At 72.7% G+C, this 48,993-nt stretch carries 46 protein-coding genes; 29 read left to right on the forward strand and 17 right to left on the reverse strand.

The window, feature by feature from the left end; translation table 11 throughout:
- Positions 1-18 precede the first annotated feature (18 nt).
- Positions 19-450: an HIT family protein gene (locus E1281_RS05020; RefSeq protein WP_207943112.1), complete on the forward strand. Its 432-nt coding sequence runs from the start codon at positions 19-21 to the stop codon at positions 448-450.
- 159 nt (positions 451-609) lie between these two features.
- Here the strand turns inward: E1281_RS05020 and E1281_RS05025 are convergent, their stop codons facing one another.
- Entirely contained in the window at positions 610-876 is a 267-nt protein-coding gene (locus E1281_RS05025) for a DUF1778 domain-containing protein (RefSeq protein ID WP_131875950.1), read from the reverse strand.
- Positions 877-1,002: 126 nt separating this feature from the next.
- Between E1281_RS05025 and E1281_RS05030 the strand changes: the two genes are divergently transcribed.
- From E1281_RS05030 to E1281_RS05055, 6 genes are read left to right on the forward strand one after another with little or no spacing between them, the layout of a single operon-like run.
- On the forward strand, positions 1,003-1,365 hold the full coding sequence (locus E1281_RS05030) for a hypothetical protein (RefSeq protein WP_131875951.1): 363 nt from the start codon (positions 1,003-1,005) through the stop codon (positions 1,363-1,365).
- Between the two features lie 27 nt (positions 1,366-1,392).
- Positions 1,393-2,541 (forward strand): ABC transporter ATP-binding protein, encoded by a 1,149-nt coding sequence (locus E1281_RS05035; protein WP_131875952.1) that lies wholly within the window; start codon positions 1,393-1,395, stop codon positions 2,539-2,541.
- Positions 2,538-3,773: an extracellular solute-binding protein gene (locus tag E1281_RS05040; RefSeq protein ID WP_243716594.1), complete on the forward strand. Its 1,236-nt coding sequence runs from the start codon at positions 2,538-2,540 to the stop codon at positions 3,771-3,773. The genes E1281_RS05035 and E1281_RS05040 overlap by 4 nt, the downstream gene beginning before the upstream one ends.
- A complete protein-coding gene (locus E1281_RS05045; RefSeq protein ID WP_131875953.1) occupies positions 3,773-4,636 on the forward strand; it encodes an ABC transporter permease in 864 nt (287 codons plus the stop codon). Before E1281_RS05040 ends, E1281_RS05045 begins: the two co-directional genes overlap by 1 nt.
- Complete coding sequence (locus E1281_RS05050) at positions 4,633-5,499, forward strand: ABC transporter permease (protein ID WP_131875954.1); 867 nt, start codon at positions 4,633-4,635, stop codon at positions 5,497-5,499. The genes E1281_RS05045 and E1281_RS05050 overlap by 4 nt, the downstream gene beginning before the upstream one ends.
- Entirely contained in the window at positions 5,492-6,922 is a 1,431-nt protein-coding gene (locus E1281_RS05055) for an FAD-dependent oxidoreductase (protein ID WP_243716595.1), read from the forward strand. Before E1281_RS05050 ends, E1281_RS05055 begins: the two co-directional genes overlap by 8 nt.
- Positions 6,923-7,013: 91 nt before the next feature.
- On the opposite strand, the gene E1281_RS05060 is transcribed toward E1281_RS05055, so the two are convergent.
- On the reverse strand, positions 7,014-7,532 hold the full coding sequence (locus E1281_RS05060) for a PH domain-containing protein (protein WP_347813266.1): 519 nt from the start codon (positions 7,530-7,532) through the stop codon (positions 7,014-7,016).
- Positions 7,533-7,621: 89 nt separating this feature from the next.
- On the opposite strand from E1281_RS05060, the gene E1281_RS05065 reads away from it, so the two are divergent.
- The gene (locus E1281_RS05065; protein WP_243716597.1) at positions 7,622-8,350 is read left to right on the forward strand and encodes a hypothetical protein; all 729 of its coding nucleotides are present in this window, start codon (positions 7,622-7,624) and stop codon (positions 8,348-8,350) included.
- On the opposite strand, the gene E1281_RS05070 is transcribed toward E1281_RS05065, so the two are convergent.
- The 8 genes from E1281_RS05070 to E1281_RS05105 all read right to left on the reverse strand — a co-directional run bounded on the left by E1281_RS05070 (position 8,325) and on the right by E1281_RS05105 (position 19,048).
- Positions 8,325-9,545 (reverse strand): hypothetical protein, encoded by a 1,221-nt coding sequence (locus E1281_RS05070; protein WP_131875955.1) that lies wholly within the window; start codon positions 9,543-9,545, stop codon positions 8,325-8,327. The genes E1281_RS05065 and E1281_RS05070 overlap by 26 nt on opposite strands.
- Positions 9,546-9,721: 176 nt before the next feature.
- Complete coding sequence (locus tag E1281_RS05075; RefSeq protein WP_243716599.1) at positions 9,722-10,621, reverse strand: glutamate ABC transporter substrate-binding protein; 900 nt, start codon at positions 10,619-10,621, stop codon at positions 9,722-9,724.
- Positions 10,609-12,126, reverse strand: a complete 1,518-nt coding sequence (locus E1281_RS05080) for a hypothetical protein (RefSeq protein WP_243716600.1) — start codon at positions 12,124-12,126, stop codon at positions 10,609-10,611. Before E1281_RS05080 ends, E1281_RS05075 begins: the two co-directional genes overlap by 13 nt.
- Positions 12,123-12,653 carry an FHA domain-containing protein gene (locus E1281_RS05085; RefSeq protein WP_131875956.1) on the reverse strand — a complete coding sequence of 177 codons (531 nt, stop codon included), beginning with the start codon at positions 12,651-12,653 and terminating at the stop codon, positions 12,123-12,125. Before E1281_RS05085 ends, E1281_RS05080 begins: the two co-directional genes overlap by 4 nt.
- 2 nt (positions 12,654-12,655) lie before the next feature.
- Positions 12,656-13,996: a VWA domain-containing protein gene (locus E1281_RS05090; protein WP_131875957.1), complete on the reverse strand. Its 1,341-nt coding sequence runs from the start codon at positions 13,994-13,996 to the stop codon at positions 12,656-12,658.
- A complete protein-coding gene (locus tag E1281_RS05095) occupies positions 13,996-15,378 on the reverse strand; it encodes a protein phosphatase 2C domain-containing protein (RefSeq protein WP_347813267.1) in 1,383 nt (460 codons plus the stop codon). The genes E1281_RS05090 and E1281_RS05095 overlap by 1 nt, the downstream gene beginning before the upstream one ends.
- Positions 15,375-17,831: a serine/threonine-protein kinase gene (locus E1281_RS05100; protein WP_131875958.1), complete on the reverse strand. Its 2,457-nt coding sequence runs from the start codon at positions 17,829-17,831 to the stop codon at positions 15,375-15,377. The genes E1281_RS05095 and E1281_RS05100 overlap by 4 nt, the downstream gene beginning before the upstream one ends.
- The gene (locus E1281_RS05105) at positions 17,828-19,048 is read right to left on the reverse strand and encodes a hypothetical protein (RefSeq protein ID WP_243716602.1); all 1,221 of its coding nucleotides are present in this window, start codon (positions 19,046-19,048) and stop codon (positions 17,828-17,830) included. The genes E1281_RS05100 and E1281_RS05105 overlap by 4 nt, the downstream gene beginning before the upstream one ends.
- 229 nt (positions 19,049-19,277) lie before the next feature.
- Here E1281_RS05105 and E1281_RS05110 point away from each other — a divergent pair, with 229 nt between their 5' ends.
- Positions 19,278-19,778, forward strand: coding sequence for a WYL domain-containing protein (locus E1281_RS05110; RefSeq protein WP_131875959.1), 501 nt, complete (start codon positions 19,278-19,280; stop codon positions 19,776-19,778).
- Positions 19,779-20,075: 297 nt separating this feature from the next.
- Complete coding sequence (locus E1281_RS05115) at positions 20,076-20,891, forward strand: helix-turn-helix domain-containing protein (RefSeq protein WP_279433591.1); 816 nt, start codon at positions 20,076-20,078, stop codon at positions 20,889-20,891.
- 34 nt (positions 20,892-20,925) lie between these two features.
- Here the strand turns inward: E1281_RS05115 and E1281_RS05120 are convergent, their stop codons facing one another.
- Both E1281_RS05120 and E1281_RS05125 read right to left on the reverse strand, forming a co-directional pair.
- Positions 20,926-21,645, reverse strand: a complete 720-nt coding sequence (locus E1281_RS05120) for an alpha/beta hydrolase (protein WP_207943111.1) — start codon at positions 21,643-21,645, stop codon at positions 20,926-20,928.
- Between the two features lie 166 nt (positions 21,646-21,811).
- Positions 21,812-23,428 carry a PucR family transcriptional regulator ligand-binding domain-containing protein gene (locus E1281_RS05125; RefSeq protein WP_131875962.1) on the reverse strand — a complete coding sequence of 539 codons (1,617 nt, stop codon included), beginning with the start codon at positions 23,426-23,428 and terminating at the stop codon, positions 21,812-21,814.
- Positions 23,429-23,576: 148 nt separating this feature from the next.
- Here E1281_RS05125 and E1281_RS05130 point away from each other — a divergent pair, with 148 nt between their 5' ends.
- From E1281_RS05130 to E1281_RS05145, 4 genes are all read left to right on the forward strand, one after another.
- Complete coding sequence (locus tag E1281_RS05130) at positions 23,577-24,884, forward strand: aspartate aminotransferase family protein (protein ID WP_131875963.1); 1,308 nt, start codon at positions 23,577-23,579, stop codon at positions 24,882-24,884.
- Positions 24,881-26,401 carry a CoA-acylating methylmalonate-semialdehyde dehydrogenase gene (locus tag E1281_RS05135; protein ID WP_131875964.1) on the forward strand — a complete coding sequence of 507 codons (1,521 nt, stop codon included), beginning with the start codon at positions 24,881-24,883 and terminating at the stop codon, positions 26,399-26,401. The genes E1281_RS05130 and E1281_RS05135 overlap by 4 nt, the downstream gene beginning before the upstream one ends.
- A 404-nt stretch (positions 26,402-26,805) precedes the next feature.
- On the forward strand, positions 26,806-27,156 hold the full coding sequence (locus E1281_RS05140; protein WP_131875965.1) for a hypothetical protein: 351 nt from the start codon (positions 26,806-26,808) through the stop codon (positions 27,154-27,156).
- A 493-nt stretch (positions 27,157-27,649) separates the two neighbouring features.
- Entirely contained in the window at positions 27,650-28,867 is a 1,218-nt protein-coding gene (locus tag E1281_RS05145; protein WP_131875966.1) for an ABC transporter substrate-binding protein, read from the forward strand.
- A 99-nt stretch (positions 28,868-28,966) separates the two neighbouring features.
- Here E1281_RS05145 and E1281_RS05150 read toward each other — a convergent pair whose 3' ends face one another.
- A complete protein-coding gene (locus E1281_RS05150; RefSeq protein ID WP_131875967.1) occupies positions 28,967-29,305 on the reverse strand; it encodes a hypothetical protein in 339 nt (112 codons plus the stop codon).
- Between the two features lie 261 nt (positions 29,306-29,566).
- Here E1281_RS05150 and E1281_RS05155 point away from each other — a divergent pair, with 261 nt between their 5' ends.
- The 9 genes from E1281_RS05155 (at position 29,567) to E1281_RS05195 (ending at position 41,095) form a co-directional block, all read left to right on the forward strand.
- Positions 29,567-30,616 (forward strand): HAMP domain-containing sensor histidine kinase, encoded by a 1,050-nt coding sequence (locus E1281_RS05155; protein ID WP_165958792.1) that lies wholly within the window; start codon positions 29,567-29,569, stop codon positions 30,614-30,616.
- A 52-nt stretch (positions 30,617-30,668) separates the two neighbouring features.
- Positions 30,669-31,904, forward strand: a complete 1,236-nt coding sequence (gene dxr / locus E1281_RS05160; protein WP_131875969.1) for a 1-deoxy-D-xylulose-5-phosphate reductoisomerase — start codon at positions 30,669-30,671, stop codon at positions 31,902-31,904.
- A 37-nt stretch (positions 31,905-31,941) separates the two neighbouring features.
- Positions 31,942-33,144: a site-2 protease family protein gene (locus E1281_RS05165; protein ID WP_131875970.1), complete on the forward strand. Its 1,203-nt coding sequence runs from the start codon at positions 31,942-31,944 to the stop codon at positions 33,142-33,144.
- Positions 33,145-33,262: 118 nt separating this feature from the next.
- Positions 33,263-34,456 carry a flavodoxin-dependent (E)-4-hydroxy-3-methylbut-2-enyl-diphosphate synthase gene (ispG, locus tag E1281_RS05170; RefSeq protein WP_279433592.1) on the forward strand — a complete coding sequence of 398 codons (1,194 nt, stop codon included), beginning with the start codon at positions 33,263-33,265 and terminating at the stop codon, positions 34,454-34,456.
- Between the two features lie 308 nt (positions 34,457-34,764).
- Positions 34,765-36,372 (forward strand): alpha/beta hydrolase, encoded by a 1,608-nt coding sequence (locus E1281_RS05175; protein WP_243716604.1) that lies wholly within the window; start codon positions 34,765-34,767, stop codon positions 36,370-36,372.
- A gap of 162 nt (positions 36,373-36,534) precedes the next feature.
- Positions 36,535-38,139, forward strand: a complete 1,605-nt coding sequence (locus E1281_RS05180) for an alpha/beta hydrolase (protein ID WP_243716606.1) — start codon at positions 36,535-36,537, stop codon at positions 38,137-38,139.
- Positions 38,140-38,304: 165 nt separating this feature from the next.
- Complete coding sequence (locus E1281_RS05185) at positions 38,305-39,147, forward strand: GNAT family N-acetyltransferase (RefSeq protein ID WP_131875995.1); 843 nt, start codon at positions 38,305-38,307, stop codon at positions 39,145-39,147.
- A 27-nt stretch (positions 39,148-39,174) separates the two neighbouring features.
- On the forward strand, positions 39,175-40,053 hold the full coding sequence (locus E1281_RS05190; RefSeq protein ID WP_131875971.1) for a hypothetical protein: 879 nt from the start codon (positions 39,175-39,177) through the stop codon (positions 40,051-40,053).
- 133 nt (positions 40,054-40,186) lie between these two features.
- Complete coding sequence (locus E1281_RS05195) at positions 40,187-41,095, forward strand: hypothetical protein (protein ID WP_131875972.1); 909 nt, start codon at positions 40,187-40,189, stop codon at positions 41,093-41,095.
- Positions 41,096-41,249: 154 nt separating this feature from the next.
- On the opposite strand, the gene E1281_RS05200 is transcribed toward E1281_RS05195, so the two are convergent.
- Together E1281_RS05200 and E1281_RS05205 are read right to left on the reverse strand one after the other, a co-directional pair.
- A complete protein-coding gene (locus E1281_RS05200; protein WP_279433593.1) occupies positions 41,250-41,651 on the reverse strand; it encodes a DUF3037 domain-containing protein in 402 nt (133 codons plus the stop codon).
- Positions 41,648-42,475 (reverse strand): HipA family kinase, encoded by an 828-nt coding sequence (locus tag E1281_RS05205; protein WP_131875974.1) that lies wholly within the window; start codon positions 42,473-42,475, stop codon positions 41,648-41,650. The genes E1281_RS05200 and E1281_RS05205 overlap by 4 nt, the downstream gene beginning before the upstream one ends.
- A gap of 45 nt (positions 42,476-42,520) precedes the next feature.
- Here E1281_RS05205 and E1281_RS05210 point away from each other — a divergent pair, with 45 nt between their 5' ends.
- Positions 42,521-43,204 (forward strand): cyclase family protein, encoded by a 684-nt coding sequence (locus E1281_RS05210; RefSeq protein ID WP_131875975.1) that lies wholly within the window; start codon positions 42,521-42,523, stop codon positions 43,202-43,204.
- 61 nt (positions 43,205-43,265) lie between these two features.
- Positions 43,266-44,009 (forward strand): hypothetical protein, encoded by a 744-nt coding sequence (locus E1281_RS05215; protein WP_131875976.1) that lies wholly within the window; start codon positions 43,266-43,268, stop codon positions 44,007-44,009.
- Positions 44,010-44,051: 42 nt separating this feature from the next.
- On the opposite strand, the gene E1281_RS05220 is transcribed toward E1281_RS05215, so the two are convergent.
- The gene (locus E1281_RS05220) at positions 44,052-44,663 is read right to left on the reverse strand and encodes a DUF4870 domain-containing protein (protein WP_131875977.1); all 612 of its coding nucleotides are present in this window, start codon (positions 44,661-44,663) and stop codon (positions 44,052-44,054) included.
- A gap of 86 nt (positions 44,664-44,749) precedes the next feature.
- On the opposite strand from E1281_RS05220, the gene E1281_RS05225 reads away from it, so the two are divergent.
- On the forward strand, positions 44,750-45,703 hold the full coding sequence (locus E1281_RS05225; protein WP_131875978.1) for a hypothetical protein: 954 nt from the start codon (positions 44,750-44,752) through the stop codon (positions 45,701-45,703).
- Between the two features lie 114 nt (positions 45,704-45,817).
- The gene (locus E1281_RS05230) at positions 45,818-46,441 is read left to right on the forward strand and encodes a PaaI family thioesterase (RefSeq protein ID WP_243716611.1); all 624 of its coding nucleotides are present in this window, start codon (positions 45,818-45,820) and stop codon (positions 46,439-46,441) included.
- Between the two features lie 19 nt (positions 46,442-46,460).
- Here the strand turns inward: E1281_RS05230 and E1281_RS05235 are convergent, their stop codons facing one another.
- The gene (locus tag E1281_RS05235) at positions 46,461-46,976 is read right to left on the reverse strand and encodes a hypothetical protein (protein WP_131875980.1); all 516 of its coding nucleotides are present in this window, start codon (positions 46,974-46,976) and stop codon (positions 46,461-46,463) included.
- 39 nt (positions 46,977-47,015) lie between these two features.
- Between E1281_RS05235 and E1281_RS05240 the strand changes: the two genes are divergently transcribed.
- Both E1281_RS05240 and E1281_RS05245 read left to right on the forward strand, forming a co-directional pair.
- Positions 47,016-47,702, forward strand: coding sequence for a response regulator transcription factor (locus E1281_RS05240; protein WP_131875981.1), 687 nt, complete (start codon positions 47,016-47,018; stop codon positions 47,700-47,702).
- Positions 47,699-48,993: HAMP domain-containing sensor histidine kinase (locus tag E1281_RS05245; protein WP_131875982.1), on the forward strand; the 1,295-nt coding region annotated here is incomplete at its 3' end. The genes E1281_RS05240 and E1281_RS05245, both read left to right, overlap by 4 nt.

Genomic DNA, 48,993 nt, shown 5'->3' on the forward strand with positions numbered 1-48,993 from the left:
AGCTTGGAGAATGGCGGGATGGGTGGATTGAAGGGGTGCGTGTTCTGTGAGATCGCTCATGGGGAGCGGGACGCGCATGTGGTGATGGATCTGCCGGACGTGGTTGCGTTTCTGGACGTGCGGCCGCTGTTCAAGGGGCACACGCTGCTGATACCGCGCAGGCACGTCGAGACGCTGACCGATCTGCCCGTCGAGTCGCTCGGCTCGTTCTTCGGGCATGCGCAGCGGCTCGCGGCCGCGATGGAGTCGGTGCTCGGTGCGGCCGGGTCGTTCGTGGCCATGAACAACCGGGTCAGCCAGAGCGTCCCGCACCTGCATGTCCATGTCGTGCCGCGCAATCGCAAGGACGGGCTCCGCGGGTTCTTCTGGCCGCGCCAGAAGTACGACTCGGACGTCGAAGCGGCCGAGTACGCCGCCCGCCTGTCCGGCTCTCTGGCTGACCCGCCCTGAGCACCCGGCCCCGCCGACCTACGGCACGCCGGGGCCGGCTCGGCGACCGCGTCCCGGTCGTGCGGGCGCGGGTCCGGCGGTGTACGCCTGAGCGGCGTATGAACCGCCCGCGTGCCGGCGTGCCGTGGTCCCGGGGTGGGGCGTCTCCTGGGGGCTTTGTCAGGTCAGGGCCAGTAGTAGGGCTACGTAGGGGTCGGCCGATTCGGTGTCGGAGGTTGACGGGGCCGCGGCCTCCAGGGCGGCGGCGTGCTCGTACAGGTCGCGTTCGGCCCGGTCCAGGGCAGTGGACAGGACGTAGTCGGTGACCGTCCAGCCGATCAGCTCGGCGGCCTTGCGGATCACGCGGATCTGTTCCGCGGATATCCGGAAGGCGATGTGGTCGTCGGCTTGGCTGGCGGGAAGGTCGTGGCGAACCGACTCAGGCATGGCCGGTCTCCTTCCTTGCGGCATCTAAAAGTACGCCGGGAGGTGTTGTCAGGACATCCCCATTGAGAACGAGAATCGGCGGGTGCGTAGGGAGGAGTCGGCGGGTGCACGGGAGCAGCCCTGCTCGTGCCGTTCGAGGCGGATGGAGCATTGGGTGGAGACGGCGCCTGGGACGGTGCGGATACGGGCGAGGAGCGGGAGGAAGCGTTCGTCGTCCTTGTGGCCGGGGCGAGGAGGTCGGACGGGGCGCGGGTGATGTCGTCGGTGGGTCCTCTCTGGCCGAGCGGGAGCGGGCGTTTGACGGGGTCGCTCGATGATCTGCTTTGCTGTCTCGTCCGGCTGGAATCGGTGAATCGGGATGTTTTTGCGGAGGTGCCCATGCCGAGGGAGCGTCGTGTTCGCATGGACGACGGGCAGGGCGGCATCGGTGGGGTGGGCTGGACGGTGCCGTTCGTGTGCAGTAGGCCAGAGGACCTGTCGAAGCCGTGACCGAGCAGTACCGAAGGAAACCCCGGGATGACCGAGACCCAGCCCGCCCCGGTGCGTGACGAGCAGGGGCGCGTCCCTGCGATAGAGCTCGCGGGCGTCGAGAAGGCGTTCCATGTTCACGGGGAGACCGTGGCGGCGGTGCGCGGTATCGCGCTGACGGTCGCGCAGGGGGAGTTCTTCTCGCTGCTGGGCCCGTCAGGGTGCGGCAAGACGACGACTCTGCGCGCGATCGCCGGGTTCGAGGAGCCGACGGCCGGTGAGATCCGCCTGCACGGAAAGGACGTCACCGGTGTGCCTCCCAACCGGCGCGACGTGAACATGGTGTTCCAGTCGTACGCGCTGTTCCCGCACATGAGCGTCTTCGACAACGTCGCGTTCGGCCTGCGGCGGCGCGGTGTCCCCAAAGCGGACGTCAAGCGGCGGGTCGCGGAGATGCTCGGCATCGTCGATCTGGCGGGACGGGAGCGGCGCCGCCCTGGTGAGTTGTCCGGCGGGCAGCAGCAGCGGGTCGCGCTCGCCAGGGCGCTGGTCAACCGGCCGAGCGCTCTGCTGCTGGACGAGCCGCTCGGTGCGCTGGACCTGAAGCTCCGCCAGGCCATGCAGGTGGAGCTGAAGCGTATCCAGCGGGAGGTCGGCATCACGTTCGTGTACGTGACGCACGACCAGGGCGAGGCGCTGGCGATGTCGGACCGCATCGCCGTCATGAACGACGGGCTGGTCGAGCAGCTGGGCACCCCGAGGGAGATCTACGAGCGCCCGGCGACACGGTTCGTGGCGGGGTTCATCGGGACGTCCAACCTGCTCGGCGGGGAGGTCACCGAGACGGGCGCGGGCATCGCGGTGATCTCCTGTGGGCCGGACGGGCGGATCGAGGTGCCGGTGCGGGACGGCTTGGAGGCCGCGGTGGGGCAGCGGCTGGAGCTGACCGTCCGTCCCGAGAAGATCGGCATCGGGACGGGCAGGCCGGAGGACGGTTCGTGCCGCGTCCGGGGGACGGTGACCGAGGTCGTCTACCTCGGGACGTCGACGAACTACAACGTCACGACGTGCACCGGGGCCGACGTCGTCGTGTTCATGCAGAACGCCGCGTCCGCCGACGACATCGCCGCGCGCGGGGACGGCGTCTGGCTGTCGTGGGATCCGCGCCACTCGTACGCCATAGGAGCCCCACAGTGAACTACATCGACCCTGCGTTCCTGCGCGGACTCACGCAGCCGCGCTCGGCGCGTTCCCGTCGTGACGTCCTGCGGCTGACGGGCGCCGCCGGGGCGGGAGTGTTCCTGGCGGCCTGCGGTGTGGAGGGGCAGGGCGGCAAGGGGAACGCCGACCGCGACGACGTCCGCGCGTTCTGGTCGGGCAAGGCCGGGAACGGGAGCCTGAACTGGGCGAACTGGCCCGGTTACATGCAGGACGACCGTGCGACCGTCAAGGCGTTCGAGAAGGAGACGGGCATCGAGGTGACCTACAAGGAGGTCATCCAGGAGATGGGCCCGTGGTTCGGCAAGATCCAGGCGCCGCTGGCCGCGGGGCAGCCCATCGGCTTCGACCTGATGGTCATGACGAACGGGATCCAGCTGGAGAAATGCCGTCAGCTCGGCTACCTGGCCCCGCTCGATCACTCGAAGCTGCCGAACTTCGCCGCGAACGCGGGGGCCCGCTTCAAGAATCCGTCCTATGACCCCGGCAACGCCTTCACGATCCCGTACGAGTCAGGCATCACGGGCATCGCGTACAACACGAAGTACGTCAAGGACGAGATCACCTCCATCGCCCAGCTGTTCGACCGGAGGTACGAGGGCCGGGTCGGCATGATGGGCGACTCCCAGGAGCTCGGGAGCTTCGGGATGCTCGCGCTCGGCATCGACCCGGAGAAGTCGGTGAAGGCCGACTGGGAGAGGGCCGCCGCCAAGCTCCGTGGGCAGCGTGACGGCGGGATCGTCCGCAAGTACTACACCCAGGACTATGTCGACGCCGTCAGCAAGGGCGACGTGTGGCTGACGATGGCGTGGTCGGGCGACGTCTACAGCCTGACGTCCCCCGACGTGAAGTTCGTGGTTCCCGAGGAGGGAGGCACGATCTGGACCGACAACCTGTGCATCCCGAAGACCGCCGAGAACCCGGTGGACGCGCTGGCCCTCATGAACTGGCTCTACGTCCCGGCCAACAACGCGCCGCTGACCGAGTTCATCAACTACATGCCGCCCGTCCCCGCGACGCGGCGGATCCTGGCGGCCAAGGCGGCGAAGGCGGCGGGCGAGGAGAAGGAGGACCTGACCAGGCTGAGCACCAGCCCGCTGATCTTCCCGGCGGAGACCGACCTGGCCCGGCTGCGGCACTACCGGCGCCTCGACCAGGCCGAGGAGGCGGAGTACCAGAAGATCTTCGAGCCGATCTCCAAGGGCGCGTGATGGCGCGAAGGCGGGGGCGGCTCGCGCCGTACCTCATGGTCCTGCCGGGCGGGCTGTGGCTGGCGGCGTTCTTCCTCGTCCCGGCGGCGCTGATGGTGTCCCTGTCGCTGCAGACGGGCAACCTCGTCGACGGGTTCCGGCAGACGCTGCACTGGCAGAACTACACCGACGGCCTGAGCACCTACGGGGACACGTTCGCCCGGTCGCTCTGGTACGGGCTGCTGGCGACCGCCGCGTGCATCGCGATCTCCTATCCGGCCGCGTACTGGATCGCGTTCCGCGGCGGACGGCACAAGACGACGTACCTGTTCCTGATCCTTCTCCCGTACTTCGTGTCGTTCATCCTGCGGACGGTGGCGTGGAAGCTCGTGCTGACCGACAACGGACCGGTTCTCGGCCCGCTGCGCGACAACGGGATCCTCCCGGACGGCTTCCGCGTCCTCGACACCGGTTTCGCGGTCGTGTCGGGGCTGACCTACAACTTCCTCCCGTTCATGGTGCTGCCGATCTACGTGGCGCTGGAACGGATCGGCCCGCACGCGGTGGAGGCGGCCCGTGACCTGTACGCGAGCCGCGTCCAGGCGTTCGCGCGGGTCGTCCTGCCGCTGTCGCTGCCCGGGGTCTTCGCCGGTGTGGTCATGACGTTCGTTCCGGCGTCGTCCGACTACGTCAACGCCGAGCTCCTCGGCGGCCCGCACAACACCATGATCGGCAACGTGATCCAGGCGGAGTACTTCAACAGCGGCGCCTACCCGACGGCGTCCGCGCTGTCGTTCACGCTGATGGCGATCCTGCTGGCCGGAATCTTCCTCTACGCCCGCACCCTCGGCGCCCGGCACGTCCTGGAGGCGGCGCGACGATGACGACCGTCCGGAAGGCCCCGGCGGAACGGCCCGCCGCCCCGGCGGGGCGCCGCCGGATCTCCGGCCTGCACCTCTACACGCTGGTGCTCATCGCGTGGCTGACCCTGCCGATCGCGCTCATGATCCTCTTCGGGTTCAACGACGTCCAGGGCAAGCAGAACTTCCGCTGGCAGGGCTTCACGCTCAAGTGGTACGCGCAGCTGTTCGACAAGAGCGACCTCACCGCCGCCGTCATCAACTCCCTGGCGATCGCGTCGCTCAGTACGCTCGTCACCACCGTCCTCGGGACGTCCGCGGGCCTCGCGCTCGGCAGGTACCGCTTCCGCGGCGAGGGCGCGGCCGGCCTCCTGCTGTTCATGGCGATCTCCTGCCCGGAGATCGTGATGGGCGCGTCGCTGCTGTCGATGTTCGTGACGTTCGGCCTGCCGCGCGGCCACCTGACGATCCTCGTCGCGCACGTGATGTTCTCCGTCGCGTTCGTGGCGGTGACGGTCCGCGCCCGCGCGGCCGGGATCGACCCGGCCGTCGAGGAGGCCGCGCAGGACCTCGGGGCGGGGCCGTGGACGCGGTTCCGGCTCGTCACCCTGCCCATGATCAGGCCGGGGGTCCTGGCCGGGGCGCTGCTGGCGTTCGTGCTGTCGGTCGACGACTTCGTCATCACCAACTTCACGAGCGGCGCCACGGTGACGTTCCCGCTGTGGGTCTACGGCTCGACCAGGACCGGCACGCCGCCGCAGGTGAACGTGATGGGGACGCTCATCTTCGCGGCCGGGGTCATGATCGCGGTCGTCTCGTCCCGGCGCACCCTGCGCGCCTCCCGCACGCGGCCGGGCCCGGCGGGGGCGGGGCATCATCGTGACTGATCGGGAGGACGACGTGGACGTGAGGAAGGCGCTCGCGGAGGCCGCGCCAGAGCCGTTCTGGCTCCAGGACCCGGCCCGCCCGGACGCCGGCGACCCCCTTGCGGGTGCGCAGGCAGGCGACCTCGCCGTCGTGGGCGGCGGGTACAGCGGCCTCTGGACGGCCCTCCGCGCGAAGGAGCGTGACCCCTCCCTGGACGTGGTCGTGCTGGAGGCCGGACGGATCGGCGACGCCGCGTCCGGGCGCAACGGCGGGTTCTGTTCCGCCAGCCTGACCCACGGCCTGGAGAACGGCCTCGCGCGCTGGCCGGACGACATGCACACGCTCGAACGCCTCGGCTGGGACAACCTGCGCGCCATCGCCGACACCCTCGCCCGGTACGGCATCGACGCCGACTGGGAGCCGACCGGCGAGCTGAGCGTCGCGACCGAGGAGTGGCAGGTCCCCGCGCTGGAGGACGCGGCGGAGAAGGCGTACGAGTACGGCTGGGAGCCCATCCTCCTCGGCCCTCGCGCCGTCCGCGCGGAGGTCGCCTCTCCGGCGTTCCTCGCCGGGCTGTGGGACCGCGACGCCGCCGCGATGCTGCACCCCGCCAAGCTCGCCTGGGGTCTCGCGGACGCCTGCCGCTCCCTCGGAGTGCGCGTCTTCGAGAACACCCGCGTCACGGGGCTGCGCTCCGACGGCGCCGCACTCCGGCTGAAGGCCGCCCATGGGACGGTCACCGCCCGCAAGGTCGCGCTCGGCACCGGGCCGTACCCGTCGCCGCTGAGGCGTACGCGCAGGTTCGTCGTCCCCGTGTACGACTACGTCCTCGTCACCGAACCGCTCTGCCCCGAGCAGCGAAGGTCCGTCGGCTGGCAGCACCGCCAGGGCGTCGGTGACAACGCCAACCAGTTCCACTACTTCAGGCTCACCGCGGACGACCGGATCCTGTGGGGCGGCTACGACGCCGTCTACCACTACGGCAACGGCCTGCGTCCCGCCCTGGAGCGACGCCCGTCCACGTACGCGACCCTCGCCCGGCACTTCTTCGCGACGTTCCCCCAACTCGAAGACGTCCGCTTCTCCAACGCGTGGGGAGGCGCGGTCGACACGTGCAGCCGCTTCTGCCCGTTCTACGGGACGGCTTACGACGGCAGGCTCGCCTACGCGGCGGGCTACACCGGACTCGGCGTCGGGGCCACCCGCTTCGGTGCCGACGTCATGCTCGACCTTCTGCTCGTCGGCCTGGCGCCCGGTGAGGAGACCGAGCGCACGCGGCCGGCGATGGTGCGGACCAAGCCCGTCCCGTTCCCGCCGGAGCCCCTCCGCTACGGCGTCATCAACCTGACCCGGAGAGAGATGGCCCGCGCCGACCGCAACGCCGGACACCGCGGCCTCTGGCTCCGCACCCTGGACCGCCTGGGCATCGGCTTCAGCTCGTAGACGGTGTCGTCGGACCGGCCCGCCGCGAGACGGCCTGCGCCGACCGCAACGCCGGACGGCGCGGACTCCGGCCGCGCACCGAACACCCCGGTCAGTCGGGGGATTCGTCGATGGTGCCGAAGATGACCGAGGAGACCTCCAGGTAGAGCTGCTCCGGGTACGGCATGAAGTTGACGTTGTTGATCGCCTGCTTCTGGCCCGCGGACTCCGTGACGAACTCGCCGTATCCGAGCAGCTGGCCGACCACGGAGCGGTTCAGCGTGATGTCGGTGACCTTGGACAGCGGCATCATCAGGACGCTCCGGTTGAGGACGCCCTTCACGACCATCATCCGGTGCTCGGTGACCAGGAAGAACTCCAGCGACCAGGCGACGACCTTCCAGAGCAGGTAGCCGATCGTGATCAGCCAGAGCCACCAGAGCCACATCAGGCCCACGACCGCGCCGGCGGCGCCGCACAGGACGAGCCCGCCGACGACGAGCGCGACCGGCGGGATGAGGACGGCGGGGTGGCGGCGGACGGCGATGACGCGTCCCTCGTGGGACATGAGGTACTTGTCGACGGTGCGCGACGAGTGGTCGTGTTGCACCATCATGTCCTGCAGGTTCACGGTGGCGTCCTCGTCATGATCCGGTTGGTTCAACGGTAGCCGACGCGGCGGCGCCGCCGCACGGTCCGAGCGGTAAGGAGACCGGGGCCTTGCCGGAGGGGGGTCGGCGGCTGATGATGATCGGCATGGACGGCGCGAGGGGGCCCGCGGAGGGGCCGTACGGCCAGGGCGGCGCGAGGGGGCCGCGCGGCGAGTTCGAGCCGGACGTGACCGGACGCCCCATCTGGCGGCTGCTGATGCGGGGCCTCGGCGTCTACCTGCCGGGCTGGGAGATGCCGGCGGGCGCGCTGCGCGTCCGGGGCGGGGCCGCGGACGGGTTCGGCCCGCCCGCCTACCTCAACGGGGACGCCGGGTTCGGCGTCCAGATCCCCGACCGGCGCAGGGGGCTGGAGCCCGACCGGGAGATCTACGTCCGCGGCCGGGAGAACCCGAGCTTCGGCATCGTCGTCGCGGGACCGGCGGCGGCGATCGGCAGCCGCGTCGTGGACGCGGGCGTGCTGATGCGGTTCGCGCGGAGGCTGACGTTCGAGGAGCTCTTCGACACCGGCGACGCCGACTCCGTCCCGTACGCGGTCCGCGGGGCGCGGGCGGTGGAGAACGCGGTGTTCCTCGACCGCGCGGCCGGCGTCGGGCTCTGCGTCGAGGCCGACCCGGAGACGGGCGCCCTGACCTGCCCGCTGTACGTGCGCCTCGGCGGCCCGGCGGAGCGGACCGTGCGAGCTTACGGAGCGCCCCGCGCCGACGGAGCCCCCCGCGCCGCCGCCGTTCCCCGGGCCGACGAGGCCGCGGGTCCTACGACGCGGCCGCCCAGCCCGTGAGGTCCCACAGCTGATGCGACGGCAGCCGCCGCAGCCGGACGGTCGCGGCGGCCGGGTCCCAGAACACCTCGTCGCTCTCCAGCTCCAGTGACTGGGCGGCGGTCAGCACGGCGCACAGCAGCTCGTCGCGCGTCCGCACGGCCATGAGCGGGCCGATCTGCGCGACGGCGCCGGAGCATTCCGACAGCGTCCGCAGCATGGCCTTGAGGGCGGCCTCGTCCTCGGGCGGGCGCGCCGGTTCGACGCCCGGCGGGACGCCGGGCTCGACGCGCCCGAGCCCGCGCCTGGCCTCCCCGCCCGGCGCGCCCTCGTACGGGCCGCCGTGGAGCCCGTTGCGCGGCAGGTCGGCGCCGGTCGAGATCAGCAGCGCGCTGAACGCCCCCGCGAGGTCCTCGGCCGCCTGCCCGCCGAGGAAGTACCGGCGGCGCTCGGGCGAGCCGGGCACGGGGCCGTCCGATCCCTCGGCCGTCCGGAAGCGGACGTTCAGCCGGCTCGCCCGCACGCACCGCTCGTACATCTCGCCGAGGATGTCGTCGAGCTGGTCGTCGCGCGTCCACAGCCGCCCGGTGGCGGTGACGGCGTCGCCGTGGGCGCGGGGACGGCCGGTGAGCGCGGCCGTGACGGTGTCGTCCAGCTCGCCCTCGGTGAACTGGAGCAGCTCGGCGACGACGTCCTCGACGTCCTCCAGGGTCCGGGTGAGGGTGCGCTGCAGGGCCAGGATCTCCTCGCCGCCGCGTTCGAGGTCGGCGAGCCGGTCGAGGGCCGTGTCGACCTTGCCCTCGACCGCTTCGGCGCCCGTCCGCGTGACGGCGCGTACCGACGTCTCCACCTCGCCGAGCTTGCGGCGCAGCGCGGCGAGCGTGATCCGCTGCTGCTCCAGGTCGCGCAGCCGGCCGGCCTGCGTCCGAAGGAAGTCGTCGGCCTGGTGGACGAGGCCCGCCAGCTCCTCCACCTGCCCCGTGTTCTGCCGGAGCCGGGTGTCGAGCGCGGGCAGCACGTCCTGCTTGACGCGCGAGAGTTCGGCGGTGAGCTGCTCGCCCACCGTGACCAGGACGTTGTTCTGCTTGGTGACCTGCTCGTTCAGCTCGTCGATCCGGCGGGAGAACGCGTTCGACTGATCCCGGCTCTGCTTGCCCGCGTACAGTTCGAGCGCCCCCACCACGACGCACATCACCACCAGGATGACCGTCGTCATTGCACTCCTCGGGCGTGACGGTGATTACCGGACCGGGTTTTGATCGCGACCATAACTTACGATCACGCGGCCCGACCGGAACTTACGTAACCGACTGATCTCAGTGACCGGCCCGGTATAACGCCCCTTCGGCCACGCCATCAGGTGAGCAATTCGGCACCGTCGGTGACGGCCGGTCAGATGCAGCCCTCGAATTGCGGGACGGTCGTGGTGAGTTCCAGTCCGGTCGGGCCGAACCACCTGTTCAGCTGGAGCCGCATCGTGCCGTCCTGGTACATCTTCGTGATGGCCTCGTTGACCGCCTCGCAGCCGTCCACGTCGCCCTGCCGGATGCCGACGCCGTAGCGCTCGTCGGAGAACGGCGCGTTCGCGAGCCTCATGTAGTCGCCCGTCTTGGCCGCCATGGACGCGAGCCCGCCGAGGATCAGGTCGTCGGTGGTCACCGCGTCGAGCTGTCCCGCGATCAGCTTCTGGAGGCACTCGGTGTACCCGCCGGCCTCGACCGGCACGGCGGGGACGCCCTGCTCCGTGCCGACGCGGTGGAACGACTGCGAGCCCGGGACGCTGCAGAGCCGCATGCCCGCGAGATCGTCCAGTCCGCGGATCGAGCGGGGATTGGACTCGGGAACGAGGATGTCCTGGTGGGCGACGTAATAGGGCCCCGCGAACGACACCTTGGTCTTGCGTTCGGGGGTGATCGAGTAGGTGCCGACGACGAGGTCGACCTCGCCGTTCTGGAGCATTTCCTCGCGCTTCTTGGACGGCGCCGCCTTGAACGTCACCTTCGAGGCGTTGACGTGCAGGTGCCTGGCGATCTCCTTGGCCATTCTGACGTCGAATCCCTCGTAGGAGTCGTAGGCGCCGGAGGGGGCTCCCTCGATGTGCTGCCCGAGGCCGGGCTGGTCCCGGTGCACGCCGATGACGAGGCCGTCCTTGCCGACGATCGAGTCCTCGGCCGCGCCCGCGGTGCCGCAGGCCCCGGCGGCGGCGGCCGAGGCCGCCGCGACCACGGCCGCGGCCGACCGCCGGGCCCGGCTCCGAGGACGCCGGGGCGGCCGCCGCGTCACTTCGACCACCGGTACTCCGCGAGCCGGGGACGCACGCCGGCGAGCACGAGCAGGGCGATGGCGACGCCCGCGACCGGGAGGATCGTGTACCACCCGCTCGTCCCGTCGTCCCCGTCCTCCACGGCCTCGTCGAACTTCTTCTGGTGGAGGCCGATGAGCTCCTGCAGGGACCGGTCGTAGGCGGTGAAGTCCGCGGCGGCCCTGCCGCGGGCGTCCACGGCCTGGGCGCGCTGCCCGCCGTGGACGAGGTCCCTCATCCGGCGGTCGTTCGCCTGCACCTTCTGGTAGGCGCTCAGGACCTTGCTCAGGCCGCCCGCCATCTCCGACCGCTGCTCTGCCGATTCCATGGGCCGGTTGGCCTCGGTACCGAAGAAGCCGAGGAACTTCGCACGTCCGGGCTCGAACGACAGGTCGCCCTGGACGGCCTGGTTGTACTGGGTCAGGTTCCCCGCGGGCAGGTACAGGACGGTCTGGGACTTGCTCAGGTACACCTGCTCGTAGGCGTCGGCCCGGCCGGGATCGAGGAGGAAGCGGGTCTCGTCGGCGCTCGCGCTGTTGCTGATGGCGCGTGCCCGCGAGAGGGAGAGGATCGAATCGAACCCCTCCTCCTTGGCCTGGCGGAGGCTGTCGGCCTGGCCGGACAGCATGGCGGCGCTCGTCGCGACCAGGACGAGCGTGCCGAGCGCGGCCAGCGCCAGCGGCACGTTCAGCAGCCTGCGGTAGCGCCTGGCCAGGTACAGCTGGAAACCGGCCAGGGTGGCCAGCAGCGCCAGGCCGGTGATGATGATCCACGTCCGGCCCGCGAGGACGGCCGACCGCTTCTCCTCATAGGTGTGCCGGACGAGCGTGCCGTTGTCGAGCGTGAGGTTGTAGGCCTTGGGCAGCAGGTCCAGCTTCATCAGGTCCGTCGCCTGCCGGTAGAGGTCGATCACCTCCTGCGACGGCTGCCCGGAGGGGCGGTTCGACTGCCCGTCGAGCAGCAGCGCCTGCCCGGCGAGGCGCTCGTAGCGGCCGAGCGCGTCCAGCACGTCGCGGGCCGTCTCCTCCTCGGTCCTCTCGTCGGCGAGGTTCGCCGCCTGGAGCAGCGCCTCGCCGGCCTTCAGGCGGTTCTCGTTGTAGCGCTCCATCGCCTGGTCGCGCCCGCCGCCGGCCGCGTCGCCGACCAGCAGCGCGTTGGCGAGCTGGGCGTCCATGTCGGTGAGCTGGAAGTACAGGTCGCCGGTCGCGACGACCTGCGGGCCCGCATCGTGCCCGATGACCCGCACGCCCTCGCGCGCGTTGGCGATCGCCGCCCACGCGACCGCCAGCAGCGCCACCAGCAGGACGATGGCCAGCACCGTCAGCGTCCGGACCCGGGAGGCGACCGTGCGGGGGAGCAGCCGCGCGACACCGGCCGGCGCCGCGTCGGAGGCCCGCCTGCGCAGGCCCCCGGGGCGCCGCCGGGCGGGCGGTGCCGGAGGCGGCGGGGAGGGTGCGGGCTGCCCCGTCGCGGGAGACTGCTGAACGGCCGTCATGTCGCCTCGCCTCGGATGAGCGTGATGGTGGTCCAGGCGCCCACGTGGATCCGGTCGCCGTGGGAGAGCGGTATCTCGACGTTGAAGGGGATGGGATCGATCGACCCGTTGAGGCAGGTCCGGTTGGTGGATCCGGGGTCGACCAGCGTCCAGGTGCCGTCCGGCTTGGCCAGCAGGACCGCGTGGACGTGGGAGACGCCGGGATCCTCGGGCGGCTCGCGGAGGTCGATCTCGGGCGGTGACGGCTGCGCCGAGCCGCGCCTTCCGATGCGGACCTGCTGCCCCACGAGCGGGATCCGCCTCTCCGGCGCGTACGGGGGGAAGGCGAGAGACGCGGAGTCGGGCCCCTCTTCGGCGATGACCGAGTCGTAGTAGTCGCGGTCGGCCGTGACGACCGCCGTCCAGACGGCCCCCGGGACGGGCGGCGCGGAGGGCGACGACGGGGAGGACGCGCCGGCGATGCGCTCGCCGCAGAGGTCGCAGTAGTCCGCCGCCTGTGAGGTGTGTCCGTTGGGGCAGATCGCCATGCTCAGCGCTCGCCCGGCCGGGGGGTGGTCAGCGTCTCGTCCTTGCGTGTTCGCACGGTCTTGCTGGAGCGGACGTCGAGTTCCATCTCGTCGCCCTTGTCGACGTTGCGCTTCAGCCGGACGGTGCCGGTCGCGGGATCGATGACGTCCACGACCTTGCGCAGCATGGAGGTGATCGCGTCGTTGCCCGCCTCGTTGGCCAGGACCACGGCCCGGCCGAGCCGCGCGGTCGCGGTGTCGAGGTCGCCGTCCTTGCGGGCCTGGAGCCCGCCCTGGATCTCCTCGGCGAGCTCGGCCTGCCCGGTGTAGTGCGCCACGCGCGCGTTGATCTTCGTGGACTGGGCCTCGTCGTCCGTCCACTGGGCCAGGACGTTGCCGGTCGAGAGGACCTGCGCCTCCTCGCCGGGCGCGCCCGGCATGACGAGCTTGACCCACGCGGCGCGCAGCTCCTTGCCGACCTCGCCGGGTGGGACCTCCACGCAGATGTGGTAGTCGCGGCTCTCGGTCCCCCACGCGCCGAGCGGGTAGTCGCCGGCCTGCGGCGCCGACTCGACGCGCTTGCCGGTCAGGTCCTCCACCGACGGCATGACCTGCTTGACGAACCGCAGCGACGCGGTCTGCGGCGTCCACACCCGCAGCGCCACGTCGGCGACGGACTTGCCCATCGCCGCCTCCGTCATCGCCTGGAAGTCGGCGACGAGATCGGCGGGGTCGACGACGGCGTCGGCGCTGCCGAGCAGCGCCGAGGCGATCTTGCGCAGCTCGGCGACCTCCCAGTCGGTGCCGATGCCGCGGCAGTCGCACACGAACCGGCCGCTGCAGCGGAACAGGACGGCGTCGAGCTCCTCGGCCGTCTCGTGCTGGTTCTTTCCGTCGGTCAGCAGGATCGCGTGCCGGATGCCGCCCTCGGCGGTGTCGAAGAGCTCGTCGGCCAGCCGCAGCCACGATCCGATCGCGGTGCCGCCGGACGCCTTCAGCCGGCCGAGCGCCTGCTTGGCCTGATGCCTCGTCCTGTCGGACGCCGCCACGAGCCCGGCGTGCTGCGGGAACACCATCGAGGCGCTGTTGGAACCGGAGATGATCGCGAACTCGACCCCGTCGCGGAGGGCGTCGACCGCGACCTGCGCCGCGGCGACCGCCGCGCGCATCTTGGCGTCGGGGTAGGACATCGAGCCCGAGGTGTCGATGATGATGACCTCGGACGCCTTCGCCGAGGACGGCGCCGCGACGGCGCCCTCCCCGGCGGTCGCCTCGACGGACACGATGGCGTGCACCTCGCGGCCGCCCTCGGGCAGGAACTTGTTCTGGTCGATCTTGACGGTGAACTGCGGCTGCTCGCTCATCAGGGCTGCTCCGTGCTCTGCGGGGTGCTCTCGTTGACGCGGCTCTGCGGGCCGCCTGGGGAGGGGTGCGGGATCACGGCGACCGTGATGTTGTCGCGGCCGCCCGCGTCGAGGGCGTGCCGTACCAGGGTCCGCGCGACGTCCAGCGGGCCTGCCGCCGGGTCGTGCCCGGGATCGTCACCCGGTTCCGGCGCCGGCACGCCCGTTCCGTTGGTGGCGCCGGCGGTGTCAGCGGCGGTGTCGGTGGCGTCCGTGGCGTTCACGGCGCCCGGGCCGGCGGCCAGCAGGGCCGCCAGGTCGCGGGCCGCGGGGAAGTAGTTCCACAGGCCGTCGCTGCAGACCAGCAGCGTGCCGGGGCCCGCCGGGCGGAACGTCGCCACGTGCGGGCTGACCTGCCCGGCGTCCGCGCCGAGCCACGCCGTGATGACGTGCGCGTTCGGGTGCGCCTCGGCCTCCGCCTCGGTCAGCGAGCCCTGCGCGACCATGAACGCGGCCCACGAGTCGTCCTCGGTGAGCCGGCGGGACGGCCCGAGCTCCGCCATGTCGCCGGTGCTCACCTCCGCCTCGTCCGGGGCCGCCTCCGCGGAGACCGCCTCGTCCGGGGCCGGCTCCGTGGGGCCCGGCACCGGCGTCCCGTCCTCGGCGGGGTCGACGGCGCCGTCCGCGGCCAGCCAGTAGGCGCGGCTGTCGCCGATCCAGCCGACGGTGACCGTCGCGCCGCGCGTCACCGCGGACACGTACGTGCACGACGGCGCGTCGAACGGCGACGTGGCCAGCCCGGCGACCGCCGCGGCCGCGCGGAGCGCCGCGCTGCGCGTGGCGTCCTCCGGGTCCTCGCCGGAGTCGAGGAGCGCCACCAGCGCGGCGGCGCCGGTGTCGGCGGCCGTGCGGGACGCGTCCTCGGGACGCTGCGAGGATCCGACGCCGTCGCAGACCACGGCCGCTATGCCGGCGGAGTGGGCGGCGATGGCCAGGGCGTCCTCGTTGCGGCTGTAGCGCCGGCCGCGATCGCTCGCGCCCGCCGCGACCACCGGCCGGGACCCGTTCCCGGCGCCCGCCGCCGGGAGCTCGATCTCCACGTGGTCGCGTTCGGCGGGCTGGCGCAGGCCGCAGGTCTCGCAGTAGCCGTCGGCGCCGATCGCCGTCCCTCCGCACTCCGGGCACGGCCGCGCGGACGCCGCCGGCGCTCCCTCCCCGGCGGAGCCGGCCGGTTCGGCGGGCGGGGCGTCGCCGATCCGGTGCCCGCACTCCTCGCAGAAGATCTCGCCCGGATACACCATCTCCCCGCAGGAGGGGCAGGACAGCTCGGCGGCCTTGACCGCGTCCGGGTCCCCCGGAAGGCCCGTGCCGTCCGGGCCGCCGCCGTTGTGGTCATCGGTCACAGGAGCGTCCTCGGGCGTACGGCGTTGGCGGAATCGACGAGCCGGCGGAACTCGTCGCGGTCGCGGGTGCGCCGTGCCAGCTCCCGGTACGTCCCTTCCAGGAGCCGGCGCAGCGGGATCTCGGTGAGCGGCGAACCGAGCAGGGAGCCGCCCTGGAGCCCGCCCGCTCCGCCGGGGCCGTCCAGGAGCCAGTCGAGCGCGGCTTCGAGGATCTCCGCCGCGAGCCGGTCGCGGCGTTCGGCGTCCAGGTCCAGCGCGGTGAGGCGGTCGCCCGCGGCGACCAGCTCGGCCGCCGTCAGCTCCGCGGCGGGACGGCCGCGCACCGCGGTCGCGACCGCCGCCACCTGGGCGGGCACGTACCGGATGGAGATCTTCGGCACCGAGTCGAGCGCGGCGACGGCCGCGGCCCGGTCGCCCGCGGCCAGATGCACCCGGGCGAGGCCGAACGCCGCGTTGATGTAGCTCTGGTCGGTGCGCCACACCATCTGGTAGAGGCGCACCGCGTCGAGCGGCGCGTTCCACTCGCGGCAGTAGGCGAGGGCCAGCTTGGGCGCCGCCTCGCCGGGCAGCAGCCCGTACAGCCGCTCGAAGCGCGGCTCGGCCTCGCCGAGCCTGCCCTTGGCGAGCAGCGCGACCGCGCGGTACCAGTCGACGCGCCAGTCCCCGGGGAGTTCGGCGGCCAACTCGTCCAGCAGCCCGTGCGCCTTGTCGGCATCACCGAGCTCGATCAGGACGCGCGTGTGCAGCAGCCTGACCTCCGGTGTGCGCTCCGGCGCGTTCGCCACGGCCTCGGCGACCTGCTCCGCCTCCAGCGCGGACAGCCCCGAGACGAACGCGGCGGCGGGGTCGGCGCGGTCCACCAGCGGCACCGGCAGCGCCGCCGCGGCCACGTCCGGCGGAACGGGCGGCAGCGCCGACTCGTCCGCCTCGCCGCCCGCCATCCGCGTCGCGAAGCGCTCCGCCCCGAACAGGCCGGACGGCGCGGGGCGCGGCGTGCCGTCCTGCGCGGCCAGCACCTCCCGCAGCACGCCGGTGAGCTGCTCGGCCATCTCCCCCGCGTCCTGGAAGCGCTCGGCCGGCACGTCGTGCGTCGCCCGGCGCAGGAAACGGTCGAACGACTCGTACGCCTGCAGCAGCGGGATCTCCGCGCGGGGCGGCAGCGAGGTGGCGAACGTCCTGGTGTAGCCCTTGAACGGGAAGCTCAGCACCGCCAGGGCACGGCCGACCGTATAGAGGTCGGAGGTGATGGACGGGCCGTCGTCGGCGATCTCGGGCGCCTGGTAGCCGACCGTGCCGTAGATGGCGCCGTACGGGTCGTCCAGCCGCCGCACTCCGCCGAGGTCGATCAGCCGGAGCTGCTCCTCGGACTGGATCACGTTGTCCGGCTTGAAGTCGCAGTACACGAGCCCCTGCGCGTGCAGGTACTCGAACGCCCGCAGCACCTCCAGCCCGTACGCGATGGCCTGCGCGAGCGGGAGGTGCTTCTCGCCGCGGGGCTGCGGCTGCTCCAGGAGGACGTCCTTGAGCGACTGCCCGCCCACGTACTCCATGACGATGTAGCCGTCGCCGTCGTGCTGGACGAAGTTGTAGATCTTCACGATGTTGGGGTGCTCGACCTCGGAGAGGTAGGCGCGCTCGGCCGCCGCGGCCTCCATCGCGTCGGTGTCGCCGCTGTCCAGCAGGCCCTTGAGCACCACCCACCGGTCGTTGACGTTCTTGTCCCTGGCCAGGTAGATCCAGCCGAGCCCGCCGTGGGCGAGGCAGCCCAGCACCTCGTACTGGCCGCTGACGAGGTCGCCTGGGCTGAGCTTCGGGGTGAAGGAGAACCGGGTGCCGCACTTGGGGCAGAAGCCCTCGGTCCGGCCGGGCCGGTCGCCGCGTCCCCGGCCGACCGGATCGCCGCAGCTGCTGCAGAACCGCTTGCCCTCCGCGACCTGCGGGTCGCTCATCACCGCCGAGGCCGGATCCCGGTACGGGACGCGCGGGACCTCCACGAGCCCGGCGCCGAGCATCCCGCGGCGGCCGGACGACCGCGACGACCCGGTGCGGGTGCTGCCCGTCCGCGTGCTGCCGGTGGCGGTGCTGCCCGTGCTTCCGCCCGTGCCCGCCCGTGAGGTCAGGGTCGTGTGGGCGGGCGGCGAGCCGCAGACGTCGCAGTAGCCGTCCATGATCGTCCCGGTGCAGCCGGGCTGGCGGCACGTGTCGTCGGGCACGGCGACGGGCGGGCGCGGGGCGGGCACGCTCGGGGCGGCCGCGGCCGGGGGAGTGCCGCAGACGTCGCAGTAGCCGTCCGAGATCGTCCCGGTGCAGCCGGGCTGCGCGCACCGGTTCGGCGGGGGCGCCGCCGGCGGGAGATTGGCCGGCGGGGGACTGGAGGAGGCGGCCACGCCGCATCGGACGCAGTAGCCTCCGTCGACGGTTCCGCCGCAGCCCGGCTCGGCGCACTGGCTCATCGTCTCGTTCCCTTCGCCCGCGCGTTGATCGCCTGCTGATATCCCGACAGCGTCACGGTGGCCTCCCGGAGGTCGCACGGGGAGGTCCACAGCAGCTCGCGGGCCTGGTCGTAGATGCGGGCCAGTTCGGCGTCCTCGGCGTGGCCGAGCCTGGCGGCCTTCACCCGGTACGCCTCCAGCCGGCCGCGCAGTTCCTCGCGCCGGTCGAGGAGCCCGCGGATGACGCGGGCCGTCTCGCGGGCCCGCTCCAGCGCGCCGTTCGCCGCCTGCTCCAGGTCGGCGACCCGTGCCGCCAGGTCGCTCCAGCCGATGCCGGGCGTCGCGGCGCCCTGGCCCGGGCGGGCGACGGCGGCGAGTCGGTCGCCGAGCGAGGCGGACATGGCGGGCAGGTTCGGCAGCACCGGTGAGGCGACCTTGGCGAGCACCTCGTCCCGGGCGGCGCGCGCGTCCGCCTCCGCCCCGCGCAGCAGGTCGAGGACGGCGGCGATGCCGCGGATCCGGTCGGCGAACCCGTCGCGCACCCGCCCGGCCTCCTCCAGGCCGCGGCGCACCTCCGCCAGGCCGGTGCGGATCGCGTCCAGCCGCCCGGTGTCGGCGCGGCCGTCCCGCGCCAGCGCCATCGGATCGCCGCGCACGACGGCGGCGACGGCGTCGAGGTCGGCGCTGAGCCGGTCGAGTTCCGGCTCCGTTCCGCCGAGGGAGTCCAGCAGCTCCCGCGCCGCCCGGCGCTCGGCCTCCACCTCTGCGAGCCGCGACAGCAGCGCCGACCAGACGGTGTCGAGCGCGGCGACGGCCTGCGCGACCTCCTCGTACAGCGGGTTCATGCGCGCGACCGCGGCCCGCATCGTCAGCTTCTCGCCGGACGGGACCGACAGCAGCGTCCGCCGCTCCAGCGGCACCTCGGTGACGGGCAGCTCGATCGACGGCCCGGCGAGCAGGCGCGTGAGTTCGGCGAGCTGCGCCTGCCCCGGCCTGGAATGGCGGGCGCGGAGGTCTTCGGCGGCCCCGAGCGCGCGGCCGTAGAGGTCGAACAGGCCCCAGAGCGAGGCCATGCCCGCACGCACCTCCGACTGCACGCGCCGCGTCTCGCCGTCCAGTGCCGCGCCCTCCAATAACTGGTAGCCCTGGTGGGCCTCCAGTTCGAGAAGGGCCGTGCTGATGCGCTCCTTCTCGTCCCGGAGCCGCGCGAGCATCCGGTCCGCCTCGTCTCGGCTCATCGGGGGCCGGCCCATCCGCGCGTCACTCAACGCCGGTTCACCGGTCCGCCCATGTTCGCCCCGATTCCCCCAACTTGCTCGCGATGCAGCTTAAGTGTTCACCATGCGAGGTCGCCTTCTCAAGCGGGTACCGATCATCGTCGACCCCGCCCCCGGCCCCTGCGTCACGGGACTCGATCCGGCCGTTCCCGGGCTCCAAAATGTCAGTGTTCGAACGTATGATCGAACCATGGCGAACGTTGCGACGCACCCCCAGACCGCACCCACCGCTCTCTCCGCGGCGGAGATCGCCGCGCTCGCGCTCTCGCTGGCGCACCTCGGCACCGGCCCGCAAGCCGCGACCGCGCGCCGCGCCCTGCACACGCTCCTCGACTCCACTCCGCACGACGACGTGGTCACCACCACGCTCGCCACCCTCACCACGCCCCTGGACGCCTCCACCTCCGACCGCGCCCGCGTGATCGCCGCCGCCATCACCGAGCACCGCGTCGTCCGGCTCTGCTACGGCGACGCCGGCGCCAACGTCACGATCCGCGAGGTCGAGCCCGTGACCTGCCTCGTCCACCGCGACCACTGGTACCTCGTCGGCTGGTGCCGCATGCGCCGCGGCGTCCGCGCCTTCCGCTTCGACCGCATCCTCGCCGCCGAGTCCACCGGCCTCCTCGCCCGCCCCCGCCGCGCGGACTCCTACCTCCCGTTTCAAAGGCGTGCCCTTGGCGTCGGGCGTTGAACGCCCTTCTTCGGCGGGCCCGCGTGCGATCGCTGCATCGCTCCGTCTCGCCTGGCGGCTCGCTGCGCGATCAGGTTTCCCGCAGGCTCGAAACCTGCCTTCGGACGCGATCGCGACGCTTCAGGTCGGCGCGGGGTTGCGGCGGTGGCCGGGGTCGGCCGGGTAGTGGGTTCTGCTTCCGAACATGATCGCGACGATTGAGGTCGTCGCGGGTCGCGGTGACGGGTGAGGAGGGCGCGCTGCGTTCGTCGCAGCGCGCCCTTCTTCGGCCCTGGCGTCGGCGCGTAGCCTTGCGGCGTGGGCGTTCAGGGGGTTCTTGAGCATTTGCAGCGGCTTGGTATGTCCGGGTACGAGGCCAAGGCGTACGTGGCGCTGGTCGGGGCGGGGCGGCCGGTCAACGGGTACGAGGTCGCCAAGCGCTCCGGGGTGCCGCGGAGCACCGTCTACGAGACGCTCGGCAAGCTCGTGGCCCGTGGCGCGGCGTACGAGGTGCGGGGGTCCTCCGACGGCACCGAGTACCTGCCGCTGCCGCCGGAGTCCCTGCTGGATCGGATGCGCCGCGAGTTCGACGGGTCGGTGTCGGCGCTGCGGTCGGCGCTGCCGGCGGTGGCGGCGGCGCCCGAGGGGCACCTGATCCACAACCTCAAGGACGCCGAGGCCATGCTCGACCGGGCCGGGGACGTCGTGGCGGGCGCGCGGCGCGACCTGTTCATGTCGGTCTGGCCGGAGGAGATGCGGACGCTGCGCGGCGCCGTCCTGGAGGCCGCCGGGCGGGACGTCGAGGTATCGGTCGTGTCGTTCGGCAAGGAGCCGTTCGACGGGCCCGGGAACGTCCACGAGCACCGCTACTCGGCGCCCGAAGCGGTTCTGGAGGAACTCGGGTACCGGCTCATCGTGGTGGTCGGCGACCGGCGCGAGGCCGTCGTGGGGGGCTTCGGGGCGGGCGCCGCGTGGGGCGTCTACACCGCCGACCCCGCCGTCGCCCTGATGGCCGCCGAGTACGTCCGGCAGGACATCGCCCTGCAGATCCTCGCCGACCGGGTCGGCGCCGACGAGCTGGACCGCCTGTTCGCCACCGACCCCGGCCTCCGGCGGCTGCTGGGAAAGCGCTGACGTTCCCGTCCGCCGGCGGGACGGGCACCCGCGTTCAGTCGGCCAGCCACGTGCCGAGCAGTGTGCCGGTCTCCTCCTCGCGGTCGGTGTAGAGCATGTGCCCGCCGTCGATCTCGGTGATGACGAGCGCGGGGCCGAGCGCGGTGCGGCAGTCGACGACGAACTCGGGCCGCACGAAGTCGGCCTGCGTCGCGATCACCAGGTGCGTGGGCGTCTCCGCGAGCGGCGTCAGGTGGGGACGGGCCATCTCCGAGTACGCGGTGACGACGGCGGCCGGCTCGTACCGCCACCGCAGGCGCCCGTCAGGGCCCTGCTCCAGGTGCTCGGCGACGTCGTCGTCCACCGCCTCGTCCGGGGCCTCGGGCCAGCGGCCCGCGCGGAAGGCGCGGGCCTCGGCGGCGTCGCCGAACGAGACCGGCACCATGCACTCGCGCGCCTCCCGGGCCGCGTCCGCCGGGGACAGCCCGATCGCCGGGTCCAGCAGGACGAGGCGCCGCAGCCTGCGCGGTGCCGTGCGCGCGAGATGCAGCGCGATCATCCCGCCGTAGGAGTGCCCGACGATGTCGGCCCGCTCCAGTCCTTCGGCGTCCATCACGGCCAGGACGTCGGCGACATGGCGCTCGACCGTCCACGGCGGTTCGTGCGGGGACCTCCCGTGCCCGCGCAGGTCGGGAGCCAGGACGAGCCGGTCCGCCAGGTACCGCTCGGCCGTGCGCCGCCAGCGCGCGCCGTGCCCGGTGACTCCGTGCAGCACGATGACCGGAGGGCCCGCCGGATCCCCATACCGATGAACATGCAATGCGGCGTCCGTCATGGAGTGAAGAGTATGCGGAAGGCGCTGATCCTGGACGTCCTTCACTGGCCAGCCTGGGCCGGTCTCCGGTGGGGGGCGACCCCCCACACCCCCCGGAACGGACCGTTCAGGGACGTTCCCAGCGGACGGAGCTGAGGGCCAGCAGGGCGACGTGGAGGGAGACGCAGGACTCCACGTCGTCGAGGTCCGCGTCGAGGACGCGCTCGATGCGGCGGAGCCGTTCGTAGAAGGCGGGACGGGACAGGTGGGCCTGCTGGGCGGCGACGGCCTTGTTGCGCCCGGCATCCAGGTAGAGCTCCAGGATGCGGGTCAGGTCGCTGTCGTGCTTGGCGTCGTACTGCAGGAGGGGCCCGAGCTCGCGCTCCACGAACGTCTGGACGCGGGCGTCGTCGCGGAGGAGATGCAGGAGGCCGCGCAGGCGCAGGTCGGGAAGGCGGTAGAAGAGGCGGGTGCCGGAGCCGCGCGCGGCGACGTCGGCGACCTGCTCGGCCTCCAGAAAGGAGCGGCGGACGTCGCGGATCGTCTCGACGACGGAACCGGCCGCCATGACCGTGCCGCCGGACCGCCCGCGGACGCGGGTGGCGACCTCGGTGAGCGCCGTCTCCACGTCGGCGCGTGCGGGCAGCGAGACCAGGACGCCGACGCGGGCGTGCGGGCCGCCCTCGTCCAGCACGCCGACGAGGGCGGCGAGCCGGGCCTCCTTGCAGGCCGCGGCGGCCGTCTCGGCGAGGGCGGACAGCTCACCGGCCGGCGGCGCCGGCGTGCCGGGCCCGCGGTGCCGCAGGACCGCGCCGAGCAGCCGGCGGCCGGACAGCGGGACGCCCAGCGCGCGGGCGCGGGCGGCGGCCTCCTGCGGGTCGGCGTAGGCGTGCGCGAGGATGCGGGCGATGATCGTCCCGTGCGCCTGGCGCTCGACGCTCTCGGCGTGCCGGTCCAGCAGGCGGCCGAGCGCGAGGGTGGTGGCGGCCCGCTCGATCAGGACGGTCTCGCGGGGCGACGGCGGTGACCCGAGGTCGACGATGAGGCGGCCCCAGTCCTCGCCGCGCGCGCCGACCATGGTCACCAGCCACCCCGACGCCCGGTCGTAGCCGGTGCGGCCGCCGGGCCGCACGGCGCGCGAGCGCGTCTCCCACGCCGACAGCAGCTCGGACGGGTCGGCGCCGCCGGTGTCGGCGGCGAGGACCTGGTGGGCGAGGTTCTCCAGGACGACCGGGTGCCCGCCCAGGGCGGCGACCTGCCGGACGACCTCGTCGGTGGAGGCGCCCTCGACCGACAGCTGGGTGAAGATCTCGTGGAGCTGCTCGGAGGCCCGCAGCTCGGCGAACTGGTCCTGCACGATCCGGGCGTGCACGGACTCGGTGATGTCGACGAACGCGGGCTCGTGGGCAAGGACGATCACCGGGACGCCGTGCTCCTCGGCGGCGGCGATCAGCGCGGGCGGGGGCTCGGTGGCGTAGCGGCGGCCCAGCTCGATCATCAGGCCGCTCACCCCGACGTCGGCGAGTTCGCCGATGTAGGCGCGCAGCCGCTCGGGCTCGTCCGGCAGCGCGATCCCGGTGGTGAGGACGAGCTCGCCGCCGTGGAGCAGGTGCGCGATGTCGGCGATCTCGGCGACGTGCACCCAGCGGACCCGGTTGCCGGTGCGGTCGCCGCCCGCGACGACCCGCGGCTGCCCGCGGCGGACCGCCTCGAGCCGGAGCACGTCGTCGACAGTGGGCAGCATCGCCACGAGGATATCCCGACAGGGTGTCAAGCGGCGACGGACCGACCGTTACAGGGTGTCAGCCCGCCAGCAGAGCGTTAAGCGGAGACGCAGGGTCGTGACACTCTGCGGGTGGCCGCGGCGGCCTGCGGGAACGAGACTTGGAGGCATGTCGGAACACGCGAACCTGCTCAGTCGCCACCGGGCGGTCATGCCGTCGTGGATGGCGCTCAACTACACCGGACCCATCGAGATCGTCGGCGGCAAGGGCAGCCGCGTGACCGACGCCGAGGGGAACGGCTACCTCGACTTCTTCACGGGGATCCTCACGAACATGCTCGGATACGACCTGCCCGAGGTGCGCGAGGCGGTGGAGCGGCAGATCGCCACCGGCGTCGTCCACACCTCCACCGCGTACCTGCTGCGCGGGCAGATCGAGCTGGCCGAGAAGATCGCCCGTGTGTCGGGCATCCCGGACGCGAAGGTGTTCTTCACCAACTCCGGGACGGAGGCCAACGAAACGGCGCTGCTGCTGGCCGCGTACGCGCGGCGCAGCGACCAGGTCCTCGCGATGCGGCAGAGCTACCACGGCCGGTCGTTCGGCGCGACGGGCGTCACCGGCAACCGGGCCTGGACGAACCTGTCCTACTCGCCGCTGAACGCGCACTTCCTGCACGGCGCCGACCGGCACCTCCCGCAGTTCGCCGGGATGTCGGACGAGGCGTACACCGACGCGTGCGTGCACGACCTCCGGCACGTGCTCGCCACCGCGACCGGCGGGGACGTCGCCGCGCTCATCGCCGAGCCGGTCCAGGGCGTCGGCGGCTTCACGATGCCGCCGGACGGCCTGTTCGCGGCCTACAAGAGCGTCCTGGACGAGTCCGGGATCCTGTTCGTCTCCGACGAGGTCCAGACCGGCTGGGGACGGACGGGCCAGAGCTTCTGGGGCATCGGGAACCACGGCGTGACCCCGGACATGATGACGTTCGCCAAGGGCCTCGGGAACGGCTTCGCGGTCGGCGGCGTCGTCGCGCGGGGAGAGCTGATGGACGCCCTGCACACGGTCGGCATCTCCACCTTCGGCGGCAACCCGGTCGCCATGGCCGCCGCGAACGCGACCCTCGACTACGTCCTGGACCGCGATCTGCAGGCGAACGCGGCCAAGCAGGGCGCCACGATCATCGGCGGGCTGGAGTCGGCCGCCGGCCGGCTCCCCATCGTCCAGGACGTGCGCGGCAAGGGCCTGATGTTCGCGATCGAGCTCGCCGACCCGGGGACGGGCGAGCCGAGCCCGCCGCTCACCGCCGCGGTGATGGAGGCGGCCCGCGAGCGGGGGCTGCTGGTCGGCAAGGGCGGCCTGTACGGCAACGTGCTGCGCATGGCGCCGCCGATGAACCTGACCGACGCCGAGGCCGCCGAGGGCCTGGGCATCCTGATCGCGTCCCTCGAAGCCGTGAACGGGGAGGCCGCATCATGACCGGGACCGGCACGACCGGGAGCAGGCACGTCACGCACTGGATCGGCGGCAAGCCGCACGCCGGTGAGGCCGCCCGGCGCGGCGACGTCTACGAGCCCGCGTCGGGACGGGTCGCCGGGACGGTCGACTTCGCCGGGCAGGCCGAGATCGACGCCGCGGTGGCCGCCGCCAAGGCCGCGTTCCCCGGCTGGCGCGACACCTCGCTCTCCCAGCGGGCGCGGGTGCTGTTCAGGTTCCGCGAGCTGGTGGACGAGCACCGGGACGAGCTGGCCCGGCTGATCTCGTCCGAGCACGGCAAGGTGGTCTCGGACGCGGCGGGCGAGGTGGCCCGCGGCCTGGAGGTCGTCGAGTTCGCCTGCGGCATCCCGCACCTGCTCAAGGGCGGGTTCTCGGAGAACGTCTCGACCCGGGTGGACGCCTACTCGATCCTCCAGCCGGTCGGCGTGGCGGCCGGGATCACCCCGTTCAACTTCCCGGCGATGGTGCCGATGTGGATGTTCCCGGTGGCGATCGCGTGCGGGAACACGTTCGTCCTCAAGCCGTCGGAGAAGGACCCGTCGGCGTCGGTCCGGCTGGCCGAGCTGTGGGCCGAGGCCGGCCTCCCGGACGGGGTGTTCAACGTCCTCCACGGCGACAAGGCGGCGGTGGACGGCCTGCTGCACCACCCGGACGTCAAGGCGGTCAGCTTCGTCGGCTCCACCCCGATCGCCCGCCGCATCTACGAGACGGCGGCGGCGAACGGCAAGCGGGTGCAGGCGCTCGGCGGCGCCAAGAACCACATGCTCGTGCTGCCGGACGCCGACCTCGACCTCGCCGCCGACGCCGCCGTGTCGGCCGGGTTCGGCTCGGCGGGGGAGCGGTGCATGGCGATCTCCGTGGTCGTCGCCGTCGACCCGGTGGGCGACGAGCTGATGGCCAGGATCCGGGAGCGGGTCGCCGGGCTCACGGTCGGGCCGGGCGACGATCCGGAGGCGGAGATGGGGCCGCTCGTCACGCGGGAGCACCGCGACAAGGTCGCGTCCTACCTGGACGGCGGTGTCGCGCAGGGCGCCACGCTCGCCGTCGACGGGCGCGACCCGGACGTTCTCGGGGGCGCGGGGGACGGGTTCTGGCTCGGCCCCACCGTCCTCGACCACGTGACCCCGGAGATGGACGCCTACAAGGACGAGATCTTCGGCCCGGTGCTGTCGGTCGTGCGGGCCGGCTCCTACGAGGAGGGCATGGAGCTGATCTCGGCCAACCCGTACGGGAACGGCACCGCGATCTTCACCAACGACGGCGGAGCGGCGCGCCGCTTCCAGAACGAGGTCGAGGTCGGCATGGTCGGCGTCAACGTGCCGATCCCGGTCCCGATGGCTTACTACTCCTTCGGCGGGTGGAAGGACTCACTGTTCGGTGACAGTCACGCCCACGGGATGGAGGGCGTCCACTTCTACACCCGGACGAAGGCCGTCACCGCCCGCTGGCTGGACCCGAGCCATGGGGGAGTGAACCTGGGCTTCCCGACCAGCGGCTGAACCCCCCGGTCCTTCCCGCGGACCGATCCAACGTACGGCCGGTCCATCGCGACCGGCCGTACGTTCGTCCGAGTGAAAACGGCGAAACGGTCTGATTCCGGCAAATAGCCTCAAACGAGGCGGGTGGTCGTCGCGCCGGGTGAGAGTCCCTCGCCTCACCGTGAGAAACCCCAGGCCGGCGCGGTACGGGATTTTCCCACGGGCGTCGGATTCCGTCGTCAATTTTCGTCCACCGGGAGGCGACGAATAATGCCAACATGCATTGACGGGCTCTGTGACGGGCGACACAATCTGACTGTCCGCATTAAATGAGGCGAAATAAAAAGTCAGGGCACGCAGTCAAGAAAACATGAGGTCCGGAGCCGCCGGAGTCCGGTGGGGCCGATGTGCAGGAGAGCCGCGCTATGACCGCAGTCGACCATGCAGCAGAGGTGGACGCGCTCGCAAGGCGCTTTCCGGGCTGGACCATTTGGTTCGGCCTCTTCACCGGCCGCTGGTGGGCGCTGCCGCCGAAGGGCCGCGACGTCGGCGACTTCCTCGAGGCCGACACCCCGCAACGCCTGATCGCACGGATAGAGGTGGTTGAGCAGACCGCACCGATCCCCCTTCCGGCATCCCGCGACCCTCACCGGTCGCCCCGCGACACCCGGCCTGACGTGCGACGTCCCTCGAATCTCCGTCGTCTCGAGGGCGTCACACCGTCGCCGTTCGGCCGGGTACCGGCGATCGCGTGGCCAGGCAGCACTGCAAGGTGATCCGCTGTTCCCCAACCTCGCCACGCCCGCCGGTGCCGCCGCGGCCCCGGGTACGGACGGCAGCCCGCGCCATATCCCTCTCCAGCAACCTCCGTGTATGGCGCGGACGCCAGCACCCGCCGTTCCCCGGGGTCGTGGCGGTTTCTCCATTAACAACACGTCCGAAAACACCCGTGCGGCAATGAGTCGCGGAAACGCGGGCCGAATCATCGTTCAATGGCTACATCGGCCTTACCTCCGGGAAACATGACGTGAAACACCGGAGTCGTGATCTTCGGTAATCATCGGCGTGCCATGGCAAGTCGGCGGAGAAATCGAAGAAAACCGGCGATCGGTTCGTGCGCGGCCGCCGGCGCGGGTCCGAATGGCGGCCGGGCGCGGTGCGGGCCGCCTCCCGGACGGGTAGGGGCCTCCTTCCCGCGCCGGAGGCGCTACGCTCGCCGACGGGCCCGTGCACGAGGGGGAGGGGCCCCGGGCAAGGATCGGGAGCGACATGCGGCTGAAGGCCACGGCGTGGGTCAAGGTGTGGTCGGCCCTGGCGGCGGCCACCGCGCTCGGCGCCGCGGGACTCGTCGCCTGCAGCGGCGGCGACGAGGAGCCGCGCGGCGTCTCCCGGGTGGCGAGCACCCTGGGGCCGGGCGAGGGGATGCTCAACCTCGTCACGCTGCCCGGGTCGATCGAGAGCGGCTCCAGCGATCCGCGCGTCGACTGGGTCACCCCCTTCGAGGAGCGCACCGGCTGCAAGATCGGGCTGAAGGTCGCCCAGACGCCCGAGGAGGTGGCCGACCTGATGCGCGACCGGAACCGCCGCTACGACGGCGTCGCCGCGCCGCCGGAGGTCGCCGGGCAGCTGATCGCCGAGAACCAGGTCACCCCCGTCAACACCGACCTCGTGGACGGCTACAAGAAGCTGGAGCCCAAGCTGCGCGGCCTGCTCAGGCGGGACGGCAAGCAGTACGGCGTCCCTTACGTGTGGGGCTCCAACCTCCTCATGTACGACACCCGCTCCGTCCCGCCCCCGGCGAGCTGGGCCGCGCTGTTCGACCCCGAGGCCGGGGCGGCGGCGACGGGCCGGACCTCCGGGAAGCTGATCATGCGTGACAGCCCGCTGGCCATCGCCGAGGCCGCGCTCTACCTCAAGGGTGAGCGGCCCAAGCTGAAGATCCGCGACCCGTACTCGCTGACGCCCGAGCAGCTCGAGGCCGCCGGGCGCGTCCTGGCCGAGCAGCGCCCGCACGTCGAGGAGTACTGGGAGCGGCCCGCCGACGCGGTCAGCGCGTTCGCGGGCGGGCGCGCCACGCTGGGCCAGGCCTGGCCCTACCACGTGGACGTCCTGACCCGCGCCTCCCGGCCCGTCCAGGGCGTCGTCCCCTCCGAGGGCGTGACCGGCTGGATGGACGCGTGGATGATCGGCGCCCGGGTGGAGCATCCCAACTGCATGTACCAGTGGCTGCAGTGGACGGCGTCGCCGGACGTCCAGCAGCAGGTGGCCGAGTGGACCGGGGTGGCGCCCGCCAACCCGCAGGCCTGCTCCGGCGACCGCCTCAAGCCCGGCTTCTGCGGCGCCTACCACGTCGGCGACCGCGACTACCTCGACAAGGTCCTCTTCGCGCACGCGCCCACGAAGGCCTGCGACGGCGAGTCCGACAAGAACGACTGCACGGACTACGCCGAGTGGCGAAAGACCTGGATCGAGTCCACGAAGCTCTAGCGCGGCGTCAACGCACGCGGGGGACGTTCGCGGGCCGGCGGACCCCCGGCGGGGAGGGTCTCTCCGGCGCGCCCGGCCGCCCCCAGCCGGGCGCGCCTGTCAGGTGGTCCCGGACTTCCCCCCGAACGCCCGGGTCACCCTTCTCCCTGGAGAGACCTCCACGACGACGGCGCCCAGCGCCGCCGTCCGCGCGGGCGGCCGCTCCCCGGCCGGCCGGCCCGCGTCCGTGACGGGCTCCCGGAGATCCCGCCGTGCGCGGGGTACCGGCGGGGCGGGTGCGCAGTCATCGCACGCGAACACCCCGGTCGAATCCGGCAGGCGGCCCACGCGTACGCGCGGCCGGGGCCACTTCTTGCGGCAGACGACGCAGGCGTCTCCCAGGCGCTGGGCCGCGTTCAGCCCGCCCGGGTCCACGATCGGCTCGCCTGTCTGGCCCATGCCCTCCCCCTGACGGGAGTCGACGTCACGTGCCTCCTTTATAGGCGGGGAAGAGTGTTGTCACCGCTACCGACGGTGAAAATGGCGGCAAAGCCCACTGTGTTGCGCGTCCGTTCAAGGTCATCCGCGCTATGTCCCCGGCCGGGCGACCCCCGCGGGGCGCGGGACGGCCGCCGGCCAGGGCGTTTCCAGACCCGGAGCATGCGATCACCGGCCGGGCTCTTTGCTCGTCCTTTGAGTGTTATTGCGTACAAAGGAGACATGTCGGTCCGGAACGCCGTGGCGCGCGTCCGGCCGCACGGGCCCGGCTCCGCACGGGCGCGCGGGACGCCGGCGTCGATCGGCGCGCCCGGCTCCCTGCTGGCGGCCTCGGTGACCGCGGCGGCCCTCGCGCTTCTCCTCCTCGCGGACGCGGCGCGCACCTGGGTCCTCGTGGCCGTCATGGTCCTCCTGTGCCTCGCCGCTCTCGCGGTGCTCGGCTGGGGCGTGTCGCGGGCGGTGCGCCGGGCGAGGCGCCCCGTCGAGCGGATCGACGGGGAGCTCGCCGCGCTTGAGGACTGCGACGTGAGCCGCCGGGTCACGGTCCCGTCCGCCGACGAGGGCGCTGAGCGGCTCGCCTCCCGCGTCAACGGGCTCCTCGACCGGGTGGAGGACGCGGCCCTGCGGCGGCGCGCGTTCATCGCCGACGCCTCGCACGAACTGCGCACGCCGATCACCGGGCTGCGGACCCGGATCGAACTCGCCCTCGGCGCCCCGGAGGACGGCGACGCCGCCGACACGCTGAGGGACTCGCTTCGCGACGTCGAACGCCTCCACCTGATCGTCGAGGACCTCCTCGTCCTCGCCCGCCTGGACTCCGGGGACACGCCCGCCAGGGAGCCGCTCGACATCGGCGCGCTGGTCGAGGCCGAGGTGGGCCGCCGGAGCGCGCCCGTCCCGACCACGGTCAAGGCGGAGCAGGGTCTGCTCGTCGGGGCCGACCGTCCGCGCCTGTGCCGCGTGCTGCTCAACGTGCTCGCCAACGCCGAGCGGCACGCCGCCACGCTGATCGAGGTCGAGGTGCGGGGCGAGCCGGGCGAGGCCGTCGTCGAGGTGCGCGACGACGGGCCCGGCATCCCGCCCGCCGACCGCGACCGGGTCTTCGAGCGCTTCACCCGCCTCGACTCGGCGCGCAGCCGCGCCGACGGCGGCAGCGGGCTCGGCCTCGCGATCGCCCGGGAACTCGCCGTCGCCCACGGCGGGCGCCTGTACGTCGCCGACGGGCACGGCACCCGCCTCGTCCTGCGCCTTCCCCTCGTGGACTCCCGCTGAGCCGCGGCGGAGACGGGACCCGCGCGCCGGGATGCCCGACAATGGAGCGGTGATGTCTCCCTCAAGCCCCGACGCGCCCGCCCGCGAGCTGGTCGTGCTCGGCTCCACCGGATCGATCGGCACCCAGGCGCTGGACGTGGTCCGCCGCAACCCCGGGAGGTTCCGGGTGACCGGCCTCGCGGCCGGCGGCGGACGGGTCGATCTGCTGGCCGAGCAGGCGCTGGAGTTCCGGCCCGACATCGTCGCCGTCGCCAAGGCGTCCGCCGCGCAGGATCTCCAGCTGGCCTTCTACGCCGAGGCCAAGCGGCGCGGCTACGCCTCCGGCGACTACCCCATCCCGAAGATCGTGACGGGACCGGACGCCGTCGCCGAGGCCGCGGCGTGGCAGTGCGACGTGGTGCTGAACGGTGTGACCGGCGCGCTCGGCCTGGCCTCCACGCTGGCCGCGCTCGATGCGGGGCGGACGCTCGCGCTGGCCAACAAGGAGTCGCTCATCATCGGCGGCCCGCTCGTCAAGGGGCGGGCGCGGCCGGGGCAGATCGTCCCGGTCGACTCCGAGCACTCGGCGCTCGCCCAGTGCCTGCGCGGCGGCCGCGCCGAGGAGGTCCGGCGGCTCGTGCTGACCGCGAGCGGCGGCCCGTTCCGCGGCCGGAGCCGCGACGAGCTGACCGGCGTCACCCCCGAGCAGGCGCTGAACCACCCGACCTGGGACATGGGCCCCGTCGTCACGATCAACTCCGCCACCCTCGTCAACAAGGGGCTGGAGGTCATCGAGGCGCACCTGCTGTTCGACGTCCCGATGGACCGGATCGAGGTCATGGTTCACCCGCAGTCGGTGATCCACTCCATGGTCGAGTTCACCGACGGCTCCACGCTGGCCCAGGCCAGCCCGCCCGACATGCGGCTGCCGATCGCGCTCGGCATCGACTGGCCGGACCGCGTCCCGGACGCCGCGCCGGGGGTCGACTGGACCAGGGCGCACACCTGGGAGCTGTTCCCGCTCGACGACGAGGCGTTCCCCGCGGTCGCGCTGGCGCGGCGCGCCGGTGAGCTGGGCGGGACGTACCCGGCCGTTTACAACGCCGCGAACGAGGAATGTGTGGACGCGTTCCGCGCGGGACGGCTCCCGTTCCTCGGGATAGTCGACACGGTCGCGCGGGTAGTGGACGAGCACGGCGGGCGGGACGAGCGCGGTCCGGGCCCGGCCGGTGGTCTGACGCTGGACGACGTCCTGGCGGCGGACGACTGGGCGCGGACCAGGACCACGGAACTGACCGCGACCGACTGACCCCGGGGGCCGCCCGGGGCGAACCCAAGGGGACCGGATGGCCTTCCTCCTCGGCGCGGTGGCGTTCGTCGTCGCGCTGCTGGCGTCGGTGATGCTGCACGAGGGCGGGCACCTGCTCACCGCCAAGCGGTTCGGGATGAAGGCGACGCAGTACTTCGTGGGTTTCGGGCCGACCCTGTGGTCGGTGCGGCGCGGCGAGACCGAGTACGGCGTCAAGGCGATCCCGCTGGGCGGCTTCGTCAAGATCGTGGGGTACACGCCGCTGGAGGAGATCGACGCGGCCGACCGTCCCCGGGCGTTCTACCGGCAGCCCGCCCCGCGCCGCGCGATCGTCATCGGCGCGGGCGTCGTCGCCAACTTCCTGTTCGCGTTCCTGCTGCTCATGGCGATGGCCATGACGATCGGCGTCCGCGAGCCCGGCACCGCGACCAGCACGGTCGCCGAGGTCTCCCCGTGCGTGCCCGCCGGGATGCGCGCGGCCTGCGACGAGGGCCGCCCGCCGTCGCCAGCCGCGCGGGCGGGGCTGCGCGCCGGGGACCGCGTCGTCTCCTTCAACGGATCGCCGGTCGCCGACTGGAGGGACCTCACCGAGGCGATCGACCGGGCCGAGCCGGGGCGGACGGTGCGGCTGGAGGTGCGCCGGCCCGGGGCGGAGCGGCCGGTGACGCTGCCGGTCACGCTCGCGGACGTGGAGGGGGAGCCGTTCGTCGGCGTGTCCTCGAAGGTCGTCGGCGCCGGATACGAGCGGACGGGACCGCTGAACGCGGCGGTGTTCGCCGCGGAGGGCATCGGCAGGATCCTCTCCGGCATCGGCGAGGTGGTGGTGGACCTGCCCTCGGCGATCCCGAGGCTGTTCTCGCCCGACCGGGAGAGTTCGCCCGGCGGCCAGGTCGGCAGCGTGGTCGGCGCCACCGACGTGTCCGGCCAGATCTTCGCGTCCGAAGGCGCCGGCACCAAGGACAAGCTCGCGCTGTTCCTGTCGCTGGTCGTCTCGCTGAACATCTTCCTCGGGGCGCTCAACCTCCTTCCCCTGCTGCCGCTGGACGGGGGCCATCTCGCCGTGGTGGCCTACGAGCGGGCCCGCGCGGGCTTGCACCGGATCCGCGGCCGTCCGGATCCGGGCACCGTCGACATGACCAGGCTCCTGCCCTTGACCTACCTCGTCGTCCTGTTGCTCGTGGGGTTCGGGGTGCTGCTGATCCTCGCCGACCTGTTCAATCCGCTCCGGCTACCGGGCTGACACGAAATGTTCACGCAATGCATCCGTATGGTCACACCGTTGGTCGCCGGGTGCCGTCAACTCAGCCGCGCCGGGCGCTTAGGCTTTGTAACCGGGGCCGGCAAGCAAGAGGAGAGGGATGAGCGTTTCACTGGGAATTCCGAGCGTTCGCGGAGAAGGCGGCGGTCAGGGGGCGCGGGGTTCCGTCGCGGCGCGCCGCCGGTCCCGGCAGATCATGGTCGGGAACGTGCCGGTGGGCGGCGACGCCCCGGTGTCGGTGCAGTCCATGACCACGACCGTCACCGCCGACGTGAACGCGACGCTGCAGCAGATCGCGGAACTCACCGCGTCGGGCTGCCAGATCGTGCGGGTGGCGTGCCCGTCGCAGGACGACGCGGACGCGCTTCCCGCGATCGCGAGCAAGTCGCCGATCCCCGTCATCGCCGACATCCACTTCCAGCCGAAGTACGTGTTCGCGGCGATCGACGCGGGCTGTGCGGCCGTACGGGTCAACCCCGGCAACATCAAGAAGTTCGACGACCGGGTCGGTGAGATCGCCAAGGCGGCCAAGGACGCCGGCGTCCCGATCCGCATCGGCGTGAACGCCGGTTCGCTGGACAAGCGGCTGCTGGAGAAGTACGGCAGGGCCACGCCCGAGGCGATGGTGGAGTCGGCGCTGTGGGAGTGCTCGCTGTTCGAGGAGCACGACTTCCGCGACATCAAGATCTCGGTCAAGCACAACGACCCGGTCGTGATGATCGAGGCGTACCGGCAGCTGGCGGACGCCTGCGACTACCCGCTGCACCTCGGCGTCACCGAGGCGGGCCCGGCCTTCCAGGGCACGATCAAGTCCGCGGTGGCGTTCGGGTCGCTGCTCGCCGCCGGGATCGGCGACACGATCCGGGTGTCCCTTTCGGCGCCTCCGGTCGAGGAGGTCAAGGTCGGCACGGCCATCCTGGAGTCGCTCGGGCTGCGCGAGCGCGGGCTGGAGATCGTGTCCTGCCCGTCGTGCGGGCGTGCGCAGGTGGACGTGTACACGCTCGCCGAGCAGGTCACCGCCGGGCTGAAGGACTTCCCCGTCCCGCTGCGCGTCGCCGTGATGGGCTGCGTGGTGAACGGTCCGGGCGAGGCGCGTGAGGCCGACCTCGGTGTCGCGTCCGGCAACGGCAAAGGCCAGATCTTCGTCAAGGGGGAGGTCATCAAGACCGTCCCCGAGTCGCAGATCGTGGAGACCCTGATCGAGGAGGCCATGCGCATCGCCGATGAGATGGGCGTCGAGATCGGCGAGGACGGCTCCGTCTCCGGCCCCGGCGCCGACGTCGTGGTCAGTTGATCCCATGGTCGGCTGACCCCGTGGTCGGCTGATGCCGTGACTCACGAGGGGCCCTGGGCGCGAACCCGGGGCCCTTTCGCATGCGCGGCGCCCGGCCGCCCCCTGCGCGCGGAACGCCGAACGTCCCGGCTGATCACGAAGTTCCGATGATCTTGTCACGATTGCGTATCCAGTCACCCCGGCCCTTGCCGTCATAAGGGGCGAAGAACGGACAATCTCCACGCAATCCGCATCCGCTATGTATCGGCGCAGCTCCCCCTCCGGTCCCGGTATCGGGCCAGCCGGAGCCGCCGATCTGAGGGGGTCAAGTGAAAAGGATCGTTCTCGTCGCGGCCGCAGCGGTCGTGACGTTCGGCGGCACCGGCGCCGTCGTCGCCGCGAGCGCGGACACCGGCCCCGCGGGCGCCGGTGCCGGGATCGCGGCACAGGAGATCGATTGGGGCGCGTGCGAGGTCAGCGGCCCTGACGACCCGATGAACAAGGCCCAGTGCGCCCAGGTCGACGTGCCCCTCGACCACAGCGAGCCGGGCGGCCGCAAGCTCTCCATCGCGGTGTCGCGCTTCAAGCACACCGACGAGAAGGACTACAAGGGCGTCCTGTTCGTGAACCCGGGCGGTCCCGGCGGCTCCGGCCTCGCCTACGCGCCCGCGCTCGCCCGCTGGATCGGCGACACCGGCCACGCCGACGTCGCGGCCAAGTACGACATCATCGGCTTCGACCCCCGCGGTGTCGGCTCCAGCAAGCCCGCGCTCACCTGCGACCCCGGCTACAACGATCCGATCCGCCCCGCCTACGTGCCGGACTCCTGGCGCGAGGAGGCGGCCTGGATCGCCAGGTCGAAGAAGTACGCGCAGGACTGCGCGAAGAAGTTCGGCCGGCTGCTGCCGCACATGCGCACCACCGACGCCGCGCGCGACATCGACACGATCCGCGCAGCCCTCGGCCAGGAGAAGATCAGCTGGTACGGGTTCTCCTACGGCACCTACTTCGGCGCCACCTACGCCACGCTCTTCCCCGAGCGCGTGGAGCGGATGGTGATGGACGGCAACGTCAACCCGAAGAACGTCTGGTACCAGGGCCAGCTCGAACAGGACAAGGCGTTCGAGCGCAACATCCGCCTCTGGTTCGCCTGGATCGCCGAGCACGACTCGGTCTACCGCCTCGGCACGTCCGAGAAGGCCGTCCGCGCCAAGTACTACAAGGCGCTGGACGCGGCGGAGAAGTCGCCGATCGGCGGCGAGATCGGCCCGGCGGAGCTGACCGACATCCTGCTCAGCGCCGGTTACAACACGGGCTACTACATCCCGTTCGCCGAGGCGCTCTCGGCCTGGATCAACGACGGGGACCCCTCCGGACTGCTCGCCTACCTCAACCCGGGCGGCCAGGACAACGACTTCGCGGTCTATCTCGCCGTCCAGGGCGCCGACGCCCCGTGGCCCCGCAACTGGAGCAAGTGGCACCGCGACGCGGTGAAGCTCCACCGGCAGGGCTACACGTTCGAGACGTGGGGGAACGTCTGGTTCAACGCGCCCGTCGCCTTCTGGCCCTTCAACGGGGGCCCGCGGCTGAAGCTGAAGGGCGCCAAGGACCTGCCGGGCATGCTGCTCGTCCAGTCCACCAAGGACGCGGCGACGCCGGTCGAGGGCGGCCTGGAGATGCACAAGGTCTTCCCGTCCTCGCGGCTGGTGTTCGAGGTCGGAGGCAAGACCCACTCCAACACGCTCAACGGCAACGCGTGCCTGGACGACAAGGTCGCGGCGTACCTCGACACCGGCGCGCTGCCGGGCTCCCGCCGCGGACCGGACGCCTACTGCGAGGCCGTTCCGGAGCTCAACGACCCGGACCCGACGGCCGTCCAGCTGAAGTCCGCGCCCGTGGCACCCGCGGGCAAGGACCTTCCGGTCGGGCGCCCGTAGCCCGCGGAAACCGGTGGCGTGCCCGCCCGCCCCTCCACGGGGCGGGCGGGCACCGCCCGCCGTTTCCGCCGCCTCTTCGGCCGGGCGGGTCCCGGTTCGGACGGGAATCGCGCGATCCAGGGGGTCACGCGGTTCAGGGCGCCGCCCCGGTAGAAAGCCGGGGTGCTGAACGACGCTGGAAAGAGGGCCGCCGCCGGGACGGCCGCCGCCGCGCTCGCGCTGGGGCTCGCCGGAGCGGCCATGCAGGAGGCCGCCGCCGCGGGACATCGCGGAACCGAACCCGCCCCGAGGCCCGCCGGCCTCCCCTGGAAGCCCTGCCCCTCGAAGGACCCGGTGGAAGGCCCCCGCCTGAAGGGCCTCCAGTGCGCGGCCGTCCGCGTGCCGCTCGACCACGACCGTCCGGACGGCGAGCAGATCACGCTCGAACTGACGCGTGCCCGGCACACCGCGCCCGAGTCCCAGGGTGTGGTGCTGCTGAACCGCGGAGGGCCCGGCGCACACGGACGCGACCTCCCGACCGTCATCAAGGACGCGTTGCCCGGGAAGGTGGCCGCGTCCTACGACTGGATCGGCTTCGACCCGCGCGGCGTCGGCGCGAGCAAGCCCTCCCTGGCCTGCGACCCGAGCTACCAGAACCCCGGCCGCGCACGCCCCGACACCATCCCCGCGAACGCGGAGGAGGAGCGGGCGTGGACGGCCAGAGCCGAGGCTTACGCCGACGACTGCGCCGAGAGGCACCGGGCGATCCTGCCGCACATGGGCACGGCCGACTTGGCCCGCGACATGGACGTGATCCGCAGGGCCCTCGGCCAGGAGAGGATCAACTACTTCGGCTACTCGTACGGCAGTTACCTCGGCGCCGTCTACGCGACGATGTTCCCCGGACGGGTCCGCCGCATGGTGCTGGACAGCGTCGTCCGCCCCAGCGGCGTCTGGTACGAGAACAACCTCGACCAGAACGTCGCGTTCGAGAAGCGGATCCGCGCGTACTTCAGGTGGATCGCCCGTCACCACAAGACCTACGGGCTCGGGACGACGGAGCAAGAGGTCGCCGCCGCCTACGCCAAGGTCCGCGCAGCCCTGAAGAAGGAGCCCATCGGCGGGAAGGTGGGCCCCGCCGAACTGGACGACGTCTTCCTCGCCGACGGTTACGCCGACCAGAGCTGGCCCGCGCACGCGGAGGCCCTGTCCGCGTACGTCGTCCGGGACGACCCCGCCCCGCTGCGCAAGGCATGGCGGCCGCCCGGGCGCCTCGAACAGAACGCCTACGCCGCCTACACCGCCGTGGAATGCCGCGACGCGCCCTGGCCCCGCGACTGGAGCCGCTGGCACGCCGACAGCGAGCGCCTGTTCCGGCAGGGCCACCGGTTCGAGACCTGGAGCAACACCTGGTACAACGCGCCCTGCGCGTTCTGGGCGGTGCCGGGCGGGCCGCGTCCGGAGGTGCGGGGGACGCCGTCGCTCCCGCCGATCCTGCTCGTCCACGCCACCGAGGACGCCGCCACCCCGTACGCGGGGGCGCTGGAGACGCACCGCAGGTTCCCGACGTCCCGGCTGCTCGTCCAGACCGGCGGCGGTGACCACGGCGTCTCCCTGTCGGGAGACGCGTGCGTGGACGGGGCCGTCGCCGCCTACCTCGGCAGCGGCGAGCTGCCCGCGAGCCGGCTGGGCCCGGACGCGGAGTGCGCGGCCGGCCCTCCGCCCGAGGCCGCGGCCGCCGCGGCCGAGAAGCCCGGCGGCCCGGAACACGCCGCCGCGCCCCACTGAACGTTCTCCGCCCGTCCTGTCACGGGCGCCGCGGCGTCGCGGTCCGGCGATGGCCGAGCCCGTGAGGTGCCCGGACCGCGGACGACATAGGCTTGTCCACGTGGTGCTTTCATTGGTGAGGGCCGAACGGGGGTCGTCCCCGTCGCGGAGCCGGTAGCCGTGCGCATGCTGGGCTCGATGCCGGTGCGCGTGCTGGACGACCGGTACCGGGCGGAGGCCCTCGCGATCCTGGACGCCGACCCGGTGTCCAACGTGTTCGTCAGTTCCCGCGTGCACGCCGCGGGGCTCGACCCGCGCCGTCTCGGCGCCCAGATGTGGGGCTACCTCCACGACGGGCGCCTCACCTCGCTGTGCTACTCCGGCGCGAACCTCATCCCGGTGGCGGCGGGGCCGGAGGCCGTCCGCGCGTTCGCCGAACGGGCCCGGGGGCAGGGGCGGCGCTGCTCGTCCATCGTCGGGCCCGTCGACGCCGTCGGCGAGCTGTGGGAGATCCTCTCGCCGTACTGGGGGGCGCCCCGGGCCGTCCGCACGGACCAGCCGGTGATGGCCACCTCCGCGGTCCCCGACGCGCCGTCCGACACCGGCGTCCGGCGGGTGCGGATGGAGGAGTTCGACGTGGTCTACCCGGCCTGTGTGGCGATGTTCACCGAAGAGGTCGGGGTCTCGCCCAACGCCGGCGACGGGGGAGTGCTCTACCGTGCGCGGGTCGCCGAGCTGATCCGCGACGGCCGCGCGTTCGCCCGCATCGAGGACGGCCGCGTCATGTTCAAGGCCGAGATCGGCGCGGTCACACCCCGGGCCTGCCAGGTGCAGGGCGTGTGGGTGCCGCCCGAGCTGCGCGGCGAGGGCCGCTCCGTGGCCGGGATGTCCGCGGTGGTGCGGGAGGCGCTGCGCGGCGTCGCGCCGACCGTGTCGCTGTACGTCAACGACTACAACACGCGGGCGCGGGCCGCCTACCGGCGCGTCGGGTTCACCGAGGTCGGTTCCTTCATGTCGATCCTGTTCTGAGGGATTCATCCCCGGTACGATCCGCCCGTGGAGTTCGCCGGGGCATTACGGCAGGCCATCCAGGCCAGCGGGCTGACCCTGGAACGGATCCGCCACCGGCTCCGCCGCCGCGGGCTGGCCGTGAGCGTGGCCACCCTCAGCTACTGGCAGCGCGGCCGCAGCCGTCCACGGTCGCGGGCCGTCGTCGTGGCACTGGAGGAGATCCTCCAGATGCGGCCGGGGACCCTGACCGAGCTGCTGGACGATCCCGCCCCCGCCGTCCGCGGCGCCCTCGCGGCGGCCCCGTCCGGCGCCGCCGAACGCGGCCGCCCGGTGCGGGAGCTGTGGCCCGACCCGGACGGGTACGCGGGCCTCGTCGGGCAGCTCGACCGGTCCGGGGACCACCGGCTCGAACGGCTCAGCATCCACGACGTGTACCGGCTGGACGACGTCCGCCGTTCCTGGACGCTGTCGGTGCGGACCGTCCTGCGCGCGGCGGGCGACGGCATCGACCGGGTCGTGTGCGTCCACGAGGCCGGAGCCGGGAACGCCGGTCTCGCGCAGGTGCGGTACTGCCGTCCCGGGCGGATCCGCGCCGAGGGCGGGATGATGGCGTTCGAGCTGGTCTTCGACCGCGTCCTGTCGGCGGGCGACACCGCGGTCGTCGAGTACGAGCTCGGACTCGCAGGAGAACCCCCGCCCGACAGCTGCGACCGGCGCTTCCCCCACCCCGTCCACGACTACGTGGCGATCATCCAGTTCGCGGGCGGCCGGCTCCCCGCGCGCTGCTACGGCTTCACCGCCGAGAGCTCGCGGTCGCCGCGGCGGCGCCTCGCCGAGCTGTGGATCGGCACGTCCGGCAGCGCGAACTTCGCGGCCGGGGCGGTGCGGCGCGGGATCGTTGGCATCGAATGGGAGTGGCACTAGCTCCGGGGCGCGGTTGTCGGAAATTGCCGGTTGGAATCGGGCCCCCTGGGCCTTACAGTGAGCGCTGAAGTCGCAAGCGCAGGAGTCAAGGCCGTCATGCGGGGGCCGGCCGGACGAGATCCGGAGGCCAGCGGTGCAGAGTGTCGCGGAGGACGATCTCCTCCAGGTACTGCAGTACGGTCCTTTCAACGTGGCCCTGCACGCGGCCATCCAGGCCCGGGGCCTCAGCCTCGACTCGCTGCGGCGCCGCCTGGAGGAGCAGGGCATCGCGGTCAGCCTGTCCACGCTGAGCTACTGGCAGCGCGGCCGGACGCGTCCCGAACGCGCCGACTCGATGCGCGCCGTCCGCGGCCTCGAAGTCATCCTCGAACTGCCGCGCCATTCGCTGCTCACGCTGCTGAGGCCCACCGCCGAGCGCTCCGCCGGGGCGTGGCTGCCGGTGGAGGAGCTGTGCCCCGAGCCGGGCGTCCGCGACCTGCTCGACGAGATCGGCGACCGCGGCGAGCGGCAGCTCACCGGACTCAGCCTGCACGACCAGCACACCATCGGGCGGCGCCGGGAACTGCGCGAGGTCCGGTCCCGGGCGGTGTTCCAGGCGCAGCAGCGGGGCGTCGACCGCTGGACCGCCGTCTACCACCACCCGCACGGCATCCTGCCGTCCTCGCGAACCGCGCGCGGCTGCCGGTTCGGGCGCGTCCGCATGGACGAGGCGAGCGGCCTCATCGCCGCCGAGCTGCTGTTCGACCGGGCGCTCGGCCGCGGCGAGACCTACCTGCTGGAGTACGGTTTCGGATTCGACGAGACGGGCCCGCCGGTGACCGAGGAGGGACGCGGCTTCCGCACGCCGCAGCACGAGTTCCTCATCGAGGTCCGGTTCCACCCGGCCACCCTCCCCGCCCGCTGCTACCGGACGTGGCGTCCCGACGGCAACACCGCCCTCAAGGACTCGGCCGACCTGCGCATGTCCAGCTACCACAGCGTCCACTTCATCGAGTTCGGCATGGCCGCCGGCTACCACGGCATCCGCTGGGAGTGGACGTGATTCATTGCTTTCCCGACCTCGCCCCCTCGCCTGGCGGCTCGGGGGCGAATCGTGAAAGTGCGGGCGCGAATCGCTCCGCGATCTTCGGCTGAAGCTTCGCCTTCGGCTCGCTTCCGCCTCAGGTCGCGCGCCCGCGTGCGGATGCGGGTTGTTCTTACTTGACCAGCAGGTTCAGGAGGCGGTCCGGTTCTGACTTCGGGTCGTCGGTCAGGCCGGCGTGGACGGGGCCGGGCTGGACGATCGTGCTGCGGGGGGCGGTCAGCCAGCGGAAGCGGGCGCCCGGGGTCTCCTGTGCGGCCTGGCCGGCGTGCTCGCCGCCGCAGCAGACGGCGTCCACGGCCGTGAGCGCCGACCGGACGCCGTCCAGGTCCAGAGACGGGTCCAGGGCCAGGAGGCGCCGCTCGTCCAGATGCGTGCGGCACCCGAGATAGTCGAGCGCCCGGCAGTAGACCACCACGCCCACGTTCATGACCTCGCCCCGCTCGACGCGCGGGACGACGCGCAGCGCCGCGTACTCGAACACCGTGGGTTCCGCCGCCGTCCTGATGTTGCTCACGGGGCGCCGCCGAGCCATTCGGGCCGGTTCCTGCCGCGCTGGGACGCCTTGTCCTGCCGGTGCCCGCTCACGTCGGTGGCGGGCAGCCAGTCGCGCGGCTTCCCGGCGCGCGGCAGCAGGACGTCGAGGTAGGCGTCCCGCACCGCCTGCGGGCTGCCGAACCCGGGCTCGCCCTCCAGCCAGTGGTCGGGCACGAGCCCGGTCACCTCGCGCAGCAGGGCTTCGGTGATCTTCGGAGCCAGCTCCGCCTCGGCGGCCTCCAGCTCCTTCGCGTACGGTGTCAGCACATGGTCGTCCACGTCGTAGGGCCCGGAGAACAGCCGCGCCGCGTTCGACCAGGCGTGGTGGAAGATGAGGCTCGCGCCGTGGTCGATCAGCCACAGGTCGCCGTGCCAGACCAGCATGTTCGGGTTCCGCCAGCTGCGGTCCACGTTGCCGATGAACGCGTCGAACCACAGCACCCGGGAGGCGAACCCGGGGTCGGGCTTCCACCCCAGCGGGTCGAACCCGAGCGACCCGGGCAGGAAGTCGACGCCGAGGTTCCAGCCGGGGCTGGCCTTCAGCAGATCCTGCACGTCGGGGTCGGGCTCGTGCCGTCCGAGGGCCGGGTCGAGGTCGATGAGCACCTGGTCGGGCACCCGGAAGCCGAGCCGGCGTGCCAGCTCGCCCGCGATCACCTCGGCGATCAGGGCCTTGCGCCCCTGCCCGGCGCCATGGAACTTCATGACGTAGGTGCCGAGATCGTCTGCCTCGACGATGCCCGGCAGCGACCCGCCCTCGCGCAGCGGCGTCACGTATCGGATGGCCGTCACATGTGGCAACACGCCGCAACGCTACCGGGTGCCGATGCGGCGGGGATAATCGATCGCATGGGCGTTGAGCTGCTCGACCTGTCGGTGCCGATCGTCACCGGCATGCCCGTCTACCCGGGCGATCCCGAAGTGGAGGCGGTCCCCGCGCTGACGGCCGCCGGGTCCGGCGTGAACGTCCTGCGCCTGCACATGGGGTCGCAGTCCGGCACCCACGTGGACGCCCCGTTCCATATCGACGACGCCCTGCCGCGCCTCGACGAGCTGCCCCTGAGCCGCTTCACGGGGCCGGTGGTCGCCATGGACGCCCGCGGACTGCCGGCCCGCACGCCCATCGGCCCGGAGCTGCTGCCGGACGGCCTCGCGCCCGGTGTCGTCCTGCTCATCGCGACGGGCTGGGCCGGCTACTGGGGGACCGGGGCCTACCCGGCGCACCCGTACCTCGCTCCCGAGACCGCCGCGTCGATCGTCGCCGCCGGCGTCCGGACGGTGGGGATCGACGCGCTCAGCGTCGACCGCACCCCACCGCCCGGCTCGAAGGACCTCTCGCTGGCCGCTCACCGCGTCCTCTGCGAGGCGGGCGCGGTGATCGCCGAGAACCTCACCGGCCTCGACCGGGTCGTCGCGGCGCAACGGGCCGGCTGCGCGATCGACGTCTCGCTCTTCCCGATCGCCCTCGCCGGCGCGGACGGCGCCCCCGTCCGCGCCGTCGCCCGCGTGGACGACCGGGCCGTCCTCGTTTGAACGGGGCGGCCCGTCGGCGCGTCCATACTCACAGGGACGTACTTCGGAGGGATGGATCGCTGTGAAGGTTTCGTGGGCCACGGAACAGGGGAGCGCCGAGCGCGGCAACGAGGACTTCGTGGCGGCCGCCCCCGGCGCCGTCGTCGTGCTCGACGGCTGCGGGCTGCCGCTCGGCACCGACCTCGGGTGCGTGCACGGGACCGCCTGGTACGCGCGGTCGCTCGGCACCCGGCTGCTGGCGCGGATGCTGGACGGTCTCGGGCCGCAGGCCGGCCCGCCGGTGGGGCCGCCCGAAGGGGCGCACCGGCCGGGGCGGCGGCCACTGGTGGCACGGCTTGCCGGAGCGATCGCCGACGTCGCCGCGTCCCACCGGGAGAGCTGCGACCTGCGGGCGCCCACGACCCCCGCGGCCACGGTCCTCGCCCTCCGGGTGCGCGGCGAATGGGTCGACTACCTGGTGCTGGCGGACTCGACCCTGCTGCTGGACGGCAGACGCGGCGTGGAGGCGGTCACCGGCGGCCCGGCCTACGCCGCGGCCGATCCGGCGATGGCCGAGGCCGCGATCACGGGAACGGTGCCCGTGGGCGAGCTGGACCGCGCGACCCTGCTGACCGACGGGGCCACGCGGCTCGTGGACATGTTCGGGGTCACGGACTGGGACGGGCTGGCCAAGCTGGCGGCGGACCCCGGGCCCGCCGAGCTGATCGAGCGCAACCGGGAGATCGAGCGCACCGATCCCCGGGCCGCCCGGTGGCCGCGGAACAAGGTCCACGACGACGCGACCGCCGCGGTCTGCGCCTTCTGAGCTCCTGGATCCCGCTTCACCGGGCAGGCCGGGCCCGCCGGGTCACTTGATCATCCGATAGCAGAAGAAGGTCGGGAAGCGGTAGTACTGCTGCTTGCCCGACTTCACCGCGCCGAGGATGAGGAACACCCACTGCCCGATCAGCAGCTCGAGGTACGGGAGGGCGAGCAGGGCGAGGAACGCCGGTGCCTCCAGGATGATGGCGGGCGGCACGCAGACGGCCGCGACCACGAGGAGATGGATCAGCAGCGTGATCTGGAAGTTGAGGGCCTGGGCCGCGTGGAACCGGGTGAACGGGTCGGTGTTCTTCTTCACGAAGTAGATGATCAGTGGGGCGAAGAAGCCGACCACGAGCATCCCGACGTAGGAGAAGACCGCCCAGGTCGTGTCCACCGCCGGCGGATACTGCGGGCCGTAGGGGACACCGGGAGGGCCGTACCCCCAGCGCGGGTCATAGGGGCCTCCGGGCGGCGGCTGATCGCCGTAGGGCGGCTGGCCGCCGGGCGGGGCGCCGTGAGGAGGCTGCCCGCCGGGCGGAGCGCCGTAGGGCGGCTGCCCGCCAGGGGGCGCGCCGTAGGGCGGCTGCCCGGGCGCCTGCCCGTAGGAGCCTTGGTACGGCGGCGGCTGGTCTGGAGGCGGGGGCTGGTCCGTCACTGGCCTTGTCCTTCAATCCTCATGGGGTCTCGCGAAAACCTATCTGAGTGCCGCCCGCCGCCGCAGGTGCGCTACCGTCCCCGATCATGAAGGGCGACAAGGGGCCTGGCGGCGCGGACGGCGACCGGAGACCGCGGAACCCGTACCCCCTGCCGGGGCAGAACCCGGATCCGCGTGAGGACGACTCGCCGCCGGACTCGTCCCCGCCCCCGGCTTCGGAGATGCGGCCGCCGCCGATTCCCGGGATGCCGCCGTCCAAGGGGGCGCCGCCGGAAGCGCCCCCCGGGTTCCCGGCCGGCGGCCGTTCGGTGCGGTCCGGGGCCATGGTCTGGCTGATGTTCCTCGGCCCTTTCGTGGTCGCGATGCTGGTCATCTTCTCCTGGGCCGGGCACCGGATCTACGGCGCCGGCGAAGACGACGGGGACGGGGTGGCGGCCCGCCCGCCGGACTCGCCGAGGCCGGAGCCGATCAGCACGGTCCCGCCGAAGGTGAAGGGGTGGGACGCGGTCACCAGCGCCAAGTACGGCATGAGCTACGACGTCCCCTCCTCGTGGCGCATCCTGCCCTCGACCGTCCTCATCGGGTGGGAGGCGGCGCACGGCCAGGATCGGTCGATGATGAGCACCGCCGCGGTGTTCCGCGAGGACGTGTGCAAGGACGGCGACGACGAGTACACCCGCGCTCACACGGGCTTCAACCAGTACGTCGAGGGCGGGCTGACCGGCGTCGCCGAGCACGCCGCGAAGAAGTGGGCGGCGAACGCCTACACCAGCGAGGGCGACCCGGCGCCGTCGATCGCCCTGAAGGCCCCGGAGAGCGTGAAGGCGGGGCGGAAGAAGGGCGTGCACGTTCAGGCGGACGTCGTCATGAAGGCCACGGGACGGTGCGTCCCGCCGACCGCGGTCGTGCACACGGTCGCCGTTCCCGGCGTCGGGCCCGGCAAGACGACGGTCTTCATCCTGCTGGCCGACCAGGGCGTCCCGGACGCGGCGCCGAAGGCTGCGATCAAGAAGATCCTCGGCAGCCTCCGGCCCAGCTGATCCGCACCCGGCCGATCTTCGCGCGGCCGATCTTCACGCGGCACCCCGCCGTCCCGTCCATGCCGCCCCGCATCCTAGAATCACGTTCGGAAAATGGAGGGGCGTGTGAGCGCGATGCCGGTGGAACGGCAGGAGCTGGCCGACGACGAGGTGGCGGCGCGGGCCGGTCTCGCCGCCAGGGTCCGCGAGCTGGCGGAGGTGGCGGTCCTCACCGGAGTCGACGCCGCCGAAGCCGCCGCGGTGGCGGACGAGATCGAGGCCCTGACCGCGCGGCTCGCGGTCGGGCGCCGCGAGGCCCCGCCGTACGTCGCCTCCAGCACGGGCATCCTGGAACGGCACACGGCCAACCCCGTCAACGGGACCCTCAACCCGTTCGCGCCGCCCGTCGACCTGACGAGCGATCCGGACGGCACGGTCCGCGGCGAGTTCACGCTCAGCCCGCTCTACGAGGGCCCGCCGTCCTACGTGCACGGCGGTGTCTCCGCGATGGTGCTCGACCAGGCCCTCGGCATGGCGGCGGCCGTCTCCGGGAGGCCCGGCATGACCGCGAACCTGGAGCTGCGCTACCGGCGTCCCACGCCGCTCGGCGTCCCGCTGCACGTGGAGGCGAGGTTCAGCCGCGTGGAGGGACGCAAGATCTGGGCGTCCGGGAGCATCGCCGGGCCCGACGGCCGCGTCACGGTGGAGGCCACCGCGATGTTCATCGAGCCGCAGCGGTTCGTCACGTCGCGGCACTGACCACGGTCCGGGGATCCGGTCAGTACTCGTAGACCTTGACCGCCGGATCGCCGTCCGGCCAGGTCGCGACGACCGACGAGGTGCGCTCGTCGCCGAGGAAGTCGACGCGGAGCCATCCTCCCGCCTGCGTCACCCGCGTCTCGTACCCCGGTTCGGGCGTCGCCGACACCAGCCGGACGCGGTCCTTCTCGATCGACAGCACGGCGCGGCCGCCGCGCGTGGCGTAGCTGCGCACATTGTCGTCCGGCTTCGCGCCGGAGGACGCGGCGGAGGTCCTCCCCTCCCGCTCCGGATCACCGGGCGGCGCCTTCGGGGACCGGGACGGTCCGGGCGCCTCGTCCTCGTCCGCGGGCGGGCCCGGCCGGGACGTCGGCGAACCGATGTCCGTCGGCGGGCTGGAGTGGATGACGGGCCCCGAGATCGGCGGCGGCGCCGACCTCTCCGCCACCGTGCCGCGCACGACACCGCGTACTCCGAGCCACGAGAGCGCCACCGCGAGCGCGGTCACCCCCGCCCACGGGGCAACATACGACATCGCGCGACGCATGGGCACATGGTGGCATACGGTTCCGCCATGGCGAGTGTTCTGGTGGTCGAGGATGATGCGAATGTCCGGACCGCCCTGATCCGGGAACTGAGTGTGCGGTCGCATGTCGTACGCAGCGTCGGGACGGCGATGGACGCTCTGCGCGAGGTCACGCAGGCGCCGCCCGACGTCGTCGTCCTCGACCTCGGGCTGCCCGACCTCGACGGCGCGGAGGTGCTGAAGATGCTGCGCGGAATCTCCGACGTCCCCGTCATCATCGCGACCGCGCGCGACGACGAGCCCGAGATCGTCCGGTTACTGAACGCCGGTGCCGACGACTACCTCATCAAACCGTTCTCCATCGAACACCTCAGCGCACGGCTCGCGGCGGTGCTGCGCAGGTCCGCCCGCTCCGGGCCGGCCGCCGAGATCAGCGTCGGCGGCCTGCACATCGACCTGGACCGCCGGGAGGCGATGCTGGACGGCGAACCCCTCGAACTGACCCGCCGCGAGTTCGACCTGCTGGCCTACCTGGCCGCCCGCCCCGGACGCGTCGTGGCGCGGCGCGAACTCCTCGCCGAGGTGTGGCGGCAGGCCTACGGCGACGACCAGACCATCGACGTGCACCTGTCCTGGCTCCGCCGCAAGCTCGGCGAGACCGCCGCCGCACCCCGCTACCTGCACACGGTGCGCGGCGTCGGGGTCCGGCTGGCCGAGCCCGATCCGAGACCATGAGGAAGACGCTCGCCCTGGTGTCCCTCGCGGTCACCTCGATGGTCGCGCTGGCGTTCCTCATCCCGCTCGCGCTGACCGTCCGGGAGATCGCGCGGGACGGCGCCCTCACCGCCGCGGAGCGGCAGGCCAGCGCGCTGGGCCCCGTGCTCGTCGTCACCGAGGACCCGGCCGCGCTCGAACGCGCCGTCGCCAGCACCGAGGCGGGCGCGACGAAACGGATGACCGTGCACATGCCGGACGGCGCCCTGGTCCCGAGGGACGGCCGGGGCGAATTCAGCGCCAGCCCCGAGCAGCTCGCCGAGGCCGGGCGCCGCGGGCGCGCCTACACCGCCCGCGTGGACGGCGGATACGCGCTGCTCCAGCCGGTGTCGCTGGACGCGGGCCGCACCGCTGTCGTCGAGGTCTTCGTGCCCGACGAGGACCTCTCGCGCGGCGTGTGGCAGGCGTGGCTCGTCATGACGACCGTCGCCGCCGCGCTCGTCGCCGGGTCCGTCGCCGCCGCCGTCTGGCTCGGCAACCGGATGATCCGCTCCACCCGCCGGCTCGCCGAGGCCGCCAGCGCGTTCGGCGAGGGGGAGATGTCGGTGCGCATCGAGCCGGACGGCCCGCCCGAGCTGGTGGAGGCGGGGCTGGCGTTCAACGCGATGGCCGACCACGTCGTCCAGCTGCTGTCCGCCGAACGGGAGATGGCCGCCGACCTCTCGCACCGGCTCCGCACCCCGCTCGCCGCGCTCCGCCTCAACGCCGAGGCCCTCGGGGACGGTCCCGTCGCCGACCAGACCCGCGAGGCCGTCGACCGCATCGAGCACGAGGTCGACCAGATCATCCGGACCGTCCGGCGCCCGACCGGCCGGGGAAGCTGCGACGCCGCCAAGGTCCTGCGCGAGCGCGTCTCGTTCTGGCTCGTCCTCGCCGAGGACGAGGGCCGCTCCTGCGAGTTGATCGGCGCCGAGGCCCCCGCGCCGCTCCCGCTGCCGGGGACCGAGCTCGCCGCCGCCGTCGACGCGCTGCTCGGCAACATCTTCCGGCACACGTCCGAGGGAACCGGCTTCGCCGTCACCCTCCACCAGGGCCAGGGCGTGACCGGCATCCTCGTCGCCGACGCCGGCCCCGGCATCGCCGACCCGGACGCGGCGCTGAAGCGCGGCAGCAGCGGCGGCGGCTCCACGGGCCTCGGCCTGGACATCGCCCGCCGCGCCGCCGAGTCCACGGGCGGCTACCTGCGCATCCACCGCAGCGTCCTCGGCGGCGCGCAGGTCCAGATGTGGTTCCGCACCAAGTGGCTGCCGCC

The sequence above is a fragment of the Actinomadura sp. KC345 genome (assembly GCF_004348515.1).
Classification (GTDB): Bacteria; Actinomycetota; Actinomycetes; order Streptosporangiales; family Streptosporangiaceae; genus Spirillospora.

Coding starts and splice junctions, on each gene's coding strand:
- E1281_RS05020 (WP_207943112.1), top strand. CDS start 19: ATGGGTGGATTGAAGGGGTGCGTGTTCTGTGAGATCGCTCATGGGGAG.
- E1281_RS05025 (WP_131875950.1), bottom strand. CDS start 876: ATGCCTGAGTCGGTTCGCCACGACCTTCCCGCCAGCCAAGCCGACGAC.
- E1281_RS05035 (WP_131875952.1), top strand. CDS start 1,393: ATGACCGAGACCCAGCCCGCCCCGGTGCGTGACGAGCAGGGGCGCGTC.
- E1281_RS05045 (WP_131875953.1), top strand. CDS start 3,773: ATGGCGCGAAGGCGGGGGCGGCTCGCGCCGTACCTCATGGTCCTGCCG.
- E1281_RS05050 (WP_131875954.1), top strand. CDS start 4,633: ATGACGACCGTCCGGAAGGCCCCGGCGGAACGGCCCGCCGCCCCGGCG.
- E1281_RS05070 (WP_131875955.1), bottom strand. CDS start 9,545: ATGACGACGGTCATCCTGGTGGTGATGTGCGTCGTGGTGGGGGCGCTC.
- E1281_RS05080 (WP_243716600.1), bottom strand. CDS start 12,126: ATGACGGCCGTTCAGCAGTCTCCCGCGACGGGGCAGCCCGCACCCTCC.
- E1281_RS05085 (WP_131875956.1), bottom strand. CDS start 12,653: ATGGCGATCTGCCCCAACGGACACACCTCACAGGCGGCGGACTACTGC.
- E1281_RS05090 (WP_131875957.1), bottom strand. CDS start 13,996: ATGAGCGAGCAGCCGCAGTTCACCGTCAAGATCGACCAGAACAAGTTC.
- E1281_RS05100 (WP_131875958.1), bottom strand. CDS start 17,831: ATGAGCCAGTGCGCCGAGCCGGGCTGCGGCGGAACCGTCGACGGAGGC.
- E1281_RS05105 (WP_243716602.1), bottom strand. CDS start 19,048: ATGAGCCGAGACGAGGCGGACCGGATGCTCGCGCGGCTCCGGGACGAG.
- E1281_RS05110 (WP_131875959.1), top strand. CDS start 19,278: ATGGCGAACGTTGCGACGCACCCCCAGACCGCACCCACCGCTCTCTCC.
- E1281_RS05125 (WP_131875962.1), bottom strand. CDS start 23,428: ATGCTGCCCACTGTCGACGACGTGCTCCGGCTCGAGGCGGTCCGCCGC.
- E1281_RS05130 (WP_131875963.1), top strand. CDS start 23,577: ATGTCGGAACACGCGAACCTGCTCAGTCGCCACCGGGCGGTCATGCCG.
- E1281_RS05135 (WP_131875964.1), top strand. CDS start 24,881: ATGACCGGGACCGGCACGACCGGGAGCAGGCACGTCACGCACTGGATC.
- E1281_RS05140 (WP_131875965.1), top strand. CDS start 26,806: ATGACCGCAGTCGACCATGCAGCAGAGGTGGACGCGCTCGCAAGGCGC.
- E1281_RS05145 (WP_131875966.1), top strand. CDS start 27,650: ATGCGGCTGAAGGCCACGGCGTGGGTCAAGGTGTGGTCGGCCCTGGCG.
- E1281_RS05150 (WP_131875967.1), bottom strand. CDS start 29,305: ATGGGCCAGACAGGCGAGCCGATCGTGGACCCGGGCGGGCTGAACGCG.
- E1281_RS05155 (WP_165958792.1), top strand. CDS start 29,567: ATGTCGGTCCGGAACGCCGTGGCGCGCGTCCGGCCGCACGGGCCCGGC.
- dxr (WP_131875969.1), top strand. CDS start 30,669: ATGTCTCCCTCAAGCCCCGACGCGCCCGCCCGCGAGCTGGTCGTGCTC.
- E1281_RS05165 (WP_131875970.1), top strand. CDS start 31,942: ATGGCCTTCCTCCTCGGCGCGGTGGCGTTCGTCGTCGCGCTGCTGGCG.
- ispG (WP_279433592.1), top strand. CDS start 33,263: ATGAGCGTTTCACTGGGAATTCCGAGCGTTCGCGGAGAAGGCGGCGGT.
- E1281_RS05185 (WP_131875995.1), top strand. CDS start 38,305: ATGCTGGGCTCGATGCCGGTGCGCGTGCTGGACGACCGGTACCGGGCG.
- E1281_RS05210 (WP_131875975.1), top strand. CDS start 42,521: ATGGGCGTTGAGCTGCTCGACCTGTCGGTGCCGATCGTCACCGGCATG.
- E1281_RS05225 (WP_131875978.1), top strand. CDS start 44,750: ATGAAGGGCGACAAGGGGCCTGGCGGCGCGGACGGCGACCGGAGACCG.
- E1281_RS05230 (WP_243716611.1), top strand. CDS start 45,818: ATGCCGGTGGAACGGCAGGAGCTGGCCGACGACGAGGTGGCGGCGCGG.
- E1281_RS05235 (WP_131875980.1), bottom strand. CDS start 46,976: ATGTCGTATGTTGCCCCGTGGGCGGGGGTGACCGCGCTCGCGGTGGCG.
- E1281_RS05240 (WP_131875981.1), top strand. CDS start 47,016: ATGGCGAGTGTTCTGGTGGTCGAGGATGATGCGAATGTCCGGACCGCC.